The 57,671-nt window shown below is 73.5% G+C and carries 43 protein-coding genes (2 of these 43 running past the window's edge); 18 read left to right on the top strand and 25 right to left on the bottom strand.

Features of this window, described 5'->3' with window-relative positions:
• The 5 genes in view from EYB28_RS04740 to EYB28_RS04720 are tightly spaced (at most 55 nt apart) and all read right to left on the bottom strand, a layout consistent with a single transcriptional unit that may run on beyond the window.
• Window positions 1-835: the 5' portion of a 3-hydroxyacyl-CoA dehydrogenase family protein gene (locus tag EYB28_RS04740; RefSeq protein ID WP_166845291.1), read on the bottom strand. 125 nt of this gene lie to the left of the window's left edge; only the first 835 of its 960 coding nucleotides appear in the window; it begins with the start codon at window positions 833-835; its stop codon lies off the left edge, out of view.
• 49 nt (window positions 836-884) lie between these two features.
• Window positions 885-1,640, bottom strand: a complete 756-nt coding sequence (locus EYB28_RS04735; protein ID WP_166845289.1) for a triose-phosphate isomerase family protein — start codon at window positions 1,638-1,640, stop codon at window positions 885-887.
• The gene (locus tag EYB28_RS04730) at window positions 1,637-2,155 is read right to left on the bottom strand and encodes a ribose-5-phosphate isomerase (protein ID WP_166845287.1); all 519 of its coding nucleotides are present in this window, start codon (window positions 2,153-2,155) and stop codon (window positions 1,637-1,639) included. The genes EYB28_RS04735 and EYB28_RS04730 overlap by 4 nt, the downstream gene beginning before the upstream one ends.
• Window positions 2,152-3,894 (bottom strand): dihydroxyacetone kinase family protein, encoded by a 1,743-nt coding sequence (locus EYB28_RS04725; RefSeq protein ID WP_166845285.1) that lies wholly within the window; start codon window positions 3,892-3,894, stop codon window positions 2,152-2,154. The genes EYB28_RS04730 and EYB28_RS04725 overlap by 4 nt, the downstream gene beginning before the upstream one ends.
• Before the next feature lie 55 nt (window positions 3,895-3,949).
• Window positions 3,950-4,879: a sugar phosphate isomerase/epimerase gene (locus EYB28_RS04720; RefSeq protein ID WP_166845283.1), complete on the bottom strand. Its 930-nt coding sequence runs from the start codon at window positions 4,877-4,879 to the stop codon at window positions 3,950-3,952.
• A 188-nt stretch (window positions 4,880-5,067) separates the two neighbouring features.
• Here EYB28_RS04720 and EYB28_RS04715 point away from each other — a divergent pair, with 188 nt between their 5' ends.
• The 8 genes from EYB28_RS04715 to EYB28_RS04680 all read left to right on the top strand — a co-directional run bounded on the left by EYB28_RS04715 (window position 5,068) and on the right by EYB28_RS04680 (window position 16,851).
• The gene (locus EYB28_RS04715; RefSeq protein WP_166845281.1) at window positions 5,068-6,234 is read left to right on the top strand and encodes a Gfo/Idh/MocA family protein; all 1,167 of its coding nucleotides are present in this window, start codon (window positions 5,068-5,070) and stop codon (window positions 6,232-6,234) included.
• Between the two features lie 83 nt (window positions 6,235-6,317).
• Entirely contained in the window at window positions 6,318-7,505 is a 1,188-nt protein-coding gene (locus EYB28_RS04710) for a dihydrodipicolinate synthase family protein (RefSeq protein ID WP_166851686.1), read from the top strand.
• Window positions 7,502-8,383 (top strand): sugar phosphate isomerase/epimerase, encoded by an 882-nt coding sequence (locus EYB28_RS04705; RefSeq protein ID WP_166845279.1) that lies wholly within the window; start codon window positions 7,502-7,504, stop codon window positions 8,381-8,383. Before EYB28_RS04710 ends, EYB28_RS04705 begins: the two co-directional genes overlap by 4 nt.
• 279 nt (window positions 8,384-8,662) lie before the next feature.
• Window positions 8,663-10,228, top strand: a complete 1,566-nt coding sequence (locus EYB28_RS04700) for a glycoside hydrolase 43 family protein (protein WP_166845277.1) — start codon at window positions 8,663-8,665, stop codon at window positions 10,226-10,228.
• A complete protein-coding gene (locus EYB28_RS04695) occupies window positions 10,228-12,198 on the top strand; it encodes a DUF6807 family protein (RefSeq protein WP_166845275.1) in 1,971 nt (656 codons plus the stop codon). Before EYB28_RS04700 ends, EYB28_RS04695 begins: the two co-directional genes overlap by 1 nt.
• A gap of 341 nt (window positions 12,199-12,539) precedes the next feature.
• Window positions 12,540-14,033 (top strand): right-handed parallel beta-helix repeat-containing protein, encoded by a 1,494-nt coding sequence (locus EYB28_RS04690; RefSeq protein ID WP_166845273.1) that lies wholly within the window; start codon window positions 12,540-12,542, stop codon window positions 14,031-14,033.
• Between the two features lie 75 nt (window positions 14,034-14,108).
• Window positions 14,109-16,175 (top strand): pectinesterase family protein, encoded by a 2,067-nt coding sequence (locus EYB28_RS04685; RefSeq protein ID WP_166845272.1) that lies wholly within the window; start codon window positions 14,109-14,111, stop codon window positions 16,173-16,175.
• A gap of 172 nt (window positions 16,176-16,347) precedes the next feature.
• Entirely contained in the window at window positions 16,348-16,851 is a 504-nt protein-coding gene (locus tag EYB28_RS04680) for an ATP-binding protein (RefSeq protein ID WP_166845270.1), read from the top strand.
• Window positions 16,852-16,866: 15 nt separating this feature from the next.
• On the opposite strand, the gene EYB28_RS04675 is transcribed toward EYB28_RS04680, so the two are convergent.
• The 5 genes from EYB28_RS04675 to EYB28_RS04655 all read right to left on the bottom strand — a co-directional run bounded on the left by EYB28_RS04675 (window position 16,867) and on the right by EYB28_RS04655 (window position 23,233).
• On the bottom strand, window positions 16,867-18,510 hold the full coding sequence (locus tag EYB28_RS04675; protein ID WP_166845268.1) for a rhamnulokinase family protein: 1,644 nt from the start codon (window positions 18,508-18,510) through the stop codon (window positions 16,867-16,869).
• A complete protein-coding gene (locus EYB28_RS04670; protein WP_166845266.1) occupies window positions 18,507-20,561 on the bottom strand; it encodes a bifunctional aldolase/short-chain dehydrogenase in 2,055 nt (684 codons plus the stop codon). Before EYB28_RS04670 ends, EYB28_RS04675 begins: the two co-directional genes overlap by 4 nt.
• A gap of 45 nt (window positions 20,562-20,606) precedes the next feature.
• Window positions 20,607-21,530, bottom strand: a complete 924-nt coding sequence (locus EYB28_RS04665) for an alpha/beta hydrolase (protein ID WP_240930386.1) — start codon at window positions 21,528-21,530, stop codon at window positions 20,607-20,609.
• Window positions 21,527-22,708, bottom strand: coding sequence for an L-rhamnose isomerase (rhaI, locus tag EYB28_RS04660; RefSeq protein ID WP_166845264.1), 1,182 nt, complete (start codon window positions 22,706-22,708; stop codon window positions 21,527-21,529). The genes EYB28_RS04665 and rhaI overlap by 4 nt, the downstream gene beginning before the upstream one ends.
• A 150-nt stretch (window positions 22,709-22,858) precedes the next feature.
• Window positions 22,859-23,233, bottom strand: coding sequence for an L-rhamnose mutarotase (locus EYB28_RS04655; RefSeq protein WP_166845262.1), 375 nt, complete (start codon window positions 23,231-23,233; stop codon window positions 22,859-22,861).
• A 113-nt stretch (window positions 23,234-23,346) separates the two neighbouring features.
• On the opposite strand from EYB28_RS04655, the gene EYB28_RS04650 reads away from it, so the two are divergent.
• On the top strand, window positions 23,347-24,366 hold the full coding sequence (locus tag EYB28_RS04650) for a LacI family DNA-binding transcriptional regulator (RefSeq protein ID WP_166845260.1): 1,020 nt from the start codon (window positions 23,347-23,349) through the stop codon (window positions 24,364-24,366).
• 80 nt (window positions 24,367-24,446) lie between these two features.
• Here EYB28_RS04650 and EYB28_RS04645 read toward each other — a convergent pair whose 3' ends face one another.
• Complete coding sequence (locus tag EYB28_RS04645) at window positions 24,447-25,820, bottom strand: LPXTG cell wall anchor domain-containing protein (protein WP_166845258.1); 1,374 nt, start codon at window positions 25,818-25,820, stop codon at window positions 24,447-24,449.
• 233 nt (window positions 25,821-26,053) lie between these two features.
• Here EYB28_RS04645 and EYB28_RS04640 point away from each other — a divergent pair, with 233 nt between their 5' ends.
• Both EYB28_RS04640 and EYB28_RS04635 read left to right on the top strand, forming a co-directional pair.
• Complete coding sequence (locus tag EYB28_RS04640) at window positions 26,054-28,129, top strand: beta-galactosidase (RefSeq protein WP_166845256.1); 2,076 nt, start codon at window positions 26,054-26,056, stop codon at window positions 28,127-28,129.
• 11 nt (window positions 28,130-28,140) lie between these two features.
• Complete coding sequence (locus EYB28_RS04635; RefSeq protein WP_166845254.1) at window positions 28,141-30,462, top strand: hypothetical protein; 2,322 nt, start codon at window positions 28,141-28,143, stop codon at window positions 30,460-30,462.
• A gap of 34 nt (window positions 30,463-30,496) precedes the next feature.
• Here EYB28_RS04635 and EYB28_RS04630 read toward each other — a convergent pair whose 3' ends face one another.
• The 14 genes from EYB28_RS04630 to EYB28_RS04565 form a co-directional block, all read right to left on the bottom strand.
• Complete coding sequence (locus EYB28_RS04630) at window positions 30,497-31,648, bottom strand: ThuA domain-containing protein (protein ID WP_166845252.1); 1,152 nt, start codon at window positions 31,646-31,648, stop codon at window positions 30,497-30,499.
• 145 nt (window positions 31,649-31,793) lie between these two features.
• Window positions 31,794-33,077, bottom strand: a complete 1,284-nt coding sequence (locus EYB28_RS04625; RefSeq protein ID WP_166845250.1) for an ATP-binding protein — start codon at window positions 33,075-33,077, stop codon at window positions 31,794-31,796.
• Between the two features lie 100 nt (window positions 33,078-33,177).
• A complete protein-coding gene (locus EYB28_RS04620; RefSeq protein WP_166845248.1) occupies window positions 33,178-36,234 on the bottom strand; it encodes a glycoside hydrolase family 2 TIM barrel-domain containing protein in 3,057 nt (1,018 codons plus the stop codon).
• Window positions 36,231-37,160 (bottom strand): carbohydrate ABC transporter permease, encoded by a 930-nt coding sequence (locus EYB28_RS04615; protein WP_166845246.1) that lies wholly within the window; start codon window positions 37,158-37,160, stop codon window positions 36,231-36,233. The genes EYB28_RS04620 and EYB28_RS04615 overlap by 4 nt, the downstream gene beginning before the upstream one ends.
• On the bottom strand, window positions 37,157-38,119 hold the full coding sequence (locus EYB28_RS04610) for a carbohydrate ABC transporter permease (protein WP_166845244.1): 963 nt from the start codon (window positions 38,117-38,119) through the stop codon (window positions 37,157-37,159). The genes EYB28_RS04615 and EYB28_RS04610 overlap by 4 nt, the downstream gene beginning before the upstream one ends.
• A complete protein-coding gene (locus EYB28_RS04605) occupies window positions 38,116-39,456 on the bottom strand; it encodes an ABC transporter substrate-binding protein (RefSeq protein ID WP_166845242.1) in 1,341 nt (446 codons plus the stop codon). The genes EYB28_RS04610 and EYB28_RS04605 overlap by 4 nt, the downstream gene beginning before the upstream one ends.
• Before the next feature lie 151 nt (window positions 39,457-39,607).
• On the bottom strand, window positions 39,608-40,726 hold the full coding sequence (locus EYB28_RS04600; protein ID WP_166845240.1) for a Gfo/Idh/MocA family protein: 1,119 nt from the start codon (window positions 40,724-40,726) through the stop codon (window positions 39,608-39,610).
• Window positions 40,727-40,748: 22 nt separating this feature from the next.
• Window positions 40,749-42,056, bottom strand: a complete 1,308-nt coding sequence (locus tag EYB28_RS04595; RefSeq protein WP_166845238.1) for an ABC transporter substrate-binding protein — start codon at window positions 42,054-42,056, stop codon at window positions 40,749-40,751.
• An 83-nt stretch (window positions 42,057-42,139) separates the two neighbouring features.
• Window positions 42,140-42,844 (bottom strand): hypothetical protein, encoded by a 705-nt coding sequence (locus EYB28_RS04590; protein ID WP_166845237.1) that lies wholly within the window; start codon window positions 42,842-42,844, stop codon window positions 42,140-42,142.
• 73 nt (window positions 42,845-42,917) lie between these two features.
• Complete coding sequence (locus EYB28_RS04585; protein ID WP_166845235.1) at window positions 42,918-43,895, bottom strand: carbohydrate ABC transporter permease; 978 nt, start codon at window positions 43,893-43,895, stop codon at window positions 42,918-42,920.
• Window positions 43,892-44,761: a carbohydrate ABC transporter permease gene (locus EYB28_RS04580; RefSeq protein ID WP_166851680.1), complete on the bottom strand. Its 870-nt coding sequence runs from the start codon at window positions 44,759-44,761 to the stop codon at window positions 43,892-43,894. Before EYB28_RS04580 ends, EYB28_RS04585 begins: the two co-directional genes overlap by 4 nt.
• A gap of 175 nt (window positions 44,762-44,936) precedes the next feature.
• Window positions 44,937-46,256 carry an ABC transporter substrate-binding protein gene (locus EYB28_RS04575; protein ID WP_166845233.1) on the bottom strand — a complete coding sequence of 440 codons (1,320 nt, stop codon included), beginning with the start codon at window positions 46,254-46,256 and terminating at the stop codon, window positions 44,937-44,939.
• Between the two features lie 320 nt (window positions 46,257-46,576).
• Window positions 46,577-48,076 carry a mannitol dehydrogenase family protein gene (locus EYB28_RS04570; protein WP_166845231.1) on the bottom strand — a complete coding sequence of 500 codons (1,500 nt, stop codon included), beginning with the start codon at window positions 48,074-48,076 and terminating at the stop codon, window positions 46,577-46,579.
• 61 nt (window positions 48,077-48,137) lie between these two features.
• Window positions 48,138-49,145, bottom strand: coding sequence for a LacI family DNA-binding transcriptional regulator (locus EYB28_RS04565; protein ID WP_166845229.1), 1,008 nt, complete (start codon window positions 49,143-49,145; stop codon window positions 48,138-48,140).
• A gap of 236 nt (window positions 49,146-49,381) precedes the next feature.
• Between EYB28_RS04565 and uxaC the strand changes: the two genes are divergently transcribed.
• The 7 genes from uxaC to EYB28_RS04530 all read left to right on the top strand — a co-directional run.
• On the top strand, window positions 49,382-50,800 hold the full coding sequence (gene uxaC / locus EYB28_RS04560; protein ID WP_166845227.1) for a glucuronate isomerase: 1,419 nt from the start codon (window positions 49,382-49,384) through the stop codon (window positions 50,798-50,800).
• A 31-nt stretch (window positions 50,801-50,831) separates the two neighbouring features.
• Window positions 50,832-51,971 (top strand): mannonate dehydratase, encoded by a 1,140-nt coding sequence (uxuA, locus tag EYB28_RS04555; RefSeq protein ID WP_166845225.1) that lies wholly within the window; start codon window positions 50,832-50,834, stop codon window positions 51,969-51,971.
• Between the two features lie 192 nt (window positions 51,972-52,163).
• On the top strand, window positions 52,164-54,683 hold the full coding sequence (locus EYB28_RS04550) for a TIM-barrel domain-containing protein (RefSeq protein ID WP_166845223.1): 2,520 nt from the start codon (window positions 52,164-52,166) through the stop codon (window positions 54,681-54,683).
• Between the two features lie 11 nt (window positions 54,684-54,694).
• Complete coding sequence (locus EYB28_RS04545; RefSeq protein ID WP_166845221.1) at window positions 54,695-55,720, top strand: TRAP transporter substrate-binding protein; 1,026 nt, start codon at window positions 54,695-54,697, stop codon at window positions 55,718-55,720.
• An 8-nt stretch (window positions 55,721-55,728) separates the two neighbouring features.
• Window positions 55,729-56,259, top strand: coding sequence for a TRAP transporter small permease (locus tag EYB28_RS04540; RefSeq protein WP_166845219.1), 531 nt, complete (start codon window positions 55,729-55,731; stop codon window positions 56,257-56,259).
• A gap of 3 nt (window positions 56,260-56,262) precedes the next feature.
• A complete protein-coding gene (locus EYB28_RS04535) occupies window positions 56,263-57,567 on the top strand; it encodes a TRAP transporter large permease (RefSeq protein WP_166845217.1) in 1,305 nt (434 codons plus the stop codon).
• 68 nt (window positions 57,568-57,635) lie between these two features.
• Window positions 57,636-57,671 carry the 5' end (the start) of an alpha-glucuronidase gene (locus EYB28_RS04530; RefSeq protein ID WP_166845215.1) on the top strand. 2,037 nt of this gene lie beyond the right edge of the window, so the window shows 36 of its 2,073 coding nt (coding positions 1-36); the start codon lies at window positions 57,636-57,638; its stop codon lies beyond the right edge, outside the window.

The raw sequence follows: 57,671 nt of genomic DNA, 5'->3' as shown, positions 1-57,671 counted from the left end.
TCACGCCGCGACGGTCGCCCGCCACGGCGTCGGCGATGAGGGCGGGCGTGCTCAGCCGCTCGCCGAAGGCCTCCTCGAAGGTGCGGAACCCGCCGGCGTACACGTCGAGGCCGGCCTGGTCCGCGATGGCGAACGGGCCGAAGAACCCGAGGCGGAAGCCGAACGTCGTGCGGACCACGGTGTCGATGTCCTCGGGCGAGGCGATGCCCTCCTCGGCGATCGACATGGCCTCCTTGAGCAGCACGTACTGCAGCCGGTTGAGCACGAAGCCGGGGACGTCGGCCACGATGGCGGCCTCGCGGCCCGCCTTCGCCAGGAGCTCCTTGACGACGGGGACGACGGCCTCGTCGGTCCGCTCGCCGAGGACGAGCTCGACGCCCGGGATGAAGGGCGCCGGGTTGGAGAAGTGCACCGTGAGGAAGCGCTCGGGGTGCGTCACGGCCGTCGCGAGGACGCGGGCCGGGATGGTCGACGTGTTCGAGCCGATGATCGCGTCGGGGCGGGCCGCGGCGGAGATACGGGCGAGGACGTCGTGCTTGACCTCGACCGACTCGAACACGACCTCCTCGACGAGGTCGGCGTCGGCGACGGCGTCCTCGATCGACGCGGCGGTGCGCAGGTTCGCGCGGATCGTCGCGGTCGCGCCGGCGTCGTACAGGCCGGCGTCCTCGAACTCCTGGGCCTCGGCGAGGAGCCGCTCGTGGGCGGCCTCGGTCGCCTCGGCGGAGACGTCGGCGATCGTGACGGGCAGGCCGGCGAGCGCGAGGGACTGCGCGATGCCTCCTCCCATGTAGCCGGCGCCGATCACGGCGACGCTGCGGATGCTGGTGACCATCGTGGTGTCCTCTCTGGTGATGCTGGGGGTGGGCCTGGGCGGGCGTCGGTCACGGCCCGGCGGCCGCGCCGGGGGGCCGTGCGGGCGCGGCCTCGTCGAGCACCTCGCGCAGGGTGTCGACGTCGTGGGCGAACCGGCCGAGGAACACGCCGTCCACGCCGCCGGCGAGGGCCGTGAGGGTACCGGGGCCGGCCGCCCCGCCGTAGAGCACGCGACCGTCGATGCCGCGGGCGTCGAGCCACCCGCGCAGGGCCCGCGCCACGGTCACGACGTGCTCGGCCCCGGCGGGCCGCGGTGCGCCGATGGCCCACACGGGCTCGTACCCGACGACGACGCTCGACGCCCCGCTCCCCCGCAGCGCGCTCTCGAGCTGCGCGGTCGCCGCGAGCGCGGCCTGGTGGGCCGAGACCTGCTCGCGCTCCCCGACGCACAGCAGCGGGGTGACGCCCGCCTCGGCGAGGCGGGCGACCTTGGCGCGCACGACGGCGTCGTCCTCGCCGAACGCCGAGCGCCGCTCGGCGTGCCCCACCACGGCCAGGGTGCACCCGAGCTCGGCGAGCAGCGCGGCGGTGACCTCGCCGGTCTGGGCGCCGTGCGCCCCGGGCGCGACGTCCTGCGCGCCCCACGCCACGGACGTGCCCGTCAGGAGCCGCGCGGCCGCGGGCAGCAGGGGGAACGCCGGCAGGACGGCGAGCTCGACGTCCTCCCCCGGCGCCGCGTCCCGCACGCGGGCGAGCCAGCGCTCGGTCTCGGCGGCGCCGAGGTACGCCTTCAGGGAGACGGCGACGAGCGGCCGGCGGGTCATCCGCAGGACCCGGCGGCCTCGGGCGTCTCTCCGGTCCCGGCGCTCGCCTCGACCTCGCCGATCGCCGCGACCTTGGGCGCGGACGCCGACGCCGGGTCGAAGCGGTAGCCGAGCCACTCGCGCAGCAGGCGCCGGGCGAGCTCGATACCGACGACGCGCTGGCCGAAGCAGAGGACCTGGGCGTCGTTCGACAGCACCGCGCGCTCGACGGAGAACGAGTCGTGGGCGGTGACGGCGCGCACGCCGGGCACCTTGTTGGCGGAGATGGCCACGCCGAGCCCCGTCCCGCACACGAGCAGGGCCCGGTCGGCCTCGCCGGCCGCCACGAGCCGCGCGGCGGCCGCCCCGACGTACGGGTAGGGGGTGTGCTCGTCGCGGCCCACGCCGACGTCGGTCACCGACGCGACCCGGTCGTCCGCCTCGAGGTCCGCCCGGAGGACCTCCTTGTAGTCGAGCCCGGCGTCGTCCGAGCCGACCACGACCCGCAGCGCGTCCGGTGTCTTCGTGCTCGTCATCGTGCCTCCACCTCCGCGTCGTCCGTGCCGGCGCCGAGCTCCGCCCCGACCTCCGCGAGGAGGAGCGCGAGCGACGTCGCCCCCGGGTCGGCGACCCCGAGGCTCTTGTCCCCCAGCACGCGCGAACGTCCGCGGCGCGCCGTGGTCTCCCGGGTGCGGGCCGCGCCCTCGCGGGCGGCCCGGACCGCGGCGCGCCAGGCGTCCGTCGGCGGCTCACCCGCCCGGTGCGCCCGGTCGAGCGCCTCGACGGCGGGGGCGAGGGCGTCGACGAGGGTCTTGTCGCCGACGCGCGCGCCCCCGACGGCGCACACCTCGTCGCACGCGGCCCGGACACCGTCGACGACGTGCCCGCCGGTCAGCGCCGCGTCGGCGGGGAGCCGGTCGGCCAGCGCCAGCAGCCCCACGCCCCACAGGGCCCCCGAGGTCCCGCCGGCGCGGTCGGCCCAGGCGTCCGCGGCACGGCGCAGCACCGACGGGGCGTCGCCGCCCGCGGCGAGCGCCGCGTCCGCCGCCTCGACCGCGGCGTCGGCCCCGCGGCACATGCCGCGCCCGTGGTCGCCGTCGCCGGCGACGGCGTCGAGCGCGCCGAGCTCGTCCTCGGCGGCGTGCAGCACGTCCCGCGCCCGGTGCAGCGCCCGGGCCACGACCCGGGCGGCCTCGGAGCCGGGCTCCGTGGCGGCGGCCGTGAGAGGGGGCTCGGGCTCGGTGCGCGCCTCCGGCGGGGCCGACGCCGCGGCCGCTCGCCAGCCGCCGTGCCGGAACGCGGGGGTGGCGGCCGGGGCGAGCCACAGCCGCTCCAGCTCGTCGTCCAACCAGGTCACGGTGAGCGAGCAGCCGGCCATGTCGAGGCTGGTCACGTACTCCCCGACGAGGGGCGCGACGAGCGTCACGCCGCGCTCGGCGAGCAGGTCGTGCACCCTGTCCCACAGCACGAAGAGCTCCTCGTACTTGACCGCGCCGAGGCCGTTGAGCAGGACGGCGGCGCGCCCGTCGGCGTCCTGCGGACGCTCGGCGAGCACCCGGTCCACGAGCTCGGCCGCGAGCCCGGCGGCCGGGGGCAGCGGCTCCTCACCGATCCCCGGCTCGCCGTGGACGCCCAGCCCCCAGCCCGCCGTGCCGTCGGGCAGGCTGAACAGCGGCGCGTCGGCGCCCGGCAGCGTGCAGCCGTCGAAGGCGACCCCGAAGGAGCAGGTGCGGTCGTTCGCGCGCCCCGCCAGGCGGTCCACCTCCGCCAGGTCGGCGCCCGCCTCGGCGGCGGCGCCGGCGATCTTGAAGACGACCAGGTCCCCGGCGACACCGCGTCGCTCGTCGGCGCGGTCGGCGGGGGCGGAGGCGACGTCGTCGGTCACGAGGCGGACGGTGACGTCCACGCCCTGCGCGCGCAGCCGGCTCGCGGCGGCGCCGAAGTTGAGCACGTCCCCGGCGTAGTTGCCGAACGACAGCCAGATGCCGGCGCCCGCGTCGGCCGCGTGGCACACGTCCAGCACCTGGCGGGTGGACGGGGAGGCGAACACCTCGCCGCACACGGCGGCGTCGGCCAGGCCGTCGCCCACGAGCCCCGCGAAGGCCGGGTAGTGGCCGGACCCGCCGCCGACGACGACGGCGACCTTGCCGGCCCGGGTGCCCTCGGCGCGCGCCACCCCGCCCGGCACCCGCCGCAGCGTGCCGGCGTGGGCCTTGACGAGGCCGTCGAGCGCCTCGCGGGCGAAGTCCTCGGGTCGGTTGTGCACGTGGGTCATGGCTCAAGCACCTTCGCTCGGACGGTGGCGCGCGGTGCGCGCCGTGCGGATGGGGTCAGCGGCCGGCGGAGCGCAGCACGCCGCGGATGTAGTCGCGGTTGAGGGCGGCCACGCCGAGGCTGTCCGACCCGTAGTGCTCGCAGACGAAGACGCCCTCGAAGCCGAGGTCGAGCGCCCGCCGGATCACGGCGCGGTAGTTGACGACGCCCTGGACCAGCGGCGTCGGGTGGGTGACGTAGGCGCCCGTGGCCGGGTCGTGGTCGCGCGTGTAGTTCTTGATGTGCCAGAAGTTGGTGTGCGGCAGGACCTTCTCGAACATCGTCGGGATGTCCTCGATCGGCCGGTGCAGGCGCACGAGGTTGCCGAGGTCGGGGTTGAGGCCGACGTTGTCGCGCCCGACGTCCTCGAGGAACCGCACGGCGAGGTCCGGGGTGCCGATGTAGGTGTCCTCGTACATCTCGAGGCTGACCTGGACGCCGACCTGCGCGGCGTGGTCGGCGAGCTCGCGCACCCGCCGCACGGCGAGGTCCCGGGTCCCCGCGTCGTCCAGGTCGTCGTGATGACCCTCGGCGAGCCAGAACCACAGCGCCCGCTCCTGGGCGGGCGTGAGCGCCTGCATGAAGCCGACGCTCACGACCTGGGCTCCCAGGGCCGGCGCCCGGTCGACGATCGCGTGCGCGAAGCGCAGGTAGTCCGCGCCCCGGTCGGCGTCCACGAGGCTGCGCCGCGTCGTCGAGACGGACGGGACGCTGAGACCCACCTCGCCGAGCACCTCCCGCAGCTCGGCGAAGCGGGCGTCGCTCATCTCCCCGACCGACAGCCAGGCGTCGGTGGGGTCGACCTCGGTGAACCCGAGGTCGGCGACCTGCCGGAGCTGGTCGCGCCAGGACGTGGCGGGCGCCTCGAGGTTGGGGGTGCCGTCGGCAGCCGTGGCGCCGAACGACAGCATGTTGGCCGCGACGGGCCAGGTGTCCGCGGTGGGCAAGGGATCTCCGTCGATCGTCGAATCGTGTTTCCTATAGGAAACAGGATTGGCCGAAGACGGTCAAGAGGGACCGCCGGTGGCGTTCGGTAAGCGCTTGCCGCTATGCTGGCCGCAGCCGCCCGCTCCCCCGAGCCCGGGCGTGACCGCACATCCCCGGCCGACGCCGGGCCGACGCGACGGAGCGACACATGACGACATCCCGCACCCTGCGCATCGCGATGAACGGCGTGACCGGCCGCATGGGCTACCGCCAGCACCTCGTGCGCTCGATCCTGCCGATCCGCGAGGCCGGCGGCGTCGAGCTGCCTGACGGCACCCGCGTGCAGGTCGAGCCCGTGCTCGTGGGCCGCAACGAGGAGAAGCTGCGCGAGCTGGCCAAGCAGCACGACGTCGCCGAGTACACGACCGACCTCGACGGTGTCGTCACCGACCCGGGCACCGACATCGTGTTCGACGCCGCGATGACGAACCTGCGCCCCGCCACGCTGACGAAGGCGATGAAGGCCGGCAAGCACGTCTACACCGAGAAGCCGACGGCGGAGACCCTCGACGAGGCGATCGAGCTCGCCCGCCTCCGCGAGTCCACGGGCGTCACCGCCGGCGTCGTGCACGACAAGCTGTACCTGCCGGGCCTGGTCAAGCTGCGCCGGCTCGTGGACGAGGGCTTCTTCGGCCGCATCCTGTCGCTGCGCGGCGAGTTCGGCTACTGGGTGTTCGAGGGCGACCACCAGGACGCGCAGCGCCCGTCGTGGAACTACCGCAAGGAGGACGGCGGCGGCATGACGACGGACATGTTCTGCCACTGGAACTACGTCCTCGAGGGCATCCTCGGCTCCGTGAAGACGGTGAACGCCCAGACGACCACCCACATCCCCACCCGCTGGGACGAGCAGGGCCGCGAGTACGCCGCGACCGCCGACGACGCCGCGTACGGCATCTTCGGCATCGAGACCCCGGGCGGCGATCCGGTCGTCGCACAGATCAACTCGTCCTGGGCGGTGCGCGTCTACCGCGACGAGCTCGTCGAGTTCCAGGTGGACGGCACGCACGGCTCCGCCGTCGCCGGCCTGCGCAAGTGCGTGGCGCAGCAGCGCGCCCACACCCCCAAGCCGGTGTGGAACCCCGACCTGCCCGTCACCGAGCCGTTCCGCGACCAGTGGCTCGAGGTGCCCGCCAACGGCGACCTCGACAACGGCTTCAAGCTGCAGTGGGAGGAGTTCCTGCGCGACGTCGTCGCCGAGCGCCCCCACCGCTTCGACCTGCTCTCCGCCGCCCGCGGCGTCCAGCTCGCCGAGCTGGGCCTGCGCTCGTCGGCCGAGGGCCGCCGCCTCGACGTCCCGGAGATCTCGCTGTGACCGCCACGACCAGCACCCGGACCGGCCCCCGGACCAGCATCGCGCACGCGCCCGAGCTCACCGGCAGCGGCGTCACCGTCCGCCTGCCGCGCTTCGACGACGCCGGCCGCGCCGTCGGCACCGAGGTGCGCGAGCTCAACGCCCCCGGGCCGTGGACGGCCCCCGCCGAGCCGATCGGCTCCCGCGTGGCGTTCGCCGCCGCGCACGTGGTGCCGCGCATCGGCGCCGAGAACGTGCCGGGCGCGCCCGCCGTCGTCGACTGGGACGCCACGCTCGCCTACCGGCACCAGATCTGGCGCTTCGGCCTCGGCGTCGCCGACGCCATGGACACCGCCCAGCGGGGCATGGGCCTGGACTGGGCGGCCACGCAGGAGCTGGTGCGCCGCTCGTCGGCCGAGGCCGCGTCCGTCGGCGCCCGCATCGCGTGCGGCGCGGGCACCGACCAGCTCGACCCGGCGTCCGTCGAGCCGGGCGAGGCCGGCCTGGCCGCCGTGATCGAGGCGTACCGGGAGCAGGTGCACGTCGTCCAGGACGCGGGCGCCCAGGTCATCGTCATGGCCTCCCGCGCGCTGGCGAAGGTCGCGCGCTCCCCCGAGGACTACGCCCGCGTCTACGACGCCGTCCTCACCGAGGCCGAGAAGCCCGTGGTCCTGCACTGGCTCGGGACGATGTTCGACCCCGCCCTGGCAGGCTACTGGGGGTCGGACGACGTCGAGAGCGCCACCGCCACCTTCCTCGACCTCATCAAGGCCCACCAGGACAGGGTCGACGGGGTGAAGGTCTCGCTGCTCGACGCCGGGCACGAGATCGGCCTGCGCCGCGCGCTCGCGGCGCTCGACGGCTCCCCGGTACGCCTGTACACCGGCGACGACTTCAACTACCCGGAGCTGATCGCGGGCGACGAGCAGGGGCACTCCGACGCCCTGCTCGGCATCTTCGCGGCGATCTACCCGGCGGCCTCCACCGCCCTGCAGGCGTTCGACGCCGGCGATGCCGCGCGGGGGCACGCGATCCTCGCCTCGACCGAGAGGCTGGGCCGGCACATCTTCGCCGCGCCGACCTACTACTACAAGACGGGCGTGGCGTTCCTGTCCTGGCTGAACGGGTTCCAGCCCGGCTTCCAGCTCGTGGGCGGCCTGCACTCCGGCCGCTCCGCGGCCCACCTGGTGGAGCTCGCGCGCCTCGCCGACGGCTGCGGCATGCTGCTCGATCCGGGCCTCGCCGCCCGCCGCCTCGGGGCGTTCCTCACGACGAACGGGGTGGACTCATGAGCGACCTGAGCCGCTGCTCCCTCAACACCGCGACGGTCAAGCACGCGACGCTCACGGAGGCCGTCGACGCCGCCGCGGGCGCGGGCATGGGAGCGGTCGGGCTGTGGCGCCACCAGGTGGCTGAGCACGGCGCCGAGAAGGCCGCCCGGATCGTGTCGGACGCCGGGCTGCGCGTCTCGTCGCTGTGCCGCGGCGGGTTCCTCACCACGGCGGACGACGCGGGGATCGCCACGGCGCTGGACGACAACAGGCGGGCGATCGAGGAGGCCGCGGGCGTCGGCACGCGCGAGCTCGTGTTCGTCGTCGGCGGGCTGCCGGCGCTGAGCGAGCCCGGGCAGGGGCCGCGGCCCGACGCCGGGCCGGGCGACCGCGACCTGGTCGCGGCGCGCTCCCGCGTGGCCGACCGCCTCGCCGACCTGGCCCCCTTCGCGTCCGAGCACGGCGTGCGGATCGTCCTGGAGCCCCTGCACCCGATGTTCGCCGCCGACCGCGCGGTGATCTCCACCCTCGGGCAGGCCCTCGACCTGGCCGCGCCGTTCGCCCCGGAGGTCGTCGGCGTCGTCGTCGACACCTACCACGTGTGGTGGGACCCCCGGCTGCGGGACGAGATCGCGCGGGCCGGGCGGGAGAGCCGCATCGCGAGCTACCAGGTGTGCGACTGGAACCTGCCGCTCGCGGCGGACCCGCTCAACTCGCGCGGGCACGTGGGCGACGGCTACGTCGACTTCCCCACCGTCACCCGCTGGGTGGCCGAGGCCGGCTACGACGGCGACGTCGAGACGGAGATCTTCAACTCCGAGATCTGGGCGGCCGACCCGCGCGAGACCGCCCGCACCGTGGGCGAACGCTACGCGCGGCACGTGCTGCCGCACCTGTGACGCCGCGCCGGCACCACGGCGCAGCAGGACACCGGGACTCCTGACACCCCGGTGCGGGCCGGTCGCCGACGCCGCCTGCCGTCCGACGCCCCGTCGCCTCATCGAGGCGGCGGGGCGTCGTCGTGCGCCCGCGCCGCGGGCCTCCCGGTTCCGGCGAGGGCGTGCCGTCCCGCGACGGATTCCCCGACCGGAAACCGCTTGCTAGGCTGTACACGATCGCGGGAACCGGTTTCTCACCTATTTCTCGCAGCTGTCCCGGCGACGCGACGGAAGGCGGACATGGCCCACTACTCCAACCCGGTCCTCGATGCGGACTGGCCCGACCCGGACGCGGTCCGGGTCGGCGACGACTACTGGATGATCGCGTCGAGCTTCAACCGCGCGCCCGGCCTGCCGGTCCTGCACTCGCGCGACCTCGTGGCCTGGGAGCACGTGGCGAACGCGCTGCCGGCGCTCCCCCAGGCCGGGCACTACGCGCTGCCGCGGCACGGCTCGGGCGTCTGGGCACCGAGCCTGCGCCACCACGACGACCGTTTCTGGATCGTCTACCCCGACCCCGACCACGGCATCTTCGTGCTCACCGCCACCGACCCCCGGGGGCCGTGGTCCGAGCCGTGGTGCCTGATCGCCGGCCGCGGCCTCATCGACCCGTGCCCGCTGTGGGACGACGACGGCCGCACCTACCTCGTGCACGGCTGGGCGAGGTCGCGCGCGGGGATCAAGAACCGGCTGACCTTGGTGGAGGTCGACCCGGGGCTGCGCGAGGTCGTCGGCCAGGCGCGCACGGTGATCGACGGCGACGAGCTGCCCGGCTTTCGCACGCTCGAGGGACCCAAGCTGTACCAGCGCGACGGCTGGTACTGGATCTTCGCCCCGGCGGGCGGCGTCGCCACCGGCTGGCAGACGGCCTTCCGGTCCCGCTCGGTGTGGGGGCCCTACGAGCACCGGGTCGTGCTCGAGCAGGGCGGCTCGCCCGTCAACGGGCCCCACCAGGGCGCCTGGGTCGACGCCCCGGACGGCGGCGACTGGTTCCTGCACTTCCAGGACCGCGGCGTCTTCGGCCGCGTCGTGCACCTGCAGCCGATGCGCTGGGACGACGACGGCTGGCCGCGCCTCGGCGACCCGCTGCCGGCCGGCGACGCCGTCCGGGACAGCACAGCGGACGCCGTCGGGCGCGGCACCCCCGTCCTGCGGCACCCCGTGCCCGTCCCCGGCGCCGAGCCCGGCGAGCCGGCACGCGGCGACGCCTTCGACACCCCCGGCCTGGCGCCCCGGTGGCACTGGCAGGCCAACCCCGAGCCCGGCTGGTACGACGCGCCGGGCGACGGCACCCTGCGGCTGCGCGCCCAGGCCACGGCGCGCGGCGACCTGCGCGCGCAGGGCGCCGTCCTGGGCCAGCAGCTGCCCGGGCAGCCCAGCACCTGGACGACCCGCGCGACCCTGTCCGGCACGGCGCCGGGGACGCGGACCGGCCTGGTCGTCCTCGGCCGCGAGTACTCCTGGCTCGGCCTGGAGCGGACGCCCGCCGGCGTGGACGTCGTCTGCCGCCGCAGCGCCCCGGGCGGCGGCGCGGCCGTGGAGGAGTCCGTCGCCCAGGCACCCGCGCCGGGGCCCGACGTCGACCTGCGGGCCGCCGTCGACGCGGACGGCGAGGTCACGTGGTCCTGGCGGGCCCACGGCGACGAGCCCTGGCAGGACCTCGCCGCGGTGCCCGCCACGGTCGGCCACTGGATCGGCGCGGAGGTCGGCCTGTTCGCGAGCGCCCCGCTGGGCGCCGCCACGACGGCGGACGACGCCGGGACGTTCGGTCCCGTCCGCGTCACCGTCGCCGGCAAGGACGCCTGATGGCGTCCCCGGCGAACGGGACCACCACCATCGACCAGGTGGCGAAGGCCGCGGGAGTCTCGCGCGCGACGGTCTCGCGCGTGATGAACGGCCACCCGACGGTGGCCACCGACATCGCCGAGCGGGTCCGTGCGACCGCGGACGCGCTGGAGTACCGGCCCAGCCGCGTCGCCCGCAGCCTGTCCCTGGGCCGCACCAACACGGTGGCGCTGGTGGTCCCCGACCTCGGCAACCCGATGTTCCAGCAGATCCTGCGGGGGGCGACGGCCGCCGCGGCGCCGCACGACTACCGCGTGCTCGTGGCAGAGACGGCCGAGAACGCCACGGACGAGGCCGAGGTGGCCCTCGAGGCACGGCAGCGCTGCGACGCGCTGATCCTGGCGGCGCCGCGCACCGCGGAGCACACCCTGCGCGAGCTGCTCCCCCGCGTCGAGCCGGTCGTCCTCGTCAACCGGCAGCTCTCGGGCACGCCCACCCCGACCGTCGTCGTCGACTACGCGAACGGGGTGCGCGGCATGGTTGACCACCTGGTCGCGCTCGGCCACCGGGAGCTCGTCTACGCCGCCGGGCCGCGGTCCAGCGTGTCGAACGCGGCCCGCGCGCGGGCGCTGGACGACGCCCGGCAGCGGCACCCGGGCCTGCGGATCACGACGGTGCCGTGCGGGTCGTCCGTCGACGCCGGGTACCGGTCCGCCGAGGCCGTCCTCGCCACGGGTGCGACCGGCGTCGTCGCGTTCAACGACCTGGTCGCCTTCGGCCTGCTGGCGCGCCTGAACGAGGTGGGCGTCGCGGTGCCGGGCGACCTCTCGATCGGCGGCTTCGACGACATCGAGCTGTCCCGGTACGCCACGCCGTCGCTCACCACGGCGGCCGTGCCGCAGTCGGACCTCGGACGGCGGGCGTGGGAGCTGCTGCACCGCCGCGTCACCGGCGCGCCGGGGCGCGCCGACCCCGAGCCGGACGTCGTCACGCCCGGTCTCGTGGTGCGCGACAGCACCGGCCCCGTGCCGCCGGCACGGCGCCTGGCCGTCACCTCCTCCGGCCTCGCGGGAAGGACGCAGGTGCTGCAGGAAGACCTCCACGCCACGTGGCGCGACGCGCAGGACGGCTGGATGCTCGGGCTCGGCGACGACCGTCCGCTGGCCCGGCTGTCGCGAGGCACCGGGATGCCGGGGGTGCACAGCCCCCGCCCGTCGCTGCACCCCGTGCACTCGTGGAGCGGCGTCGCGATGACCGACACGAGCCCGGTCGACCACCGGCACCACTACGGGGTGTCGATGGCGGTCGCGGACGTCGACGGGACCAGCTACTGGGGCGGGCGCACCTACGTGCGCGGGCAGGGGTCGACGCTCCTGGCCAACCACGGGAGGCAGGAGGTCACGGGAACCCGCACGGCGGACGACGACCGCACCCTCGTCGCGGCGGTGCGCTGGGTCGACCAGGACGGGCACGAGCAGCTCACCGAGGAGCGCCGGCTCACGGCGGTGCTGCTGCCGGAGGTCGACGCGTGGGCCCTCGACTGGCACAGCGCCCTGCGCGCGGGCACGGGGGACCTGACGATCGGCAGCCCGGCCACCAACGGGCGCCCGCTGGCCGGCTACGGGGGCTACTTCTGGCGGCTGCCGTCCGGCGACGAGGCGCACTCCTTCGGCCCCGGGGCGCCCGACGAGGCCGCGGTGCACGGGCTGGCGGCCCCCTGGGTGGCGGTGACGCGGCGCGCCGGGGACGCCTGGACCACCCTGGTGCTGGTCCAGACGACGCCGGAGCCCGACCCGTGGTTCGTGCGCGTGGCCGACTACGTGGGCCTGGGCCCGGCCCTGGCCTGGGAGAGGGTCCGGCGCGTGCCCGCCGGGTCCACGCTGGACGTCGGGGTCGCCGCCGCGGTCGTGGACCGGCGGCTCGACGAGGCCGACGCGGCCGCCGTCGCCGACCTCGCCGTCGGGCGCCTCGGCGCCGCGACCCACGCCTGACCTCCTTCCACCCCCGGGACCGGCCGATGGTTCTGGAAATTTGCGGAATGGCGCTCATTCCGCACCTTTCCAGAACCATCGGCCGGTCGTGCGCGGCGCACGACCTGCACCCAGGGATTGATGCGATCGGCTGAACGATTGACGGGAAGCGGTTGCCCGGCTACGATCGAGAAACCGGTTTCTCAGAGGCGAGCCGGTCGCAGATCGCGACGGGCCCGGACACCGCCTCGACGTCGACGTCGAGGCACCGACCGCACGACGACGCGCGGAGTCCCGACCGCACGCGCCCCGGTCACGTCCGGCTCGAGGGCTTCGGCCCGAGTCTCACGAGAGGTGCGACGATGCCCTTCTTGGCCCACTCAGCCCGCCACCGCGGGGCGCGGCGCGGCCGCCGTACGCTCGCCGCCGTCGGCGCGCCCGTCCTCGCGCTGGCCCTGCTGGCGCCAGCCGCGCACGGCGCCCCGGACGCACCCGGCGGCGACCCGCGGGACGCCGGGGTCCGGCTCCTGCACAGGATCGGTGCGCCGGCGGCGTCCTCCGCGGACGGGCCGGTCTGGTCCCCCGTGGCCACCGGCTTCGCCTCCGTGCCCACCGCCGAGCACCCGCACGGCACCACCGGCGGCGCGGGCGGCGAGACCGTCGTCGTGCGCGACGCCGAGGCGCTCGCCGAGCAGGCCGCGCGCGACGAGCCCCTGACCATCCTGGTCCAGGGCGAGATCACGGTCGGCGACGGCGACATGATCGACGTCGCGAGCGACAAGACGATCGCCGGCAGCGCCGCGGGCGGCGAGATCGTCGACGGCGGCCTGCGGCTCCTCGAGGTCGAGAACGTCATCGTCCGCAACCTGACGTTCCGCGACTCGTTCGTCGCGGGCGACTGGGACGGCAAGTTCGACGACAACGACAACGACGGCATCCGCGTCGACACGTCCGACCACGTCTGGATCGACCACAACGAGTTCGCCCGCCTCGGCGACGGCATGGTCGACCTGCGCAAGGACTCGACCGCCCTCACCGTGTCGTGGAACTACTTCCACGACCACAACAAGACGCTCGGCGTCGGCTGGACGGACAACCTCGTCACGACGCTGACGCTGCACCACAACCGCTTCTCCAACGTGCACCAGCGCAACAGCAGCACCGACAACGTCGCGTACGGGCACCTGTACAACAACTGGCTGTCCGGCGTGAGCTCCTACGGCACCAGCTCGCGCGGCGGGGCACAGCTGCTCATCGAGTCGAGCGTCTACGAGCACGCCAAGGACCCGATCGTCCTCAGCGGCGAGAACCCCACCGTGCACCAGCGCGACAACGTGTTCCGCGACGTCTGGGGCGCCGAGCCCGCGGAGACCGGCCCCACCTTCGAGGCGTCGGACTTCTACGACTACACCGCCGACGACGTCGACGGCGTGGTCGCCCTGCTCACCCGCCACGCCGGGACGACGAAGACCCCGAGCACGGAGCGGATCGCCCGGCAGGTCACCGTGGCCCAGGACGGCACCGGCGACTACCTGTCCGTGCACGCGGCCGTGGGCGCCGCGTCCCGCGCCGACCACGCCGTGGAGATCGTCGTCGAGCCCGGGACCTACAAGGAGGTCGTGTCCGTGTGGCCGGGGGCCGAGGGCCTCACGATCCGCGGCGCCACCGGCGACCCCGGCGACGTGGTGGTCACCTACACGTGGCCCCCGACCCTGAGCGTCTTCGCCGACGACGTCACGCTGGCGGACCTCACGCTCGAGAACACGCGCGACGCCGACTCCGCGGCGCTGCGCACCGTCGGCGAGCGCACCGTGCTGGAGGACGTCGTCCTGCGCGGTACCCACGACGCCGGCTGAACCGCCACGCCCGGACCCACACCCCGTCGTGGGCGGCCGGCGACGGTCGCCCACGACCCACGAGAAAGGTCGACGATGACCCCGTCAGAGACACGAGACCCCGCCCGGCGGCGGGCCCACGCCGCGGCGGTGGCCGCGGCCCCGGTCCTGGCGCTGGCGCTGCTGGCGCCGGCGGCCGCGCACGCCGCCCCGGCACCCGCCGAGGCCGACCCCGTCGCCGCGGGCGAGGCGCTGCTCGACCGGATCGGCGCCCCGGACACGACGACGGCGGACGGCCCCGTCTGGTCGCCCACCGCCACCGGGTTCGCCGCCACGTCCACCGACGAGCACCCGCACGGGACCACCGGCGGGCTGGGCGGCGATACTGTCGTCGCCCGGGACGCGGAGGCCCTCGCGGAGTACGCCGCCGCGGACGAGCCGCTGACGATCCTCGTCAAGGGCACCGTCGAGGTGGACCTCGGCACGATGGTCCGCGTCGGCGACGACAAGACCATCGCAGGCGTCGGCGCCAAGGCCGAGCTCGTCGGCGGCGGCCTGTACCTGGACGAGGTCGAGAACGTCATCGTCCGCAACCTGACGTTCCGCGACTCGTACCTGCCGGGTGACTGGGACGGCAAGCACAACGACAACGACGGCATCCGCGTGGACACGTCGTCGCACGTGTGGATCGACCACAACGCCTTCACGCGAATCGGCGACGGCATGACCGACCTGCGCAAGGACTCCACGGCGCTGACGCTGTCGTGGAACTCCTACCGCGACCACAACAAGGCGATCGGCGTGGGCTGGACGGACAACGTCGTGACGACGCTGACGATGCACCACAACCTCATCTCGAACAGCTACCAGCGCAACGGCAGCATCGACAACGTCGCGTACGGGCACCTCTACAACAACTATGTGGAGGGCATCGGCCAGTACGGCACGATGTCGCGCGGCGCGTCGCAACTCCTCGTCGAGAACAGCGTCTACGCGCACGGCGAGGACGCGATCGTCGCCAAGGACCCGGGGTCGCGGGTGCACTCGCGCGGCAACCGGTTCGTGGACATCCGCGGCCTCAAGCAGGGCACCGGCGAGACGTTCGAGGCGAGCGACTTCTACGACTACACGCTCGACGACGTCGACGGTCTCGAGCGGACCGTCAAGGACAACGTCGGCCCCGTCGGCCCGCCGGAGAACATCGGGCGTTCCGTCACCGTCGCCCTCGACGGCAGCGGCGACTTCGCCTCGGTGGGGGCGGCGGTGGGCGCGGCCTGGCGCTCCGACCACCCCGTGGAGATCGTCGTCGAGCCCGGCACGTACCGCGAGGTCGTGCGGATCTGGCCCGGCGCCGACGACCTGACGATCCGCGGCGCCACCGGCGACGCGGAGGACGTCGTGATCACCTACGACATCGCCGCCGGGCAGAAGAAGTTCTACGGCGACGACACGTTCGGCCACACCGGCTCGCCGACCCTGTCGGTGCTCGCCGACGGCGTCACGCTGCGCGACGTCACCGTGGAGAACGCCTACGACGAGGAGACGAACGGCGGCAGCCAGGCGCTCGCCCTGCGCACCGTCGGCGACCGGGTCGTGCTCGACGGCGTGCGCCTGCTCGGCAACCAGGACACCTACCTGGCCGGTCCCGGCGACGACAAGGTCTCCCGCGTCTACGCCACCGGCTCCTACATCGAGGGCGACGTGGACTTCGTCTACGGCGGCGGCACCCTCGTCGTCGAGGACTCGGAGATCCACTCCCTCGACCGCGGGTCGGACTCGAACAACGGGTACGTGGCGGCCCCCGCCACCGTGCCGGGCTCCCACGGCTTCCTCTTCACCGGCACCCGGTTCACGGCCCAGGCCGCCGGCGGGACCGTCTCCCTCGGCCGCCCGTGGCACCCGAGCAGCAACCCGGACGTCGACCCGTCGATCGTGGTGCGGGACTCCTGGCTCGGCGCCCACGTCGCCACGCCGGCGTGGTCGGACATGAGCGGTTGGTCGTGGCGTGAGGACTTCATGCGCGAGTACCGCAACTCCGGCCCGGGCGCGGCCCCCGCCGGCGAGGTTGTCGACGGGCGCCCGCAGCTCACCGACGACGAGGCGTCCGCGCACACGCGCGAGGCGTACCTGGCCGGCGACGACGGCTGGGCGCCCTGGCGCTGACCGGTCCCAGCCGCCCACCGTGGTGTTGTGGGCGTGCCCACAACACCACGGGTCGGGCGGTTCCGCGGACGACGCGCGCGGCGCCCGGACCCGCAGTAAGGTCGTGGAGGTCCACGACGGCCGCGCGGCGGCCTCGATCAGGGGAGGCTGCTCCGGCGATGAAGGTGTGTCCGTGCTCGTGAACCCCGGCGTCGAGTCCCTCCCTCGTCATCTGCGCACGGTCGGCAGCTGGACGCTGCGCACGGTCGACGACCTGCCCCGGATGCGCGCGTCGCTGGAGGCGCGCCTGCGGGCCGACTGCCCCAGCGCGCAGGCGCGGGGGCGCGACGACGACGGCGCGGTCCTGTCCGAGTCGCAGCGCATCGTCCTCGTCACGAGCGAGCTGGTCGCGAACGGGCTCGAGCACGCCGTCCCGCCGATCACGGTCCGGCTGCTCACGGACGGCGCGGCCGCCGTCCTGGACGTCGTCGACGGGTGCCCGGAGGCGCCGCCGGTGGTCCCGGACCACCGCGGCCTCGGCCAGGGCGGGCACGGCCTGCGGCTGGCCGCCGCCGTCGCCGACCGCGTCCGCTGGTACCGCACCGCCGGGGAGAAGCACGTGTGGGCCCGCTTCGACGGGTCCGCCGCCGTCCCGGGCACGCCCCCCGTGCAGGTCGAGCTGGACCTGGCGAAGTAGCCCTGCGCGGGTACGTCAGCGCACCGCGCCCGTGCTCTCGCCCGCGGGGCGGTACGTGGCCAGGTCCGTGCTCCTGACGACGACGGCGCGCAGGGCCGGCAGCCCGGGCGGGCCGCCGTCGGGCCCCGTGCCCAGCGCCCCCACGGCCCGCGCCTGCACCAGCACGTTGCCCAGCGCCGCCGCCTCGACGGGGCCGGCGACGACCGGGAGCCCGGTCGCCTCGGCCGTGAGGCGGCACAGCAGCTCGTTGCGCACCCCGCCGCCCGCGACGTGCACGGCCGTCACCTCGACGCCCGCCAGCTCGGACACGATCGACACCACGCGCGCGTAGGCCGCCGCGAGGGAGTCCAGCACGGCCCGCACCAGGGCCGGCCGGGTCTCCGGCACCTCCTGCCCCGCGGCGCGGGCGGCGTCGCGGAAGCGCGACGGCATGTCGCCGGGGGCGAGGAACGCGTCGGAGTCGACGTCGACGACGCACCGGCCGCCGGGCTCCTCCGCCGCGGCCGCGAGCAGCGCGCCGAGGTCCACCTCGTCGCCGCCGCGGCGCCACTCGCGCACGCACTCGTCGAGCACCCACAGGCCCATGACGTTGCGCAGGTAGCGCACCGTGCCGTCGAGGCCGAGCTCGTTGGTGACGTTCGCGCGGCGGCTCGCCTCCGTCAGCACAGGCTCGTCGAGCTCGAGACCCACCAGGGACCACGTGCCGGACGAGACGTACGCCGCACGTCCCGGTCCTGCGGGGTTCCCCGGGGCGTTTCCCGCACGACCGGGACGGTCGACGCCGAGAGGGATCGCCGCGACCGCGGACGCCGTGTCGTGCGACGCCACCGCGATCACCGGCACCGCCCCGAGCCCGGTCTCCGCCGCCAGCGGCTCGGCGAGCGGCCCGACGACGGTGCCGGGTTCCACCAGCTCCGACAGCAGGTCGCCGAGCCCGGCCAGCCCGTCGAACTCGTCGCCGAGCCGGGCGAGCAGGTCGCGGGACCACTGCCGGGTCCGGGCGTCGAGCAGGCCGGTGGTGGACGCGTTCGTCACCTCGGCGACCTGCCGGCCCGTGAGCCAGCAGGTGACGAGGTCGGGGATCAGCAGCAGCCCGCGCGCCCGGGCCCAGGAGACGTCGCCCGTGCCCGCGACGAGCTGGTGGAGCGTCTCGAACGGCAGGTGCTGCAGGCCGTTGACGGCGTACCGCTCGGCGGCCGGGATCCGGGCGTCCACCCGGTCGGAGGCACCGAGGATCCGCGGGTCGCGGTAGCTGCGCGGAGCGCCGACGAGCGCACCGTCGTCGTCGAGCAGGCCGTAGTCCACGGCCCACGAGTCGACGCCGATCCCGGCCACGCGCGCCCCACGGTCGGCGGCGACCCGGCCGGCCTCGCGCAGCCCGTCGACGATGCCGCGCCACAGCCCGAGCACGTCCCACCGCAGGTCGGCCACCTCGCTTCCCGCGCGGGGGACGGAGACGGGCCCGTTCGGGAACCGCCCCGTCTCGACCAGCTCCACCCGCGAGTTGTCAGACTCTGCGCGGCGAATACCGCGCGCACACCCTGACAACTCGCCGTGGAGGACGCCGAGCATCACCCGGCCGCTGGTGGCTCCGAGGTCGACGGCGACGAACGCGGGCGTCCGCGCGGCGCCGTCGTCCCCCGGTGCCGACCCGCTCATCGCAGGAACGCCTGCGCCACGCCCGCGTCGACGGGCACGTGCAGGCCGGTGGTGTGAGAGAAGTCCGCGGTGCACAGCGAGAATGCGACGTTGGCGATGTTCTCCGGCAGCACCTCCCGCTTGAGCAGCGTGCGCTGGGCGTAGAACTTCCCGAGCTCGGACTCCTCGATGCCGTAGGTCTTGGCCCGGTTCGCGCCCCAGCCGGAGGCGAAGATGCCGGACCCGCGCACCACGCCGTCGGGGTTGATGCCGTTGACCTTGATGCCGTGCTCGCCGAGCTCGGCGGCCAGCAGGCGCACCTGGTGGGCCTGGTCGGCCTTGGTGGCCGAGTAGGCGATGTTGTTCGGGCCGGCGAACACCGAGTTCTTCGAGGAGATGTAGATGACGTCGCCGCCGAGCTTCTGGTCGACGAGGATCCGCGCGGCGTTCTTGGACACGAGGAACGAGCCCTTGGCCATGACGTCGTGCTGCAGGTCCCAGTCGGCCTCGGTGGTCTCGAACAGCGACTTGGACAGCGACAGGCCGGCGTTGTTCACGACGATGTCGATGCCTCCGAACGCGAGCACGGCCTCGTTCAGCGCGGCCTGTACCGCGGCCTCGTCGGCGACGTTCGCGGCGAGCCCGACGGCGACGTCGGTGCTGCCGATCTCGCTCGCCACCGCCTGCGCCTTCTCCAGGTCGAGGTCCGCCACGACGACGCAGGCGCCCTCGGCGGCGAGCCGCTCGGCGATGGCCTTGCCGATGCCGGAGGCCGCGCCGGTGACGAACGCGATGCGGGTGGCGAGCGGCTTCGGCTTGGGCTTGCGCTGCAGCTTGGCCTCCTCCAGCGCCCAGTACTCGATGCGGAACTTCTCGGACTCGTCGATGGGCGCGTAGGTCGACAGCGCCTCGGCGCCGCGCATCACGTTGATGGCGTTGACGTAGAACTCTCCGGCCACGCGCGCGGTCTGCTTGTCGCCGCCGTAGGAGAACATGCCGACGCCGGGCACGAGGACGATCAGCGGGTCGGCGCCACGGATCGCCGGCGGCTCCTCGCCCCTGGCGCGGGCCTCGGCGGCACCACGCTCGTAGTAGGCGGTGTAGTCGGCGCGGTAGACCTTGTGCAGCTCGGGAAGTCGCTCGACGATCTCCTCGACGCTGGCCGTGGCGGGCAGGTCGATGACCAGCGGCTTGACCTTGGTGCGCAGGAAGTGGTCGGGGCACGAGGTACCGAGGGCGGCGAGCGCCGGGTGCCGTTCGGCCGCGAGGAAGTCGAGCACGACGTCGGAGTCGGTGAAGTGCCCGACCTGCGGCTTGTCGTGCGAGGCGACGGCGCGCAGGTGCGGGGCCAGGGCGGCGGCCTTGGCGCGACGCTCGGCCTCGGGCAGGGCTCCGTAGCCGTCGAGGGCCGGGCCGAAGGGCTCGGCCTTGCCGTTGGCGGCGATGTACCCGGCGGCGGTGTCGATGATCCACAGGGAGTTGGCCTCGGCCTGCTCGGCGGTGTCGCCCCAGGCGGTGATGCCGTGGCCGCCCAGGACGGTGCCGACGGCGTCCGGGTTCGCCTTCTTGATCTCGGCGATGTCGAGCCCGAGCTGGAAGCCGGGGCGGCGCCACGGCACCCACACGACCTTGCCGCCGAAGACCTTCTGCGTGAGCTCCGGGCCGTCGACGGCGGTCGCGATCGCGATGCCGGAGTCCGGGTGCAGGTGGTCCACGTGCGCGGCGTCGACCAGCCCGTGCATGGCGGTGTCGATGCTGGGGGCGGCACCGCCCTTGCCGTGCAGGCAGTAGTCGAACGCCGCGACCATCTCGTCCTCGCGGTCGACGCCCGGGTAGACGTCCACCAGGGCGCGCATGCGGTCGAGGCGCAGCACGGCCAGGCCGTTCTCGGTCAGGGTGCCGAGGTCACCGCCGGAGCCCTTGACCCACAGCAGCTCGACGTCCTGACCGGTCACGGGGTCGGTCTCGACGCCCTTGGCGGACGTGTTGCCGCCGGCGTAGTTGGTGTTCTTCGGGTCGGCGCCCAGGCGGTGGGAACGCTCCACGAGGGAGGCGACGGTCGGGTTCGTCATCGGTGCTCCGGTGATCGGTACGAGTCGGTGGGTGTCGGGTGCGGCTCAGCGCGGCGGCTCGTGCGCCGTGCCGACGAGCGCGTCGGTGGTGAGCCAGGCGGCGACGCGGGCGATGCTGCGCGCCGCGCCGGGCTCGTCCGGACGGTTGAGGTGGCCGTGGGTGGTGCCGTCCTCGCGGACGACCATGACGTCGACGCCGGCCGCCGCCAGCTCGGCGGCGTACGCCTCACCGCCGGCGCGCAGCGCGTCGTGGTCGGAGTTGACGATGAGCGTGGGCGGCAGGCCCCGGAGGTCCTGCCCGCCGGGGAAGGCGTACGGGGAGCCGGCCGGGCCGTCGTGGCCGAGGTAGTTGGCGTTCATCGCGCGCACGGCGGCGGGCGGGAAGTCCTTCTCCGCGGGCAGCGCGGCGACCTTGGTCGCCAGCTCGGCGCTGTACGGCGGGAGCTCGGCGTGCGTGACCGGGTAGGCGAGGACGACGCTGCGCGGCGTGGGCGGGGCGTCGTGCCCGGGCACGGCGCCGTCGCGCAGCCGCAGCGCGGCACCGGCGGCGAGGTCGCCCCCGGCGCTGGCGCCGCCGAGCGACCACCGGCCGGCCGGGAGGTCCGGGGCCGGGCCGTCGGGCCCCGCCGCCCACGTGAAGGCGAAGGCGACCTCCTCGGAGGGGACGGGGAACCGGACGCCGTCGCCGGTCGGCCGCGCGCCGTCGGCGCGGTAGTCCAGCGGCGGCGCCAGCCGGTAGTCCACGCTCGCGACGACCGTGCCGGCGGCGGCCAGGCTCCGCGCCACCCAGTCGGCCTCCGCCATGTCGAGGTCGCCGTGCATGAACGCGCCGCCGTGGGCCCACACGAGGCCCGCCACGGGCGCCGCCGCCGGCGTGTACACGCGGACCCGCAGGTCCCCGTGCGGGCCGGCCCGCACCCGGTCGGTGACGGCGACCTCGGCCGCCTGCGCCGTGGTGCTCACGCTCACGCGCCCCAGCCGGCCTGCTGGCCGCCGACGCGGTCCGCCGCGATCTTCTCCAGGTACCCGGAGGCGGCGAAGGCCCGCATCGGGTCGCCGTCGAGGCCCTGCTCGGTGCGCAGGTCGGCGAGCAGCCCGCGCACGTCGGTGTTGTACGCGTCCATGAGCACGCCGTGCGCCCCGAGCACGTCGCCCGAGCGCTGCGCGGCGTCGAGCGCCTCGGTGTCGACGAGCAGCGCCTTGGCCGTGGCTTCCTGCACGTTCATCACCGAACGGATCTGACCGGGGATCTTCTCCTCGACGTTGTGGCACTGGTCGAGCATGAAGTTGACGCCCGAGGTGGGACGCAGCGCGTCGGCCTGGACGATCTCGTGCATGATCCGGAACAGCTGGAACGGGTCGGCGGCGCCGGCCATGAGGTCGTCGTCGGCGTAGAACCGCGAGTTGAAGTCGAACGCGCCCAGGCGGCCCTGGCGCAGCAGCTGGGCGACGATGAACTCGATGTTGGTCCCGGGCGCGTGGTGCCCCGTGTCCAGCACGACGTTTGCCTTCTCGCCGAGGGCCAGGCAGTGCAGCAGCGAGGTGCCCCAGTCCGGCACGTCCGTGTGGTAGAATGCCGGCTCGAAGAACTTGTACTCGAGCACCATGCGGTGGTCGTCGTCGAGGGCGGCGTAGATCTCCGCGAGCGACTCGGCGAGGCGGTCCTGGCGGGCGCGGATCGAGTCCTGGCCCGGGTAGTTGGTGCCGTCGGGCAGCCAGACCTTCAGCTCCGTCGAGCCGGTGGCGCGCATGACGTCGATGCACTGCAGGTGGTGCGCCACCGCCTTGCGGCGCACGGCGGGGTCGGCGTGGGTGAGCGAGCCCAGCTTGTAGTCGTCGTCCTGGAACAGGTTGGAGTTGATCATCCCGATGGTCACGCCGTGCTCCTTGGCGTGCCGGGCCAGGTCGGCGAAGTCGTCGACCAGGTCCCAGGGGATGTGCAGGGACACGCGCGGCGCGATCCCCGTCCAGCGGTGCACCTGCGCCGCGTCGGCGATCTTCTCGTAGGGGTCGCGCGGGGTGCCGGGGGTGCCGAACACCTTGAACCGGGTCCCCGAGTTGCCGAACGCCCACGAGGGCAGCTCGATGGTCTGCTCGCTCAGGGCCTTGCGCAGTCGCGCGTCCAGCGCGGGCGTCGTCGCCGTCATCTCTCCTCCTCGGTCGCGCCACGTCGCGCGATGTGCGGCCGGGGCCGCGTGGTCAGATCTTGAATCGATTCATATGCTACCAGGCGGCGACCCGTCGTCAACCGCCCCCTGGGCCGCCGGCCGGATCCGGCCGCCCGCGGACGCGGCGCCTCACCCCTCGCGTCGGGCAGCCTCGAGCTGCGCCTCCAGGTGGAAGACCTCCTCGAGCCGCACGAACCCCTCGTCCGGGCGCCCGCCGGACGGCTCGAAGAAGTCGCCCATCGCGGCCTGCCACCGCTCGTTCACCTCGCGCGCCGCCATGTCCCGCTGCGCGCGCTCGTAGTCGTCGGTGCGCAGCACGCCGACCAGCAGGCCGTCCTCGCCGAGGAACAGCCGGTAGTCGTGCCATCCGGTCTCGGCCAGCGCCTCGAGCATCTCGGGCCAGACGGCGGCGTGGGCCGCGCGGTACTCGTCGATCCGGTCCCGGCGCACCCGCGACACGAAGCAGACGTGCGTCGTGGCCGCCTCATCGATGAAACGGTTCATACACTGAACCTAGCAGGTCGTCGTGACCACGATCAGGAGGGGACCGGACGCGACGGCCCAGTAACCTGGTGCACGGCGCGACGGCGCGCCCCGACCCGAGGAGCCCGCACAGCATGACCACCACCGTCCCGAGACGCCGCGCGTCCATCAGCGACGTCGCCCGCCTGGCCGGGGTGTCGGTCGGCACGGTGTCGAACGTGCTGAACCGGCCCGACCGCGTCTCCCCCACCACCCGCGAGCGCGTCCAGGCCGCCATCGGCGAGCTCGACTTCGTGCCCAACGGGTCCGCCCGCCAGCTGCGCGCCGGCACCATCACGACGGCGGGTGCCATCGTGCTCGACGTCGCCAACCCGTTCTTCACCGACGTCGCGCGGGGCATCGAGGACCGCCTCGAGGAGGCGGACCACACCCTCATGCTCGCCAGCTCCGACGAGGAGCCGGAGCGCGAGGCGCGCTACCTTCGCCTGTTCGAGGAGCACGGCGTCCAGGGGCTGATGGTCGTGCCCGCGACGTCCGACGTCGAGCACCTGGAGGCGATCCGGGCGCGCGGCCTGCGGGTCGTGCTGCTCGACCGCCCGTCGCCGTCCGACACGCTCTCGTCGGTCGCCGTCGACGACCGCGCCGGCGCCGGCGCCGCGGCGCAGCACCTCGTCGGGCTCGGGCACGAGCGCATCGCGTTCCTCAACGGCCCGCACACGATCCGCCAGTGCGCCGACCGCGCCGAGGGCATGGCCGCCGCGCTCGCGAGCGCCGGCCTGGACCCGGAGCACGCGCTCGTCGAGGTGACGATCGACAGCCTCAACGCCGAGGGCGGGCAGCGGGGCACCGAGCGGGTGCTCGACCTCGCGGACCGCCCGACGGCGGTCATGTGCGTCAACGACCTCACCGCGCTGGGGGCGCTGCGCACCCTGCGCGCCGCCGGCATCCCCGTCCCCTCCGGGATGGCCGTCGTCGGGTACGACGACGTCACGTTCGCCGGGGAGCTCGCCACCCCGCTGACCTCGGTGCGCCAGCCCACCCACCTGCTCGGCTACCGGGCCGCGGACCTGCTGCTCGACGAGGACGAGACCGTCGTGCACGTGACGTTCCAGCCGGAGCTCGTCGTCCGCGAGTCGACGACCGGCACCAGCTGAGCCCACCACGACGACGACGGCCGCCTCCCCGTCCAGGGAGGCGGCCGTCGCCGTCCGCCGGTCGCGTCAGATCGGGCGTGTCAGACCCGGCGCCGCACCACCAGCACGGTGCCGCCCACCGCGAGCAGCACGAACGCCACCAGCGCGTAGATCAGCACGTCGCTGCCCGTCTGCGGCAGCTCGTCGTCCCCGGCCGCGGCCGGCGCGGGGGCCTCGTCGGACGGCGTGTCGCCCGGCTCGGCCGGGGTCACGGTCTGGTCGACCGGCTCGGTGGGCGCCGGCGTCCCCGGGGTCTCTGTGTCCTGCGGCGGGTTGGCGCAGGCCGAGGTCGGCGGCGGGTACGCGAAGTTCTCCACGGCGAGGTCAGGGTTGACGACCAGCGTCGCGGTCACACCCTCGCGGGTCCACGCGAAGTTCTCGTCGGTCTCGACCCAGGTACCGTCGTCGAGCCGCTCCCAGCCCGGCCACGCGATCGGCGTGACGCCGTCCTCGGCGACCTCGGCGCCCGGCCACAGCGTCCGGCCGGCCAGGGTGCCGTCCTCGCCGAGCTCACCGAGGGTGATGGTCTCGGTCCGCGTGCCGTCGGTGAGGACGAGCTCGGCCGTCCGGTCGTCGAGCTCGGCGTCCGCGGGCGTGACGCGGACGTCGTAGGTGATCCACGGCGCGTCCGCGATGCAGTCGGTGGAGACGATCGAGCCCTCGAGGGTCGGCTCCGTCGGCTCCTCCGGCTCCTCGGGGGTGCCGGGCTCCTCCGGCTTCTCGCCGCAGACGACCGGCTCCTCACCGGTCTCGCCCCAGTGCAGGTCGGTGCCGGCCACCTGGACCCAGGTGTAGGCGTAGTGCTCCCAGCCCGGCCAGTCGGCGTGCGTGGTCGCGTCGAACGACACCACGCCCGACCAGTCGTCGGCGTCGTTGTGGAAGTTGAGCGTGACTTCCTCGTCGCTCTCGAGGTTCTCCACGGTGACGTTGACGTGGTTCCACCCCTGGCCCTGCGAGCCCTCGGGGTACGTGACCGTCACACCGCCCTCGCACACCGGCGCGGGGTACGTCGGCTCCTCGGCCTCCTCGACGGGAACCTCGCGGACCGAGTAGTGGCTGATCGCCTGGGTCTCACCGTTGCCGTTGGTCGCCGGGGAGGCGATGACCACGGTCTCCTGACCAGGCTCGACGTCGTGGAACTCGACCTCGGTGGACGCCTTGACGCAGTACTCGACGATGACGAAGCCCTCGGTGGCCTGGACCTCGACCGAGGTCCGCTCGCCGCCGATGTCGGTCTTCGTCCATCCACCGCCGTCCGGGCACGTCTCCTGCCCGGGCTTGGTCTGCTCCTCGCCGCCGTGGTGGCCGCCGTGGCCGCCGGTCGCGGAGGCGCTCGGGGCGGCGGCGGCCCCGAACAGCGCGAGCGCCGCGCCGACGAGGAGTGCGATCGGTGATCGCAGGCGTGTGACGGTCATCAGGGAGAAATCTCGCTCTCGGGTCGACGGGCGGCGACGCCCTCGCACGGGCACGGTCGCCTCGGGCCGGCAGCCGAAGCCGACGCCCCCCCGGTCGGCGGCACATGCTGTCCAGCCGATGACGCTATCGGAGCAGATGTCAGGATTCGCCGGACGTGATCCTTTCGTGACCGTATTTCACCCTGCGACTCCGGGACACACGCTGTTGAACCGATTCATGCGAGACTGTGGCCATGCGACGACGCCCGACACCGGAGTCCTTCGACCCCCGCCAGGTCCGCCCGTGGAACGACCGCCTCGACGGCCTCGGCTTCGGGGGCGACTACAACCCCGAGCAGTGGCCCGACGACGTCCGCCTCGAGGACGTCGGGCTCATGCGTGAGGCGGGCGTCAACCTGCTCAGCGTGGCGATCTTCGCCTGGGCCACCATCGAGCCGCGCGAGGGCGAGCTGGACTGGGGCTGGCTGGACGACACGATGGACCGTCTGCACGCCGCCGGGGTCCAGGTCGCGCTCGCCACCGCCACCGCGTCCCCGCCGCCGTGGCTGACCCGCAAGCACCCGGAGATCCTGCCGCGGCTCGCCGACGGCACCGTGCTGCACCAGGGCAGCCGGCAGTCGTACGCCGTCACGCACCCCGTGCACCGCGACTACGCGCTGCGCATGGCGGCGCGCGTCGCCGAGCGCTACCGAGACCACCCCGCGCTGGCCCTGTGGCACGTCGACAACGAGATCGGCTGCCACGTGCCCAGGGACTACTCCGAGGCCGCCGCCGACGCGTTCCGCGAGTGGCTCCGCGCGCGGTACGGCACCGTGGACGGGCTCAACGCCGCCTGGGGCACCGCGTTCTGGGCGCAGCGCTACGGGTCGTTCGACGACGTGCTGCCGCCGCTGACCACCCCGGCCCAGGCCAACCCCACCCAGCAGCTCGACTACGACCGGTTCACGTCCGACGCGCTGCTCGACTACTACCGCGACCTGCGGGACACGCTGCGCGAGATCACCCCGCACGTGCCCGTCACGACGAACCTCATGGCCCACAGCACCACCAAGGGGATGGACTACTTCTCCTGGGCGCCCGAGCTCGACGTCGTCGCCAACGACCACTACACGATCGCCGCGGACGGCGAGCGGCAGGTCGAGCTCGCGTTCTCGGCGGACCTCGCCCGCGGCCTCGCGGGGGGCGCCCCGTGGATCCTCATGGAGCACTCGACGTCCGCGGTGAACTGGCAGCCGCGCAATCGTGCCAAGCTCCCCGGGGAGCTGCTGCGCAACTCGCTGGCGCACGTCGCCCGCGGCGCGGACTCGGTGATGTTCTTCCAGTGGCGCCAGTCCCGCGCGGGCGCCGAGAAGTACCACTCGGCGATGGTGCCCCACGCCGGCACCGACTCGGACGTGTGGCGCGACGTCGTGCACCTGGGCCGCGCCCTGCGTGCGCTGGGCGAGGTGCGCGGGTCGCGGGTGCGCTCGCGCGCCGCGCTCGTCGTGGACTGGCCGTCGTGGTGGGGCGCCGAGCTCGACTCGCACCCCACCGGCGACCTGCGCTACATGGACCAGGTGCAGGCCTGGTACGCGGCGCTGTGGCGCCACGGCGTCACGGTCGACCTCGTCCCGTCGCACGCCGACCTCACGGGCTACGACCTCGTCGTGCTGCCCACGACCTACCTCGTGACGGACGCCGACGCCGCGAACGTCGCGGCGGCCGCCGAGCGCGGCGCGACCGTCGTCGTCACGTACTTCTCCGGAATCGTCGACGAGCACGACCACGTCCGCCTCGGCGGGTATCCCGGCGCCTTCCGGGAGCTGCTCGGGGTGCGCACCGAGGAGTTCTGGCCGCTGCAGGAGGGCGAGACCGCGCGCGTGGTGGGCAAGGCCGTGGGCGGCGACGCGACGGTCGACCTGTGGACGGAGAAGACCCACGTGGCGGACGGCACCGAGGTGGTCGCCGCGTACGACGGCGGCCCGCTGGCGGGATGGCCGGCCGTCACGCGGGCGGACGCGGGCGCCGGCCAGGCGTGGTACGTCGCCACGCGCCTCGACCGCCCCGGCCTGGACGCGCTCGTCGGGCGGCTGGTCGCCGAGGCCGGCGTCGGCCCGGACCTCGCCGCCCCCGCCGGCGTCGAGGTGGTGCGCCGCTGGGCCGAGGACGGCGCGGCGTCGTGGCTGTTCGTCATCAACCACACCGAGCGTGAGGCTGTGCTCGGCGACGACGGCTCCCCCGTCGCCGGGACCGAGCTGCTCACCGGCGAACCCGTCGGCGGCAGGCTCACGGTCCCGTCCGGGGCGGTCCGCGTCGTCCGCGCCGCATGACCGACCGGCCCGTGCCCCGCGGACCCGTAGGGCCGTACGCGTTCGTCTTCTGGAACGACGACCTGGACGACGCCGCGGTCCTCGCGCAGCTGCGGGAGATCGCAGGCGCGGGGTTCGTGGGCGTGACCCTGAGCGCCCGCGTTGGGCTGAGCAGGCGGGTCGGGTACCTGACGCCGGAGTTCCTGCGCCTGGTGCGGGTCGCCGTCGACGAGTGCGCGCGCCTCGGCCTGGCGGTGATGCTGTACGACGAGGCGTCGTACCCGTCGGGGTCGGCGAACGGCGCCGTGGTGGCACGCGACCCGGCGTTCGCCGCGCGCTGCCTCGTCCCGGTGGCGCACGACGTCGTCGTCGACGGCGCGGACGACGCGTACTGGCGCCCCGCGCTGGGCCGCGACCTGGACGCGCGGCTGCTCGCCGTCGTCGCGCGGCCGCCGGGGGGCCCGCGCGACGGCGACGGCGTGCTCCTGCCCGTGCGCGCGCCGGGCCTGGTGCGGCTCGACCTGCCGGCGGGCGCGTGGCGCGTCACCGCGGTGTTCGACGCGGCGAGCGGCGGCACGATCCGCGGGGCGCACCCGGAGCAGGACGACGGGCACGCCCTCGCCCCGCCCGCGGCGGACCTGCTGGACCCGGGCGCGGTGGCGGCGTTCCTGGAGCTGACTCACGACGCGTACGCGGCGGCCCTGGGCGACCACCTGGGCACGACGGTCGTCGCGATGTTCACCGACGAGCCGTTCCTGCTGGGCCGCGGGCACCGGCCGCACGCGCGCCCGTACACGCCCGGCCTGGAGGCCGAGGTCGCGGCGAGCCTCGACGTCGCGACCGGCGAGGTGCTGCGCCGTCTGCCCGAGCTGTGGGACGCGGGCGACGGCGCACGCCCCGGCGGCACCGACCCGGCGTCCACCGGGTTCGCGCGCGCCTGGGACGACGCCGTCCGCGCACGGCTGCACCGCGTCTACTACGACGCGCAGGCGGCGTGGTGCGCCCGGCACGGCATCGCCCTGACGGGGCACCCGGCCGAGCCGGACGACCTCGCGACCGCCGCCCGGATGCACTGGCCCGGCCAGGACACGGTGTGGCGCTGGGTGCTCCCGCCGGCCTCCGGCGGGGACGGCACGGCGCTCGACGGCTCGGAGAGCGCCGCCCCGAAGGTGGCGGCGAGCGCCGCCCGGGCCCGCGGCGGGACGCCCGCGGTCACGGAGGCGCTCGGCGCGTACGGGTGGCGGCTCACCCTGGACGAGGCCCGCTGGCTGCTCGACTGGTACCTGAGCCGCGGCGTGACGACGCCGGTGCTGCACGCGTTCTTCTCTTCCGTGCGCGGCGGGCGGGCGTTCGAGAGCGAGCCGGACCTGGGCCGGTGGAACTCGTGGTGGCCGCACCTGCCGGCGCTCGTCGGATACGTGCGGCGGGTCGCCGAGCTGCTCGCGGCAGCGCTGCCGGTGTGGCCGGTCGGGGTGCTGAGCCGCCCGGACGCCGCGACGTCGGGGCCGGTGGTGCGGGCGCTGCTGGAGGCGCAGGTCGACTTCGGGTACACGACGGACGGCGTCGGGCACGCCGAGCTCGTGGACCCGGCCGACGGCGTGCCCGACGTCGTGTCGCTCAAGGAGCGGCTGCGGGCCGCCGGGGCCCCGGTGGTCGAGGCCGCTCCCCCGGCGCCGGACCTGCGGGTCGTGGTGCTGGCGGACGGCGCCGGCTACGTGTGCTTCCACGAGGGCGAGCGGACGGTCCGCACCGCCCTGCGGCTGTCGGGGCTGCCCGCCGACGCCTGCTGGTGGGACCCGTTCACCGACACGTGCCGCCCGGTCGAGCGCGACGCCGACGGCCGGGTGCCGCTGGTCCTGGAGCGGCGGCGCACGCTCGCGCTCGTGGCGGCCGGGGGCCGGAAGGTCGCCGCCGCGCCCCCGGCGCCGGGTCGGCGGGTCGAGGTGACCGGGTGGCGCGGCGCCGTCGAGCGGGTCGTGGGCGACCTCGACGACGTCCGGGACGACCCGGCCACCGTCGTGCCGGACGCGCTCGGCCTCGGCGACTGGACCGCCGTCCCCGCGCTGCGCCGCTTCGCGGGGTCCGTGCGCTACGTCGCGACGGCCGACCTGCCCGACGGCGCCGGTGCCGCGCGCCTGAACCTCGGCGCCGTCGGGGACGCGGCGACGGTGACGGTGAACGGGACCGTGGTGGGGCACGCCCTCGCCGCCCCGCACGTCGTGGACGTCCCGGCCGGCGCGCTGCGGGCCGGCCCGAACGTCGTCGAGGTGCTGGTGAGCAACAACGCCGCCGTCTACTACGAGGGCGACCGGTGCCCGTCGGGCCTGATCGGCCCGGTCACGCTGACGCTCTGACGCACCGAGCGCCGCGCCGGCCGCCCTCGTGGGCTCAGAGGCCGGCGGCGCGGAGCCCCTGCTGCCACTCGGTCAGGTCGGCGACCTTGCCGGCCAGCACGTCGGCGGCGTCGTCGTCGGCGACGAGCGCCCCGGCGAGGTGCTCCGCCACCCGCAGGCGACGCAGCGCGCCGGCCCGGTCGCCGTCGTCGGCGGCCTGCTCGGCGGCGTCCAGCCGGTCGGTCAGCAGCGACACGGCCACCCGGTCCCGAACGGTGTCCGTCGGCAGCCCGGCGACGAGACCGTCGACCTCGCCGAACGTCACGCAGTCGCCGCCGCCGCTGACGCGGCCGGACGTCCACTCGATGCCCCGCAGCACCATCGTGAGGAACGTGTCGTCGGTCCAGGCCTCGTCGACGTGGCCCGCGCCCTGGTGCCAGGAGCGGCCGCCCTCGAAGTTCTGGCACCACGCGATCGGGTGGTCCTCGCCCATGCTGCCGCCGGAGTACGTCGACTCGTCGAGGGTCTGCAGCACGTGCACGTCGCCGCGAGGGTTGAGCGTGTAGTTGTACCACTCGTCCCAGCGCTCCCACTCCAGCGGGACGCCCTGCATGGACGGGTGGGCGGGGCTCTCCACGCGCATGGTGGCAGTCTGCTGCTGCGGGTGTCCGGCGAACCGGGCTCCGCCGCCGATGAGCCGCGTGAACCAGCCCGACGTGTGCATGGTGTCGGTGGCGGCGTGGATGCCGACGACGCCGCCGCCCGCGTGCACGTAGCCCTGCAGGGCGGCGAGCTCGTCGTCGTCGAGCAGCCGGGGCACCTCGGGGTCGAGGCTGTTGGTGTTGTCCACCGGCGAGACGAAGACGATCGAGTCGTACCGCGCGAGGTCCTCGGCGCTGGTGAACGGCGTGGAATCCATGGTGAGGTCGGGCTGTCCGGGCGAGCCGTCGCCCCACCAGCCGGCGGAGTCGTTGGGCGGGTCCCACACGTCGACCGTGAACCCGTGGTCCTCCCCCAGGTCGATGAGCGCGTGGGTGGTGTCGTCGATGTGGGAGTGGCGGAAGCCGAGGGTCTTGCCGACGACGAGGATCTCGTCGTCCTGGGCGGCGGAGGCGGGGGCCGCGGCGACCAGCCCCACCCCGACGGCGGAGGTGGCGGCGACCGCGAGGGCCCGGCGTGCGAACGATGCCTGCGTACGGGTGCTCATGACGCTCCTTTGCGCATGCTGCCATTGACGTGGTCCGTTCAACTTAACGTCGCCGATGTCGATTGTCAGCAGAAGTGGCGCATTGACCGTCAGAAGTCGGGGACATCCGCCACGAAATCGCGATCGCGACAGCCGGCCCGAGGGTTCAGGGGCCCAGCAGCGCCGCCGGGACGACGGCGATCCCGTCGGGGCGGCGGTACGCGATCTGGCCCGTCGTGACCACGGCGGCGTCGACGAGGTCGCTCCCGAGCTGTTCCCTGAGCCAGTGCAGGTGTCGCACGTCCCGATCGTCGACGGTCGTCGCGAGCTTGACCTCCAGGGCGACGACCTTCCGGCCGCGCTCCACGATGACGTCGACCTCGTGGCGGCCGTCCTGGACACGGAGGTGCCCGACACGGGCCCCGATCCGCTGCGCGTAGGTCTGGACGGATTGCACGACCAGGTGCTCGAAGAGCGGCCCGAGCATGGAGCCGCCGCGACCGTCGATCCGCACGTCGTCCCGCGCTGTGATGACGTCGGTGCGGTCCAGAGCGAGGAGGCGGGTGGCGAGCGCAGGGTCGGCGAGCATGTGCTTGGGAGCCTGAGCGAGCCGCTTGAGCGGGTTGTACACAGGGATCCAGGCGTCGACCGGATCGAGGACGAAGGTGCGGAGGAGCACGTCTCGGTACGCGGTCGTCGCGTCACGGCTCGGCTTCTCGGGCAGACCGGCGGTCGCAGCATCGAGGATGCGGGAGTAGGACGCGGTCGTGGCCGTGGCCGCGGCATAGCCGCGAAGCCACGTCGCGAGCGAGGCCGGCCGCCGGACCGAGGTCCCCTGTTCGACGAACTCGCGCTCGATGGTGTGCGTGACGTATCCGTCCAGCCGGGTGTCGCGCAACCGTGCGGGCAGCCCGCGGATGCCGGGGAACCCGGAGGCGAAGATCTCGTCGACGTACTCTTCCAGGCCGACGGACGTCTTCCCGTCGAGCGGGGGCGACCCGCCGGCCATGAGCCGCTCGAGACTCACGGCCGGCTCCTCGAGACCACGCTCGTTCAGCGAGAGCGGGCGCATCCGGATCGCGTCGATCCGCCCGGCGCCGGAATGGACGCGGGCGCCGGGCGGCGCGGTCGACCCCGCCAAGAGATACGAACCGGGCGGAGCCCCGGCATCGACCGCCCGCCGGACCTGGTCCCAGGAACGCGGATACAGCTGCCACTCGTCGAGAAGCGTCGTCCCGTCCGGTACGAGGTCGAACGGCCTGGCCGCGAACGCGGCACGCTCCTGGTCGACGTCGAACCTCACGACGCGATCCGCACGGCGGCGGGCCGTCTCCGTTTTTCCCACCCCCTTGGCGCCCTGGAGAGCGACGGCAGGCAGTCCCACGGCGAGCTCGTCGAGCTCGTCATCGACGATGCGGCGGTGATACACCCTGGCGTCACTGCTGACCATAGACGCAAACCTACCATCCACACATGTGAAATCAGGCAATTCACACGCTTCGTACCCGGCAGTTCACACCTGTCTTGGCCGACGCCTGCCGACCCTGGAATCACACGCCGAGCGCCCGCCAGCGCAGCTCGAGGGTGCGGGCCTGCGGACGCAGCGCCGCCGTCGGCCACACGTCGGGGCCGCACGCGCGCGAGCCCAGGCCGTGCTGGGCGGCGTCCACCACCAGGTGGTGCGCCTCTGGCACGGGCAGCTCGTGCGGGTGCGCCGCGCGGGCGAGCTCGTGCGGCGAGTGGCGCGCGAGCGTGAACCCGGGCAGGCGGCCACGGGCGTCCCGGGCCGCCGTCAGGCGGACCCACGGCCGGCCGCCACGCTCGAGGTCCAGCTCGCGCACCTCGGAGCGGTGCCCCGACTCCTGCGGCCGCGCGTACGGCACGGTCAGGTCGTCGAGGCCGGCGCGATGACGGCCCACGACCACCGACCGGCGCACGTCCGGGTAGGAGTCGTGCGGCCCGAGCCCGAACCACCGGGCGCCGTCGACGTCGGTGGGCAGGGCCAGGTGCACGCCGAGCCGCGGCCACACGTCGTCCCACGCGTCGTCCGGCGTCATGACGACCCGCAGCACCGACTCGACGGCGCCGTCGGCGGCGCGCTCGGCGGTCCAGGTCTCCTCGACGTCGATCGACCTGCGGCTCTGCGCCGCGGAGACCCGCCGGAGCACCCGCAGGCTCTCCGCCGTCTCCTCGACGGCGACGGTGCGGTGGGTGAGCCGATCCAGGCCCTGGCGGCGCCAGCGCTCCGCGACCGGCGGCGCCGGCGTGCCGCGCCACGGCAGGGTGGTCGGGTCCTCGGCGTCGTAGCTGCCCATCGCCTTGCCCCGGTCGTTGTCCGTGGGCGCCCGCCACAGCTCGACGCGCGGCGCGGACACCTCCGCGCCCGCGAGCGTCACGAGGTCCGGACCGCGGAAGTCGACCGGCGCGTCCGCGAGCGCCGCGGCCGGGCGGCGCGGTGCCCGCGGGGTCGCGGGGGCGGGCAGGGCCCACTGGTCGCGGGCGACGACGTGCCCGGCACGGGCCCAGGCCGCGTCCTCGCGGAGCACGAGCTCGACCGTGCAGAACGCCTCGACGCCCGGTGCCGGCGGCGGCACCTCCTCGAAGAGGCGTGCCGTGGCGCGCTCCCCCGCCGCGACGGCCACCGCGACCTCCCCCGAGGCGACGACCTCGCCGTCGTGCTCGACGCGCCAGCGCAGCGCCAGGTCGGCGGTGTCGGCCGTGTGCCGCCGGCTGCGGGCCTCGACGACGCCGGACGCGGGATCGCCCGCCGGCCGCACGACGACCGGCCGCTCGACGTGCCAGAACTCCGTCAGCCCCGGGCTGGGAGTGCCGTCGGACAGGACCATGCCGTCCATGACGAAGTTGCCGTCGTGCACCACCTCGCCGAAGTCCCCGCCGTAGGCGAAGAACTCGGTGCCGTCGTCGGTGGTGGTGCGGATGCCGTGGTCCCGCCACTCCCACACGAACCCGCCGTGCAGGCGGGGGTGGGTGTCCACGAGGTCCCGGTACTGGTCGAGCGCGCCCGGGCCGTTGCCCATGGCGTGCGCGTACTCGCACAGCAGGAACGGCTTGGACCGCTGCCGGGCGGAGTCCGCCACGGAGCAGCCGAGCACCGGGGACAGGTCGTCGTCGCTGCCGATCGACGCGGTCTCGGGCACCGTGGAGTACATCCGCGAGTAGACGTCGGTGTACTCGCCGGCGTAGTCGCCCTCGTAGTGCACGGGCCGGGACGGGTCGCGGCCGTGCACCCACTCGGCCATCGCGGCGAGGTTGCGGCCGGTGCCGGACTCGTTGCCCAGCGACCAGAGCACGACGCTCGGGTGGTTCTTGTCGCGCTCCACCGTGCGGCGCACGCGGTCGAGGCACGCGTCGCGCCACCGCGGGTCGTCGCTCGGGTTGCCCACCCAGCCGCCGGCCTCGAAGCCGTGCGTCTCCAGGTCGGTCTCGAGGACCACCCACAGGCCCAGCTCGTCGGCGAGGTCGAGCAGGCGCGGGTGCGGCGGGTAGTGGCTGGTGCGGATCGCGTTGACGTTGTGCCGCTTCATCTGCGCCAGGTCGGCCCGCGCGTGCTCCTCGTCGAAGACGCGGCCGCGGTCCGGGTGGGTCTCGTGCCGGTTCATCCCGGAGAAGGTCACCTGCCGGCCGTTGACGAGCAGCCGGTCGCCGACGATCTCCACCCGCCGGAACCCGACGCGCAGCGACACGGCCTCGCCCGACGACGTCACGGTCGCGTCGTACAGGCGCGGCACCTCCGCGGACCACGGCTCGACGGCGCCCACCGCGACCGGGGCGACGTCGCCGGGCGCAGCCCACGCGACGTCGACGCCGAGCTCCGGCACGCGCAGCCGCACGGGGAACGCCGCGTGGTCGGCCCGCAGCTCGGGCACGAGGACGCCCTCGGACGTCGCGGGGTCGAGGTCGGCGTCCAGCCACACGTCGTCGAGCGCCCCGGCGGGGCGGTGCAGCAGCGTGACGTCGCGGAAGATGCCGGGCAGCCACCACTGGTCCTGGTCCTCCAGGTAGCTGGCCGCCGACCACTGCACCACCCGCACCGCCACGGTGTTCGTCCCCGGGCGGACGGCGTCGGTGACGTCGAGCTCGTGGGCCAGCCGGGAGCCGGAGGCCGAGCCGACCTCCTCGCCGTTGACCCACACCCGGAAGAACGACTCCACGCCGTCGAACCGCAGCAGCACGCGACCGCCCGCGGCCCAGTCCGCCGGGATCTCGACCTCGCGGCGGTAGTCGCCCGTCGGGTTCTCGTCCGGCACGTGCGGCGGGTCCACCGGGAACGGGAACTGCACGTTGGTGTAGATCGGGCGGCCGTGCCGCCCGTCCCCCACGAGCACCCAGTGCGCCGGGACCGGGATCTCACCCCAGCCGGCGCCGCCGTCGTCGTATCCGGGCAGGGCGAAGTCGGCCTCCGCCTCGCCGTCCGGCAGGACGCCGTGGCCGCCCGGGCTGCCCGGCACCGCGGGCAGCAGACGGAACCGCCAGGTGCCGTCGAGGGACAGTCGAGGGGCGTCGCTCGCGAGCGCCGCGCGTGGGGGGTCGACCCGGCCCGACCAGGGGGCGGTGGACTCGTGCGGGAGCGGGGGCAGCAGCGTCATGCCTTGACAGCACCTTCCGTCAGGCCGCCGCGCCAGAACCGCTGCAGCACGATCATGGCGACGGCGAGGGGGATGACCGAGAGCAGCACGCCCCCGGTGGTGAGCTCGTAGAACTCGGGCAGCCGGTCGGTCTGGCTGTTCCAGTTGTTGAGCCCGAGGGTGATCGGGTAAAGATCCTGGTCGCTCAGCATCACCAGCGGCAGGAAGTAGTTGTTCCAGATGCCGACGATCTGGAAGAGCAGCACGGTCACGAGGGCCGGGGTCATGATCCGCAGGCCGATGGTGTGGAAGATCCGCAGCTCGCCCGCGCCGTCGATGCGCGCCGCCTCGATCAACGACTGGTCCACGGTGGAGTCCGCGTAGATACGGCACAGGAAGAACCCGAACGGCGAGACCAGGGACGGCACGAGCACGCTGGCGTAGGTGTTCGCCAGCCCCAGCTGGCTGAACAGCAGGAACAGCGGCAGCGCGGTGGCGGTACCCGGCACCAGCACACCGCCGAGCACGAGTCCGAAGATGAGGTTGCGGCCCCGGAACGCGTACTTCGCGAGCGCGTACCCGCCCGCGGCCGCCAGGTAGGTCGCGAGCACCGCACCCACGCCCGCGTACAGGACGGAGTTGCCCAGCCAACGCACGAAGATGCCGCCGTCGTAGGTGAGCACCGCCCCGATGTTGTCGAAGAGCGCGAAGGTGTCACCGAACCAGAACCCGTTCGTGCCGAACAGGTCGTCGGTGGTCTTCGTCGCCGCGACGACTACCCAGTAGACGGGCACCAGGAAGTAGATCGCGACGACGACGAGGACGCCGGTGACGAGGATCGTCGTCGCGGGGCGACCTCGCCCGGCGTCGTGGGCGGGGTCCGGCTCGGCGGCCCGCGGCGCGTCCGGGCGAGCGGTGGCGGTCCTGGCGGACACGGCGGCGGTCATCGCGAGCTCCTGTTCGTCAGCTTGAGGAAAGCGAACGACAGCACGAACGCGACGAGGGCGATGAGCACGGACTGCGCCGCCGCGAGGTTGTAGTCGTTGTAGGCGAAGGCGGTCGTGTACGCGGAAAGGTTGGGCGTGTACTGCGAGTCGATCGCCGGGGACACCGTCTGCAGCAGCTGCGGCTCGGCGAACAGCTGCAGGGTGCCGATGATCGAGAAGACGGTGGTGAGGACCAGCGCCGGGCGGATCAGCGGGAGCTGGATGCTCACCGCCGTGCGCCAGGGGCCCGCGCCGTCGACGCGTGCGGCCTCGTACAGCTCGGACGGGATCGCCTTGAGCTGGGCGACGATGATGAGCATGTTGTAGCCCGTGTACGTCCAGGTGACGATGTTGGCGATCGACCACAGCACCGTGCCGGCCCCGAGGAAGTCCGGCGTGTAGCCGAACAGCGCCTCGGAGACGTCGATGATCGGGCTCAGCCCGGGGACGTACAGGAAGGACCACAGGATCGTGGCGATGACACCGGGGATGCCGTAGGGCATGAAGTAGGTGGCGCGGAAGACGCCCGGCCACCGGGCCGACGCGGACTCCAGCAGCAGCGCCAGCAGCGTCGCGGCGACGATCATCACCGGGACCTGCACGATGCCGAACAGCAGCATGCGCCAGATCGAGTCGACGAAGTTTCCGTCGGCGAGGACGAGCCGGTAGTTCTCGAACCAGGCGAACCTGCTGGTGACCCCCTCCTCGCCGAAGAGGCCGGCGCGGGTGACGGTCGTGAAGCTCTGCCCGATCGCCACGACGATCGGCAGGACGAACGTGAGGAGGAACAGGATCAGGAACGGGGAGACCAGGATCCACGGGGCGCGGTTCACGACGGCGCGCCGGGTCGGCACCCGCCCGCTCGTGGCCCGTCCGGTGCCCTCGGTCGAGGTCGGTGTCGTCTGCGGCGTCTGCGTCATCGGCCCTCCGCCTTCCGGATGGTCAGGCCCTTCTGCCGGAACACGTCGATCGTCTGCTGCTCGGCGGCGACGACGGCGTCGACGAGCGTGCCGCCCGTCGCCTTGCGCCGGAAGCCGTCGCCGAGGATGTTGAACGTCTGCTGCGTGATGGGCCACCACTGCCAGTCGGGGTTCTGGTCCTTGCTGGCAGGCTGGAACACCTCGGTGTTGTACCGCTGCCCGCCGAAGTACTCGCTCGGCCCCTCGCGCGAGGCGCCGATGTAGTCGCGGGCGGGCGACCAGCCGATTCCCGAGTGCTCGATCATCGCGTCGATCCCCTCGCGGCTCGTCGTCATCCAGACGGCGAACTCCATCGCCTCCCGGGGGTGCGCGCTGTTCGCCAGCACTGCCGCCGTCGAGCCGCCGATGAACGACGAGCCGTACCCGTGGTCCCACCGGGGTGCGGGAGCGACCCGCCACTTGCCCTCGGAACCGCTGACGCTCTGCAGCAGTGCGTCGCCCCAGCTGGCGCCCACGAGGGACGCGATCTTGTCGTGCGCGGCGGCGGCGTACCAGCCGGGGGTGAACGGGTTGGTGGAGGTCGTCACGAGGTCGTCGTCGATCGCGGCGTCGAAGAACCGGGCGACGTCCAGCGTTGCCTCGCCCGCCATGTCGATGACCCAGCCGTCCTCCGTCGCGCGGAGCCAGGTGGCGCCCGCCTGCATCGCGTGCCCGGCGAAGACCGACGTGTCGTCCAGCGGGAACGCGTCGATGTAGGCGCCCACGTCGCGGATCGCGGGCGCGACCTCGGCCCACTGCGTCCACGTGGTGGGGACGGGGACGCCCGCCTGCTCGTACAGGTCCGGCCGGTGGTACAGGCCGGTGGGCCCCGAGTCCTGCGGGACGCCGTAGACGCCGCCCGCGTAGCTCACCTGGCTCCACAGGGTCGGGTCGAACCGGGCCTCGTGCTCGTCGATGCCGTACCGGCGCAGGTCGACGAGCCCGTTCACCAGCATGAACTCCGGGATCGTGCGCATCTCGACCTGCGCGAGGTCGGGCCCGCCACCCGCGGCCAGGGCCGAGTACAGCTTCTGGTACCCGCCGTCGTTGCCACCCTGGATCCACGAGACCTCGACCTGCACGTCCGGGTGCTTCGCGTTCCAGATGTCGGCGACCTTCTGGAGGTCCTTGAGCCATGCCCAGTACGTGAGCGTGACCTTCTCCCCCGACGCGGCTGCCGGCACCACCGGCTGCGCGTTCACCGAGGTCGTGCCCGGGGTCGTGCAGCCGGCGAGCACCGCCGCCGCTCCCCCCGTGAGCCCCATCCCGAGCAGCTCGCGTCTCGTGACCTGTCTCATCCGTCCCCACTCCGTCGTGACGTCCGGCCGGGGCCCCCCCGCCGACCGGCTGTGAGCGTGGTCACGTTAACATCGGCTTCCTCCCGGACGGTCGGGAGGTCGCCGGGCGTGTCAGCCGATGCCACCGGAAGGATGTTGTGGGCGCGACGGGTCAGGTGACCGGGGGCCACGGCGTGCCGGTGCCCGCCATCGAGGCGTGGAACGGGTCGCCGTCGACGATCTCGCCGGCCCGCACGGTGGCGTCCGTGAACGCCGACTTGTAGATCGCCGCGGCCAGCTCGAGGGTGTCGCGGGTGTCCGCGACGGTGACGGGCGGCGTCCGGCCCTCGACCAGGGCACGGTAGGTCGGCACGAGCTGCGCCAGGTGGCCGCTCGCCCCGTCGTCGTCCGACCGCGCCGCGTCGGCGGACCACGCCTCGGCGACGTCCTCACGGCCCTCGACGGGCGTGACCGTCCAGTCGGCGTCGTCGTAACCGTAGAGGTGCTCCAGCTCGACCGTTGCGGCCTCGGTGTCGAAGCGCAGGCGCGACGTCTGGCGCGGCGAGATCGCGGAGTTGGTGATCGTCGCCATCGTGCCGTTCGCGAAGCGCACCAGCGCCGTCGACACGTCCTCCGTGTCCGTGCGCCGGGCGAGCCGGCCGGCCATCGCCCGCACCTCGACCCACGGGCCGAGGACGGCCAGCAGCAGGTCGAACTGGTGGATGCCGTGCCCCATGGTGGTGCCGCCGCCCTCGGTGTCGAAGCGGCCGCGCCACGGCACCTCGAAGTAGGCCGGCGTCCGGAACCACAGGGTGTCGCACTGCGCCACGTAGGCGGCCCCCAGCGTGCCGTCGTCGAGGAACCGGCGCAGGCGCGGGATCCCGGCGCCGAACCGGTGCTGCACGATCTGGGTGAACCGGCCGGTCAGGCCGGCGGCGTGCGCCTCGCGCTCGGCCGCCGCGAGGGCGTCCGCCTCGGCCAGCGACAGCACCGCCGGCTTCTCCACGACGACGTGGACCCCGGCCCGCAGCGCCGCGAGAGCCGCCTCCAGGTGCACGGCAGGCGGCGTGCACACGTGCACGGCGTCCACCTCGCCCGCGTCCAGCAGCGCCCGCAGGTCGGTGCCGTGGTGGGGCACGCCGTGCCGCGCGGCCAGCTCCGCCGCGCGGCCCGCGTCCACGTCCACGACGTGCGTCAGCTCAACGCCGTCGACGCCGTGGGCGGGCAGGGCCGCCAGCGCCTCCGCATGGGCGCCGGCGATCGCGCCGGCACCCAGGATCGTGACCTTCATCGCCCCGTTCCTCCCCTCTGTCTCAGCCGAGCTGGTCCTCGGCCAGCGAGAACCACTGCTCCACGAACTCGTCCACCGTGACGTTCCCGTAGGCCAGCTCCTCGCCGAGCCGCTTGAACTCGGCCTCCAGCGCCCCGAATCCCTCGACGGGGACGGGCGCCGGCTCGGTGATCTGGTCCGCGTACTCCTCCTCGTACGCCACGACGCGCTCGTCGACGGACCCCGGCTCGATCTCCATCGCGTCGCGCTGCGCCTGGGTGGCCGGCACGCCCTTCGAGGTGCCGAAGATGCGCCCCACCTCGGGCTCGTTGACCAGGAAGTCCAGCAGCTCGGCGACGGCGGCCGGGTGCTCGGTGTGCGCGGAGGCCGCCATCTGGAACGTGCGGGCGAACATGTGCTTCTCGCCGTCGGAGCCGGACGGCACCGGCAGCATCGTGATGTCGTCGGTGCCCGACGACGCGACGTACCCGGCGAGGAAGTTGTCCCAGCTCATCTCGAGCGCCTGCTCGTTGACGGTGAAGCCGCCCTCGGGAGCGAGCTGCTGCTGGCGCTGGACGGGGAAGAAGCTGCCGCCCGACCGCAGGTCGTCGCCGGTGTGCAGCCACGCGGCCATGTCCTCGCGGGTGAAGCCGAGCTGCCCGTCGTCGGTGAACGGCGTGACGCCCTCCTGCACCAGGTGCTGCAGGAACGCCCAGAAGACGCCCGTGTAGTCGTTGGACCCGTACAGCACCGGGTCGCCGTCCGCCCCGGCGGTGCTGGCCTTCGCCACCCAGTCGGCCAGCTCGTCCCACGTGTAGGCCTCGGACGGCGGCTCCATGCCGAGCTCCTCGACGACCGCCGGGTTGTAGAACGACGCGAACGTGTTGGTGGCCGTCGGCACGGCGTACACGGCGTCGCCGATCCGGCCGGAGTCGATGAGCTCGTCGGCGAGCTGGGAGGTGTCGATCTCGTCGCCCAGGTACGGCGAGACGTCGAGGAGCTGGCCGGTGCCCGCGTACTCGCGCAGGAACGAGGAGTCGAACTGCATGACGTCCGGCAGCGAGCTCCCGGCCGCCTCGGTCGCGCGCGCCGTCCAGTAGTCGTCGAACGCGACGAAGGAGCGCTGGATGGTGACGTTCGGGTGCTGCTCGGTGAAGAGGTCGAGCGCCTCGGTGTAGCGCGCCGCCCGGTCGTCGTCGCCCCACCACGCGACGGTGAGGGTGACCTCCTCGTCGGGGTCGAACGACGCCGCCGTCCCGGACGGGGTGCCGCCGGAGCACGCGGCGGTGAGCAGGGCGACGGCGAGTGCCGACGAGCCGGCGACGAGCGCACGGCGGGCAGGGGAACGCACGGTGGTCTCCTTCGGGTGGGGGTCCCGGGGCGGCGCCGCCGGGCTCCGGGCGGTGCCCGGAGGGAGATGAGGGGGGTGCGGGGTCAGCCCCGCGGGCCGGAGGCGCCCCCCGGCGGGCGGGAGCTCGGGTCCGCCGCGGCGTGGGTGCGGCGCCGCGCCTCGACGCCGACCACGGCCAGCGCCAGCAGGCCGCCGACGACGAACAGCAGCGCCGGCAGCATCCACACGAACGTGGCGCACAGGCCGACGGCGACGACGAGCAGGACCGACCCGACGAGGTCGTCACGGGCGGCCTCGGCGCCGCGGGCGAGCGCGGACCGCGCCCTGGCACCGGACGGTGTGCCCTCGTCGTCGGACCAGGCCCCCGCGGCGCGCAGCAGGACGACGACGGCGCCCGCGGCGGCCAGGGCCACCACGGCGGCGACGACGTCGGCCCCGGGGAGCACGCCGGACGACGCGAGCAGCAGGTCGAACACCAGCAGCAGGGCGAGCGCGAGCCCGCCGGCGCCGAGGATCCAGAGCGCGCGCACGGCGGCCCACCACTCGCGGGCGAACCGGCCCACGCCTGTGTCGAGGCCCGCGACATGCCGGCGCACGTGCGCCACCGCCGCCGCCACCGACGGCACGGCCGTCACGACGAGCAGGCTCCCGACGGTGGCCAGGACCCCGGCGAGGAGCACCTCACCCAGCAGCCCGAGCGCGGCGCCGGCGCGGGTCGGCCCGGAGGCCCCCGCCGCCCGGGAGGCGGCGGGGCCCCGCGCGGGCCGGCGTCGTGAGGAGTGCGCCATGGTGCGGCCCGTCAGCCCTTGAGTCCTTGGGTGGCGACGCCGTCGACGATGTAGCGCTGGAAGAGGATGAAGATCAGCCCTTGAGTCCTTGGGTGGCGACGCCGTCGACGATGTAGCGCTGGAAGAGGATGAAGAAGATCATCACGGGGACCAGGGCGAGGACGGCCATGGCCATCTGGGCGCCGTAGTCGGACACGGAGGTCTGGTCGACGTAGAGGCGTAGGGCGATGGGTAGGGAGTACAGGTCGGGCTTCTTGAGGTAGAGCAGGGGTCCGAGGAAGTCGTTCCAGGACCAGATGAACGCGAAGATGCTGGAGGTGATGATCGCGGGGCGCATCAGGGGCAGCATGATCGAGGCGAAGATGCGGGTGTGGCCGCACCCGTCGATGCGGGCGGCCTCGTCGAGCTCGCGCGGGAGGTTGCGCATGAACTGGACCATGAGGAAGACGAAGAAGGCCTCGGCGGCGAGGAACTTCGGCGCGAGCAGCGGGATGAAGGTGTTGACCATCCCGAACTGGTTGAACATGACGTACTGCGGGATGATCACGACGTGGAACGGCAGCAGCAGCGTGCCGATCATGATCGCGAAGAACACGCCCCGGCCGGGGAAGTTGATCCTGGCGAACGCGTACGCGCTCACCGAGGCCGACAGCGTCACCCCGACCACTGACGCGATCGCGAGGATCATCGAGTTGGTGAAGAAGGTCCAGAACCCGACCCCGCCGATCCCGGACAGGGCGGTGGCGAAGTTGTCCACGGACATGTTGTCCGACCACAGGCTGATGTTGCCGATGATCTCGTTCGTGGGCTTGAACGAGCTGGTCAGCATCCACACGCCGGGGTAGAGCACCACCACGGTGGCGGCGAGCATCACCGCGTGGAAACCCAGGGCCTTGAGGCCCTTGCGGCGCCGGGCGGCACCCCGGCGGGCGGCCTTCGCCGCCTCACCGTTCGGGTCGTGCCCGCCGGCTCCTCCGGCGCCCGGGGGTAGCGCGGCGGCGGCCTGATTCGACAGGGACTGGGTCTGCGGAGTCGAGGTGTGCGCGCTCATCGGTTGTCTCCGGAGTAGTGGACCCAGGCGTTCGAGGTCTTGAACAAGATCGTGGTGATCACGCCGACCACGATCACCAGGACCCAGGCCATGGCCGAGGCGTACCCCATGTCGAACTGCGCGAAGCCCTTGATGTACAGGTACAGGGTGTAGAACAGCGTCGAGTCCGCCGGACCACCCGTGCCCCCGGAGATGATGAACGCCGACCCGAAGACCTGGAACGCGCCGATCGTCTCCAGCAGCAGGTTGAAGAACAGCACCGGGCTCAGCATCGGGATCGTGATCCGCCAGAACTTCCTGGCCGGCCCGGCGCCGTCCACGGCCGCGGCCTCGTACAGCTCCGCGGGGACCTGCTTGAGCCCGGCGAGGAAGATCACCATCGGCGCACCGAACGTCCAGGTCGCCAGCAGGATGAACATCGGCATCGTCTTGGACGGATCACCCACCCAACCCCCGGCAGGGGCACCGAAGACCTGCGCGATCCGGTCCACGATCCCGTCGTCGATGAACATCGCCTTCCACACGATCGCGATCGACACGCTCGCGCCGATCAACGACGGGGCATAGAAGATCGACCGGTACGCGCCCTGCCCCCGATGCTTCATGTTCAACAACATCGCGACCGCCAACGCCGCGGCCAGCTTGATCGGCGTGCCGACCAGCACATAGATCGCCGTGACTCTCGCCGAGGTCCAGAACCGCGAATCCGCGAACAGATCACGGAAGTTCTGCAACCCGATCCAGCTCGGGTCGTGGAACAAGTCGTAGTCCGTGAACGCCAGGTACAACGACGCCACCATCGGGAACGCCGTCAGCAGCACGAAACCCACCAACCACGGCGACAAGAACGCATACCCGGCACGAATGTCACCAGCACGCGAGACCCGACGCTGCGACGCGTCGCCAAGAACGCATACCCGGCACGAATGTCACCAGCACGCGAGACCCGACGCTGCGACGCGTCGCCACCTCCCCCCGCCCGGGACGCGGACCGCGTCCCGGGCGAGGCGCCGGTCGGTGCGGAGCTCTCGACAGCCATCGTCACTCCGTGACCACGGTGTCGTTCGCGAACGTGAACCACTGGCTGGCCATCTCCTCGACGGTGACGTTGCCGTACTGCAGCTCCTCACCGAGGCGCTTGAACTCGGCCTCGATCTCGCCGAAGCCCTCGACCGGAACGGGTGCGGCCTCGGTGACGACGTCGGCGACGTCCTCCTCGTACTGCACGACCTGCTCGTCCACCGAGCCCGGCTCCACGTCCATCGCGTCACGCTGGGCCTGGACGGCCGGCACGCCCTTCGACGTGCCGAAGATCTTGCCGACCTCCGGCTCGTTGATGAGGAAGTCGATGAGCGCCGCGGAGGCGGCGGGCTGCGACGTGCTCGCGGACGCCGACAGCAGCATCGACGGCTTCCAGAACTGCTGCGGCCCGTTCTCGCCCGACGGGATCGGCAGCATCTGGATGTCCTCGCCGGACTCCGCCACGTACCCGGCCAGGAAGTTGTCCCAGGTGACCTCGGACGCGGACTCGTTGACGTGGAAGCCGCCGAGCGGGTCGAGCTGCTTGGTCTGCTTGATGGGGTAGATGGCCCCGGAGTCACGGAGCTCCTGACCCATCGAGAGCCACTCCGTCAGCTGGGCCTCGTCGAAGTTCAGCGTGCCGTCCTCGGCGAACGGCTCCACGCCCTGCTGGATGAGCCACTCCAGGAAGAACCAGAACGTCCCCGTGAAGTCGGCCCCGCCGTACAGCTGCGGGTCCATGTCGGCGCCGGCCTTCGACACCTCCTGGATCCACGCGCCGTAGTCCTCCCAGGTGTACCCCTCGGCCAGCGGCTCGACCCCCACCTTCGTCAGCAGGTCGGCGTTGTAGAACGTGGCGAGCGTGTTGGTGCTCGTGGGGACGCCGTACTGCGCGCCGTCGATGGCGCCCGACTCCAGCAGCGCGTCGTCGACACCCTCGACGTCGAGGTTGACGCCCACCTGCCCCTCGAGGTCGAGGAGCTGACCGGTGGCGCCGTACTGGCGCAGGTAGGACAGGTCCATCTGGATGACGTCCGGCAGCGATCCGCCGGCGGCCTCCGTGGCGCGGGCGGTCCAGTACGCGTCCCAGTCCTGGAACTGCGTCTGCACCGTGATGTTGGGGTGCTCGGACTCGAAGAGGTCCACCGCCTCCTCGTACATCGAGGCCCGGTCGGGCTCGCCCCACCAGGCCAGGGAGATCGTGATGTCCTCGTCGGTGCTGAGCTCCTCGCCGGAGCCCGGCTCCGCCGTGGTGCCGCCGCCCTGCCCGCAGGCGGTCAGGGCCAGGACGATGGTCGCTGACGCGGCGACAGCGCCGGCAGCCTTGCGCGTGATCCTCATCGGAGCCTCCTCGCTCGTTCGGCGTCGGTGCTGGGCTCGACTGCGAGCACCCTCACGGCCACCGACTGAATCGATACAATAAGCACCATCGGGAAGCGCTGTCCACCCCCCTGCCCCGATCCGCCGGTCACGATCTCGCAACGCAGGCCGAGACGATGGGAGCACGGGGCGCCGGAAGGCGCGCCCCGGAAGGCTACGTGACGCGGGTCACGGAGCCCAACGCCCCAGGTCACGCAGCGGCCGGGACGACGGCCGTCCCTGCCCGTGGGGATCCGGGCCTCGGATCCCGACGAACAGCGACGCCGGACGGCGGGCACGGGTCAGGCCAGCCGGTCGACCTCGGCGACGACCGTGTCCACGAGGCGGGCGAGGGCCGGCGCGTCCCCGGCGATGCGCTCCGGCAGAAGACCGGGCAGCGCCACGAGGGCCCGCGCGACCTGGTCCGGCGCGGCCGCGGCGGCGTCCCCGCCGCCCACCCGGGCCACGGCGGCGCGCAGCTCGGACGCCCGGGGGTCGTCGACCTCACGGCCCGCGACCGCCTCCCGGCGGACCACCTCGGACCAGGCCGCGAGCCCGTACGCCACGCCGGCCGGCACCTCCCCCGCCGCCAGGCGGTCCGCCGCCACGCCGCCCCAGCGCACCGGGATCTTCTGGGTGCCGTCCATCGACACCTGCACCGTGGTGTGGCCCGTCGCCGGGTTGGCGAACCGCTCCAGCAGCGACTCGCCGTAGGCCCGCAGGTCCGCGCCGTCGGGCGGCGTCAGGGTCGGCAGCGCGTCGCCGAACATGTACGCCTCGGCACGTGCCCGCAGCTCCGGGTCGGACACGGCCTCCGCGAGCGTCGCGTGCCCCGCGAGCCGGCCCGCGTACGCGAGCAGCGAGTGGGTGCCGTTGAGCATCCGCAGCTTGGCCCGCTCCCAGGGGGCGACGTCGGCCGTGAACGTGGCCCCCGCGGCCTCCCAGGGCGGGCGCGGGCCGGCGAACCGGTCCTCGATCACCCACTGGCGGAACGGCTCGCCGACGACGAGCCCCTCGTCCCGCACCCCCAGCTCCTCCTGCGCGGCGTCGCGCTGCGCGGGCGTCGTCGCCGGCACGATGCGGTCCACCATCGAGCACGGGAAGGCCACGTCGTCGTCGAGCCAGGCACGCAGGGCGTCGCCGGCGGCGCCGGGGAGCGCCGCGTCCACGGCCTGGCGCACGAGGCCCTGCAGCACCCGCCCGTTGTCGACCATGTTGTCGCAGGTGAGCACGGTGACGGGCCGCCCCTCCCCCGCCGCCGCGGCGGCGCGCTGCCGTGCGGCAAGGCCCCGCACCAGCAGGCCGATCGCGCTCTGCCCGGCGCCGCCCGCGCCCGTACCGGCCTGCTCGGCCGCGAGGGCGTCGAGGTCGGGCCGCACGCGGTCGAGGTCGAGACCGCCGTCGGCGGCGCGGCAGTAACCCTTCTCGGTCACCGTCAGGGTGACCACGTGGGTCGACGGCGCGGCGATGGCGTCCAGCACGCGGGGCGTCTCCTCCGCCGGCCACGCGACGTCGAGCACCGACCCCACCAGGCCCAGCGACGTGCCGTCGACGCCGGCGGTCAGCACGCCGTACACGCCGCCCTGCGGGCGGAGCTGGTCGCGCACCGACGCCGAGCGCTGGGTCACGCCGAGGATCCCCCAGCGCAGGTCGCCGGTGGCCCGCGCGGCCTCCTCGGTGAAGACGGCCTGGTGAGCCCGGTGGAAGGCACCGATGCCGAGGTGGACCACCCCCACCTGGTCGGGCGTCACCGGGGCGGTGACGTGCGGCGGGAGGGTGTCGCGGTGCAGTCGGTCGGTCACGGGGAGAACCTCCGGTCGGTCCGGCGTCGACGCCGGACGGTGGTCGTACGGGTCGGGACGGTCAGGGGGACGACGGGCCGGTGGAGCGCGGCGGCGCCGTGGACGAGCGCACGACGAGCTCGACCGCGCGCGCCTCCTCGGTCTCGGGGCCGCCCGCCGCGGGCGGCGCGCCGACGAGGGCCGACAGCCGGTCGACGGCGACCCGGCCGACGTCGGCCAGGTCGGAGCGCAGGGTGGTCAGCGGAGGCGTCACGAGCTCGGCGACGTAGGCGTCGTCGCAGCCCACGACGGACAGGTCCGCGGGGACGTCGAGCCCGCGGGCGCGCAGCCGCTCGACGAGGCCGACGGCGACCAGGTCGTTGAACGCCACGACGGCCGTCGCGCCGGTCGCGACGACGAGGTCGGCGGCGGCCCGGCCGCCGGACACCTGGGGGCGGAAAGCGCCGAGCTCCACGACCTCCACGTCGTCGAGGCGCTCGGCCGCGGCCGCGAGTCCCTCGCGGCGACGCGCGTCGGACCACGACCGCTCCGGTCCGCCGACGTATGCGACGCGCCGGTGCCCGAGGGCGCGCAGGTGCTCCAGGGCGCGCAGCATCCCGGTCGCGTGATCGACGACGACGGAGGTGAGGCCGGCGACGTGGTGGTTGACGAGGACGACGGGACGACGGCCGAGCGCCTCGACGGACCGGTCGACGGCGCGGGGAGAGCACAGCACGAGACCGTCGGTCTGCGGGGCGAGCCCCGAGACGGACTCCACCTCGAGCCGCGGGTCCTCCTCCGTGTCGACGACGAAGAGGCCGAGACCGCGCTCCCGGGCGCGTGCCTGCGCACCCTTGGCCACGGCGGCGAAGTACGGGTTGGCCAGGTCGGGAACCACGAGGCCGAGCGCGCCGGTCCGTCCGGCACGCAGGCCGGAGGCCGCGCGGTTGGGCCGGTAGCCGAGCTCGCGCGCGGCCGCGGTGACGCGCTCCCGGGTCGGCGCGGCGACCCGTTCGGGCGAGGCGAGGGCTCGCGATACCGTCGAGATGGAGACGCCGGCGGCGCGCGCGACGTCGTGCACCGTGACCATGCGGGCACCCTCCTCCGGGCTTCGGCAGCGTCGTCGACCGCGCGAACGTTTGCCACATTGTGGCACACAGGGCGCGCGAAGCACAGACCGGACCAGCGTCTCGCGATTGTTCACCCCAAGAGATCCCTGTTATTGCGCGGGCGAGCCGCCATCCTTGCCCACACCCCGGGTCGTCGGGTTACGATGCAAACGTTCGCAGCCATCGACGACTTCCACTCGACGACGAGGAGCAGCACGTGAGCGAGCCCTGGACCCTGCACCCCGACCGGGCGCTGCCCGCCGACCCCGGCACCCGCGAGGTGGCCCGGGAGCTCTACACGGCGGTGCGCGACCTGCCGATCGTGTCCATGCACGGGCACGTGCCCGTCGAGTGGTTCGCGCAGGACTCGTCGTTCGGCGACCCCGCCCAGCTGTTCGTCGTCCCGGACCACTACCTGACGCGGATGCTCGTCTCCCAGGCCGAGACGCTGCCCCGCCTCGGCGTCGGCTCCACCGCCGACGAGCCCGTGGAGACGGACCCGCGGGAGATCTGGCGCCGCTTCTGCGCGGGCTGGAAGCACTTCCGCGGCACCCCGACGCGCTACTGGCTGGAGCACGCGCTCGTCGAGATCTTCGGGGTCACCCAGCGCCCGTCGGCCGAGACCGCCGACGCGATCTACGACCAGGTCGCGGCACGCATCGCCGAGCCGGGCTTCCGCCCCCGCGCGCTGCTGGACACCTTCGGCATCGAGGTCATCGCGACCACCGACCCGGCCTGGTCGCCCCTGGACCAGCACGCCAAGCTCGCCGCGGACGGCTACGGCGAGCGGGTGCTGCCGACGTTCCGGCCCGACCCGCTGCTGCACCTCGACCGCCCGACGTGGCGCGACGACGTCGCCCGCCTCGCGGAGGCCGCCGGGACCGACGTCACGACCTACGACGCCTACCTCGACGCGCTGCGCACCCAGCGGCAGCGCTTCGTCGAGGCGGGCGCCCGCGCCACCGACCACGGCCACCTCCTCGCGGACACCACGCCGCTGGACGACGGCGAGGCGCGCCGCGTCTTCGACGCCGCGCTCGCCGGCCGGGTCACCGCGGCCGAGGCGCAGGCCTTCAGCGGCCACATGCTGTTCCAGATGGCCGCGATGTCCGCCGAAGACGGGCTGGTCATGCAGCTGCACCCCGGCGTCCTGCGCGACCACGCGAGCGCCCCGTTCGCGGCGTTCGGCCCCGACCGCGGGTACGACATCCCGGTGGCCGCCGAGTTCACCCGCTCGCTGCGCCCCCTGCTCGACGCGTTCGGCCACCACCCGAGCTTCCGGATGATCGCGTTCACCATCGACGAGGACGTGTACTCGCGCGAGCTCGCCCCGCTGGCCGGGGTGTACCCGGCGCTGCGCCTCGGCGCCCCCTGGTGGTTCCTCGACGCCCCCGACGCCATGCGGAGGTTCCGCGAGAGTGCGACCGAGACGGCCGGCTTCAGCAACCTGAGCGGCTTCGTCGACGACACCCGCGCGTTCTGCTCGATCCCGGCCCGTCACGACCTCGCGCGCCGCGTCGACGCGGGGTACCTCGCCCGGCTCGTGCTCGAGCACCGCCTGGAGCTCGACGAGGCGCACGAGGTCGCCGCCGACCTGGCCTACCGCCTCCCCCTGGCGGCCTACCCCCGCCCCTGACGCCACACCGGAACGAACGAAGGACTTCACGATGAAGATGGGCTTCCGCTGGTACGGCGAGGGGAACGACACGGTCACGCTCGACCAGGTCCGGCAGGTCCCGGGCGTCGAGACGATCGTGTGGAGCCTGCACCACAAGCAGGCCGGCGAGGTGTGGGAGCAGGCCGAGATCGACGCGGAGGTCGCGCGGATCACCGGCCTGACCGACGAGGCGCGCGCCCGCGGCGTCACCCGCACGTTCGACGCCGAGGTCGTCGAGTCGGTCAACGTGCACGAGTCGATCAAGCTGGGCCGCACGGTGCTGGGGCGCAGCCGCGACGAGGCGATCGAGAACTACGTGACCACGATCCGGCGCCTGGGCCGCGCCGGGGTCAAGGTCGTCTGCTACAACTTCATGCCCGTCTTCGACTGGCTGCGCACCGACCTGTGGCGCCCGCTGCCCGACGGCTCGACCGCGCTCTACTTCGAGAAGGCGGTCGTCGACGAGATGACGCCCGAGAGCCTCATCGCCGACATGGAGTCCGGGTCGGGCGGTCTCACGCTGCCCGGTTGGGAGCCCGAGCGTCTCGCGGGCTTCACCGAGCTCAACGCCGCGTACGAGGGCGTCACGCACGAGGACATGTACGCGAACTACCGGTACTTCCTCGACGCCGTGATCCCCGCCTGCGAGGAGGCCGGCGTCAAGCTGGGCGTCCACCCCGACGACCCGCCGTTCGACGTCTTCGGCTGGCCCCGCGTCGTGTCCACGGCTGACGACCTCGCCCGCGTCCTCGACCTGCACCCCAGCCCGTACCACGGGCTGACGCTGTGCCTCGGGAGCTTCTCCGCGAACCCCGCGCAGGCCCCGCAGGCCGCCGACACCGTGCGAAGGTTCGTGGACCGCATCCACTTCACGCACGTGCGCAACGTCAAGCACCTCCCGAACGGCGACTTCACCGAGGTGGGTCACCGCGCCGAGGAGGGCGACGTCGACACGGTCGAGGTCATGCGCGCCTACGCGGAGGCGGGGTACACGGGCTACGTACGCCCCGACCACGGCCGCCACCTGTGGGACGAGAACACCACGAACCGGCCGCGCCCCGGCTACGGCCTGTACGACCGGGCGCTGGGCACCCAGTACCTGCTCGGCGTCTGGGACGCGTTCCGCCGCACCACCCCCGGCCGCGGCTGAGCCGCCGCCGCACCTCGCACGACCTGACCCGACCGACCACGACCCGGCGACGCCCGCGCCACGACGAGCACGGCACCCGCAGGACCTGAGAGACACGAGCACGGACGCTCGCAGCCCCCGCCCGGCACAGCCGTCGGAGACGGAGGCCGACGACGGAGCGACCCGGTGCGACCCGAAGGAGGACGATCGCACGTGCTGACGACGACGCGCGCAGAGACGGTAGAGCTGGTCGACGGGTGGGTCCGCATCCGCACCGACGGTGTCGAGATCCGGCTGCTGCTCATGACCGACCACGTCCTGCGCATCCGCGCGGGCTTCGACGGCGACTTCGCCGAGGAGTCGTACACGCTGGTCACCACGGCCTGGCCGGACCGGCTCGACGCCTTCATGGGTGCCGAGCGCCGCCGAGTCACGCCCCCGCCGGTGGAGCTCGTCGACGACGGCGACCGGGCCGTCCTCACCGGCGGCGCGCTGCGCGTCGAGGTCGAGAAGGACCCGTTCCGGATCCGCGTCTGGGACGACGAGGGGAGCCTGCTGCACTCCGACGTGGCCGGGATCGGCTACCTGCAGGACCCGAACGGGCGCCGGATCCACACCAGCGCCGCGTCCCCCGACGACGCCTACTACGGCTTCGGGGAGACGACCGGTCCGCTGAACAAGGCGCAGAAGCTCGTCACGATGAGCCCGAAGGACGCCATGGGCTACGACGCCCGCGAGACGGACCCGCTGTACAAGCACATCCCGTTCTACCTGCGGCTCGACCGCGGCACCCGCACGGCGGTCGGGTACTTCTACCACAACACCCACGCCTGCGACTTCGACCTGGGCCGCGAGAAGAGCAACTACTGGGAGCCGCACAGCCGCTACCGGGCCGACGGCGGCGACATCGACCTGTTCCTGATCGCCGGGCCGGCGATGCGCGACGTCGTCCGGCGCTACACGGACCTCACCGGCCGGCCGCCGCTGCTGCCGAAGTACGCCCTCGGCCACCTCGCCTCCTCGATGTACTACGCGGAGCTGGACGCCGACTGCGACACGGCGATCACGGACTACATCGACATCGCGCGGGCCGAGGGCATCCCGGTGGACGGCTTCCAGCTCTCCTCCGGGTACACCACGCAGGAGACGCCGGCGGGCCCGAAGCGCTGCGTCTTCACCTGGAACGACGACCGGTTCCCCGACCCGCCCAGATTCTTCCGCGCGATGACCGAGCGCGGCATCACCGTGTCGCCGAACGTCAAGCCCGCCCTCCTGGACGTGCACCCGCGCCTCGACGAGGTCGCCGACGCCGGCGTCCTCGTGGGCCGCAGCACCGACGCCCAGGCACGGCACGGCGAGGGCCCCGCGACGGGCGCCTGGTGGGGCGGGCCCGGCAGCTTCGTCGACTTCACGAAGCCGCAGGCGCGCGAGCACTGGAAGCGCTGGCTGACCGCCGCCGTCCTCGACCAGGGCACGACGTCGGTGTGGAACGACAACTGCGAGTACGACGGCCTGGTCGACGCCGACTCCCGGGTCGACTTCGACGGCACGGGCGGCACCATCCACGGGCTGCGCACCGTCATGGCGAACCTCATGTGCCACGTCACCCGCGACGCGATCGCGGAGCACTCGCCCGACGCCCGCCCGTACATCGTCTGCCGCTCGGGGCACGCCGGCATCCAGCGCTACGCGCAGACGTGGGCCGGCGACAACTCGACGTCCTGGGAGACGCTGCGGCACAACGTCGCGACGATCCTCGGGATGAGCCTGTCCGGCGTCCCGCACCAGGGGTGCGACATCGGCGGGTTCCACGGCCCGCGGCCGGAGCCCGAGCTGTTCGTCCGCTGGGTCCAGCACGGCGTCTTCCAGCCGCGCTTCTCCATCCACTCGGTGAACTCGGACAACACCGTCACCGAGCCGTGGATGTACCCCGAGCACACCGGGACGATCCGCGACGCGATCCGGCTGCGCTACCGGCTCTTCCCGTACACGTACTCGCTCACGGCACGCGCCCGGGACACGGGACTGCCGCTCATGGAGCCGCTCGTCAGCGCCTTCCAGCACGACCCGGGGTCGGACGAGAACTCGACCGAGTTCATGCTCGGCGACTCACTGCTCGTGGCGAACGTCCTCACGCCCGGGGCGACGACGCGAACCGTGCGCCTGCCGGAGGGCGAGGTGTTCTACGACTTCTGGACCCGACGCCGGTACTCCGGCGGGCAGAGCGTCGAGCTGCCCGTGGACCTCGGATCGATCCCGATGTTCGTCCGCGGCGGCGGCATCGTCCCGCTCGCGGGGAACGAGCTCACCAGCCTTACCCGCGACGAGGTGACGGACCTGCACCTGCTGTGCGCCCCCGACCGCGACGGCACGTTCGTGCTCTACGAGGACGACGGGCTCACCCGCGCCCACGAGGACGGCGACCTGCTGCGCACGGAGGTCACGATGCGCGCCGGTGAGCAGGTCACGATCGACCTCGCCCGGCGGGGGTCCTTCCGCAGCCCGGTCCGCCGGGTCCTGCTCGACGTCGTCAGCCCCGACCGGGCTCCGTACTGGGTCGAGGTCGACGGCGAGCGCCTCCCCCACGTGCTGTACCACCGGCGGTTCGAGGACGCCGAGCGGGGCTGGCACTACGACCCGGCACGCGGCGCCGTCCTCGTCAAGATCCCCCGGACCGACGACGACCAGCGCGTCACCGTCTCGTTCGCCCAGTTCGACATGATCGGCATGTGAGGAGCAGGACCATGAAGAAGCTGCTCGCCGTCCTCGCGACGGTGCTGCTCACGACCGGTCTGGCCGCCTGCGCGCCCGCCTCCGGTCCCCCGGCGACCAGCGCCGAGGCCACCGCGGAGAACCCCCTCGTCCTGAGCCTCGCGCACAGCCTGGGCGACACCCACGTCACGTCGAAGGCGCTCGCCGCGTTCGCCGAGGACGTGGAGGAACGCAGCGACGGCCGGATCGTCGTGCGGATCTACGGAAACGGCCAGCTCGGCTCGGAACCGGACGTCATCGCCCAGCTCAACCAGGGCGTCATCGACATGGCGCGGGTCGCCGCGCCCAGCCTGGCGAACGACAGCCCCGCGTACCACACCTTCGGCCTGCCGTACATCTTCGAGTCGAAGGAGGAGTACTACCGGGTGATGGACTCCCCCGAGATGGCGGACTTCTTCCGGTCGAGCGTCGACGACGGCTTCGTCGGCCTGACGTACTACACCTCGGGAGCGCGCTCCTTCTACACCGCCCACACCGCCGTGCGGACCCCCGACGACCTGCGGGGGCTCAAGATCCGCGTGCAGGACATGCGGTCGCAGACCCAGCTGATGGAGGTGCTGGGGGCCGCGCCCGTCGCCATGGGGTTCGGCGAGATCTACACCGCCCTGCAGACCGGCCTCATCGACGGTGCCGAGAGCAACGAGACGGCGCTCACCGACAGCGCCCACGGCGAGGTCGCGAAGGTCTTCTCCCGCGACGAGCACACCCGCATCCCCGACATGCTCGTCATGAGCAGCGACACCTGGCGCACGCTCACGCCCGCCGACCAGGAGCTCATCACCGCGGCCGCGCGCCGCTCCACCAAGCAGCACAAGGTCGCGTGGGACGAGAGCGTCCAGCAGGCCGTCGCCGACGCGGAGGACATGGGGGTCGAGTTCGTCGACGACGTCGACGTCGAGGCCTTCCGCGAGATGTCCCGCCCGCTCGTCGACGAGTACGCCGAGGAGTACCCCGAGGTCGCGGAGCTCCTCGCCACCATCGACGAGGCCAAGGAGTGACGACCACCATGACCACGCACGCACGGCTCGCGAGAGCACGTGGACTCCTCGGGGGGACCCTCGCCTGGTCCGCAGGGATCCTCCTGGTCGCCATGACCGTCCTGGTGCTCGTCCAGGTCTTCACCCGCTACGTGCTGGGCGCCCCGACGGCGTTCACCGAAGAGGTGGTCCGCTACCTGCTGATCTGGACCTCGCTGCTCAGCGCCTCCTACGCCTTCGTGCACCGCAAGCACATGGCGCTGTTCATGGTGCGCGACCGGCTGGCGCCGCGGGCGCGGCAGGGCGTGACCGTGGGCGCCGACGTCCTCGTCCTGCTCTTCGCGGTCCTCGTCCTCGGCGTCGGCGGCGTGATGCTCGCGATCGGTGCCCGGAACGACTACTCCGCGCTGCTGGGCATCTCCCGCGGCCTCGTCTACCTCATCGTGCCCCTGAGCGGCCTGGCCATCACGGCCGCGCAGGCCATGAACCTCTGGGAGGACCTCACGGGCTCGGAGACCGAGCACGTGTCCGAGCCCCCGGCCGAGACCGAAGGGAGCTGACCCGTGGAACCTCTGCTCGCCGCCCTCGTGCTGTTCGGGGTCTTCTTCGTCCTGCTGTTCGCCAGCGTCCCCATCTCCGTCTCGCTGGGGGTCGCCGCGTTCCTCACCGCGATCGTGTTCATGCCGTGGGACGACTCGACGTTCATCACGGGCCAGCAGATGACGTCCGGCATCGACAGCTTCACCCTGCTCGCCGTGCCGCTGTTCATCTTCGCCGGGAACATCATGAACAACGGCGGCATCGCGAGCCGCCTCATCGACGTCGCGCTCGTCCTCGCGGGCCGCGTGCCCGGGTCGCTCGCGCACACCAACGTGCTCGGCAACATGCTCTTCGGGTCGCTGTCCGGCTCCGCCGTCGCGTCGGCCGCCGCGATCGGCGGCACGCTGACCAAGCGGCAGAAGGAGGAGGGGTACGACCCCGCCTTCAGCACGTCGGTGAACATCGCGTCGGCGTCGACGGGCCTGCTCATCCCCCCGACGACGGCCGCGATCGTCTACTCCACCGTCGCGGGTGGCCTGTCCATCTCGGCGCTGTTCATGGCCGGGTACGTGCCCGGGATCCTCATGGGCGCCGTCGTCATGACGATCGCGTTCGTCTACGCCCGGCGCCGCGGCTACACGACCCGGTCGCGGGTCGGGGCCGGCGAGGCGCTGCGGGTCCTGCTGCGCGCCGTGCCCAGCCTGCTGCTCATCGTGGTGGTCGTGGGCGGCATCGTCGCCGGCGTCTTCACCGCGACGGAGGGCGCGGCCGCCGCCGTCGTCTACTGCCTCGTGCTGGCCCTGGTCTACCGCAGCATGTCGTGGGCGAGCTTCAAGGAGGTGGTGGTCAGCACGGTCGTGTCGATGGGCGTCGTGATGTTCCTCATCGCGGCCTCCTCGGCGATGTCGTGGGTCATGGCGTTCACGGGCATCCCGCAGGCCATCACCGACGCGCTGCTGTCGGCGGCGGACTCGAAGGTGCTGATCCTGCTGCTGATGATCGTCATCCTGCTGGTCGTGGGGACGTTCATGGACATCACACCGGCGATCCTCATCTTCACGCCGATCTTCCTGCCGATCACGACGCAGGTGGGCGTGGACCCGATCCACTTCGGCATGATCCTCGTGTTCGCGCTGTGCATCGGCACCATGACGCCCCCGGTGGGGTCGGTGCTGTTCGTCGCGAGCGGCGTGAGCGGCGTCTCGATCGAGAGGATCGTGCCGCGGCTCGTCCCGTTCTTCGTCGGGCTCGTCCTCGCGCTGCTCGCCATCACCTTCGTCCCGGCCCTCTCCCTCGGGATCCCGCAGATGCTGGGCCTGCTGGAATGAGACGGTGGGGTCCCGGACGCCGCGGCGCCCCGGACCCCTGCCCGACCCGAACGACCCCCAAGGACACCATGGTTGCTGTCGACAACGTCACCCAGGACGCCGAG

Origin of the sequence: Isoptericola sp. BMS4 (assembly GCF_011634835.1) — a bacterium.
Taxonomy (GTDB): Bacteria; Actinomycetota; Actinomycetes; order Actinomycetales; family Cellulomonadaceae; genus Isoptericola.
The sequence above is the reverse complement of the archived record's forward strand: the minus strand, read 5'-3'. Positions and strand labels throughout refer to the sequence as shown.

What these genes read in the sequence shown, in the direction of transcription:
- EYB28_RS04735 (WP_166845289.1), bottom strand. Translation starts at nt 1,640, where the DNA reads ATGACCCGCCGGCCGCTCGTCGCCGTCTCCCTGAAGGCGTACCTCGGC.
- EYB28_RS04730 (WP_166845287.1), bottom strand. Translation starts at nt 2,155, where the DNA reads ATGACGAGCACGAAGACACCGGACGCGCTGCGGGTCGTGGTCGGCTCG.
- EYB28_RS04725 (WP_166845285.1), bottom strand. Translation starts at nt 3,894, where the DNA reads ATGACCCACGTGCACAACCGACCCGAGGACTTCGCCCGCGAGGCGCTC.
- EYB28_RS04715 (WP_166845281.1), top strand. Translation starts at nt 5,068, where the DNA reads ATGACGACATCCCGCACCCTGCGCATCGCGATGAACGGCGTGACCGGC.
- EYB28_RS04705 (WP_166845279.1), top strand. Translation starts at nt 7,502, where the DNA reads ATGAGCGACCTGAGCCGCTGCTCCCTCAACACCGCGACGGTCAAGCAC.
- EYB28_RS04700 (WP_166845277.1), top strand. Translation starts at nt 8,663, where the DNA reads ATGGCCCACTACTCCAACCCGGTCCTCGATGCGGACTGGCCCGACCCG.
- EYB28_RS04695 (WP_166845275.1), top strand. Translation starts at nt 10,228, where the DNA reads ATGGCGTCCCCGGCGAACGGGACCACCACCATCGACCAGGTGGCGAAG.
- EYB28_RS04690 (WP_166845273.1), top strand. Translation starts at nt 12,540, where the DNA reads ATGCCCTTCTTGGCCCACTCAGCCCGCCACCGCGGGGCGCGGCGCGGC.
- EYB28_RS04685 (WP_166845272.1), top strand. Translation starts at nt 14,109, where the DNA reads ATGACCCCGTCAGAGACACGAGACCCCGCCCGGCGGCGGGCCCACGCC.
- EYB28_RS04675 (WP_166845268.1), bottom strand. Translation starts at nt 18,510, where the DNA reads ATGAGCGGGTCGGCACCGGGGGACGACGGCGCCGCGCGGACGCCCGCG.
- EYB28_RS04670 (WP_166845266.1), bottom strand. Translation starts at nt 20,561, where the DNA reads ATGACGAACCCGACCGTCGCCTCCCTCGTGGAGCGTTCCCACCGCCTG.
- rhaI (WP_166845264.1), bottom strand. Translation starts at nt 22,708, where the DNA reads ATGACGGCGACGACGCCCGCGCTGGACGCGCGACTGCGCAAGGCCCTG.
- EYB28_RS04655 (WP_166845262.1), bottom strand. Translation starts at nt 23,233, where the DNA reads ATGAACCGTTTCATCGATGAGGCGGCCACGACGCACGTCTGCTTCGTG.
- EYB28_RS04650 (WP_166845260.1), top strand. Translation starts at nt 23,347, where the DNA reads ATGACCACCACCGTCCCGAGACGCCGCGCGTCCATCAGCGACGTCGCC.
- EYB28_RS04645 (WP_166845258.1), bottom strand. Translation starts at nt 25,820, where the DNA reads ATGACCGTCACACGCCTGCGATCACCGATCGCACTCCTCGTCGGCGCG.
- EYB28_RS04640 (WP_166845256.1), top strand. Translation starts at nt 26,054, where the DNA reads ATGCGACGACGCCCGACACCGGAGTCCTTCGACCCCCGCCAGGTCCGC.
- EYB28_RS04630 (WP_166845252.1), bottom strand. Translation starts at nt 31,648, where the DNA reads ATGAGCACCCGTACGCAGGCATCGTTCGCACGCCGGGCCCTCGCGGTC.
- EYB28_RS04625 (WP_166845250.1), bottom strand. Translation starts at nt 33,077, where the DNA reads ATGGTCAGCAGTGACGCCAGGGTGTATCACCGCCGCATCGTCGATGAC.
- EYB28_RS04620 (WP_166845248.1), bottom strand. Translation starts at nt 36,234, where the DNA reads ATGACGCTGCTGCCCCCGCTCCCGCACGAGTCCACCGCCCCCTGGTCG.
- EYB28_RS04615 (WP_166845246.1), bottom strand. Translation starts at nt 37,160, where the DNA reads ATGACCGCCGCCGTGTCCGCCAGGACCGCCACCGCTCGCCCGGACGCG.
- EYB28_RS04610 (WP_166845244.1), bottom strand. Translation starts at nt 38,119, where the DNA reads ATGACGCAGACGCCGCAGACGACACCGACCTCGACCGAGGGCACCGGA.
- EYB28_RS04605 (WP_166845242.1), bottom strand. Translation starts at nt 39,456, where the DNA reads ATGAGACAGGTCACGAGACGCGAGCTGCTCGGGATGGGGCTCACGGGG.
- EYB28_RS04600 (WP_166845240.1), bottom strand. Translation starts at nt 40,726, where the DNA reads ATGAAGGTCACGATCCTGGGTGCCGGCGCGATCGCCGGCGCCCATGCG.
- EYB28_RS04590 (WP_166845237.1), bottom strand. Translation starts at nt 42,844, where the DNA reads ATGGCGCACTCCTCACGACGCCGGCCCGCGCGGGGCCCCGCCGCCTCC.
- EYB28_RS04585 (WP_166845235.1), bottom strand. Translation starts at nt 43,895, where the DNA reads ATGAGCGCGCACACCTCGACTCCGCAGACCCAGTCCCTGTCGAATCAG.
- EYB28_RS04575 (WP_166845233.1), bottom strand. Translation starts at nt 46,256, where the DNA reads ATGAGGATCACGCGCAAGGCTGCCGGCGCTGTCGCCGCGTCAGCGACC.
- EYB28_RS04565 (WP_166845229.1), bottom strand. Translation starts at nt 49,145, where the DNA reads ATGGTCACGGTGCACGACGTCGCGCGCGCCGCCGGCGTCTCCATCTCG.
- uxuA (WP_166845225.1), top strand. Translation starts at nt 50,832, where the DNA reads ATGAAGATGGGCTTCCGCTGGTACGGCGAGGGGAACGACACGGTCACG.
- EYB28_RS04545 (WP_166845221.1), top strand. Translation starts at nt 54,695, where the DNA reads ATGAAGAAGCTGCTCGCCGTCCTCGCGACGGTGCTGCTCACGACCGGT.
- EYB28_RS04540 (WP_166845219.1), top strand. Translation starts at nt 55,729, where the DNA reads ATGACCACGCACGCACGGCTCGCGAGAGCACGTGGACTCCTCGGGGGG.